39 protein-coding genes, 1 other RNA gene and 1 pseudogene are annotated in these 46,605 nt (G+C 41.2%); 31 read left to right on the forward strand and 10 right to left on the reverse strand.

Features of this window, described 5'->3' with window-relative positions:
* Nucleotides 1–409: 1,6-anhydro-N-acetylmuramyl-L-alanine amidase AmpD (gene ampD / locus PR800_RS17980; protein WP_272531220.1), on the reverse strand; the 409-nt coding region annotated here is incomplete at its 3' end.
* Nucleotides 410–515: 106 nt separating this feature from the next.
* Here ampD and nadC point away from each other — a divergent pair.
* The 9 genes from nadC (at nucleotide 516) to acnB (ending at nucleotide 14,897) form a co-directional block, all read left to right on the forward strand.
* Complete coding sequence (gene nadC / locus PR800_RS17985) at nucleotides 516–1,418, forward strand: carboxylating nicotinate-nucleotide diphosphorylase (protein ID WP_102137406.1); 903 nt, start codon at nucleotides 516–518, stop codon at nucleotides 1,416–1,418.
* A 729-nt stretch (nucleotides 1,419–2,147) separates the two neighbouring features.
* Nucleotides 2,148–2,918, forward strand: coding sequence for a pyruvate dehydrogenase complex transcriptional repressor PdhR (gene pdhR / locus PR800_RS17990; protein WP_004261987.1), 771 nt, complete (start codon nucleotides 2,148–2,150; stop codon nucleotides 2,916–2,918).
* 171 nt (nucleotides 2,919–3,089) lie between these two features.
* The gene (aceE, locus tag PR800_RS17995) at nucleotides 3,090–5,756 is read left to right on the forward strand and encodes a pyruvate dehydrogenase (acetyl-transferring), homodimeric type (RefSeq protein WP_102137407.1); all 2,667 of its coding nucleotides are present in this window, start codon (nucleotides 3,090–3,092) and stop codon (nucleotides 5,754–5,756) included.
* Nucleotides 5,757–5,769: 13 nt separating this feature from the next.
* Entirely contained in the window at nucleotides 5,770–7,626 is a 1,857-nt protein-coding gene (gene aceF, locus PR800_RS18000; RefSeq protein WP_210843279.1) for a pyruvate dehydrogenase complex dihydrolipoyllysine-residue acetyltransferase, read from the forward strand.
* A gap of 204 nt (nucleotides 7,627–7,830) precedes the next feature.
* Nucleotides 7,831–9,258 (forward strand): dihydrolipoyl dehydrogenase, encoded by a 1,428-nt coding sequence (gene lpdA, locus PR800_RS18005; protein ID WP_102137409.1) that lies wholly within the window; start codon nucleotides 7,831–7,833, stop codon nucleotides 9,256–9,258.
* Between the two features lie 293 nt (nucleotides 9,259–9,551).
* Nucleotides 9,552–10,907 carry a hypothetical protein gene (locus PR800_RS18010; RefSeq protein WP_246516982.1) on the forward strand — a complete coding sequence of 452 codons (1,356 nt, stop codon included), beginning with the start codon at nucleotides 9,552–9,554 and terminating at the stop codon, nucleotides 10,905–10,907.
* A 7-nt stretch (nucleotides 10,908–10,914) separates the two neighbouring features.
* The gene (locus PR800_RS18015; protein WP_166267662.1) at nucleotides 10,915–11,277 is read left to right on the forward strand and encodes a hypothetical protein; all 363 of its coding nucleotides are present in this window, start codon (nucleotides 10,915–10,917) and stop codon (nucleotides 11,275–11,277) included.
* Nucleotides 11,278–11,504: 227 nt separating this feature from the next.
* Nucleotides 11,505–11,858: a VOC family protein gene (locus tag PR800_RS18020; protein WP_166267664.1), complete on the forward strand. Its 354-nt coding sequence runs from the start codon at nucleotides 11,505–11,507 to the stop codon at nucleotides 11,856–11,858.
* Nucleotides 11,859–12,299: 441 nt separating this feature from the next.
* Nucleotides 12,300–14,897: a bifunctional aconitate hydratase 2/2-methylisocitrate dehydratase gene (gene acnB, locus PR800_RS18025; RefSeq protein WP_166267666.1), complete on the forward strand. Its 2,598-nt coding sequence runs from the start codon at nucleotides 12,300–12,302 to the stop codon at nucleotides 14,895–14,897.
* 62 nt (nucleotides 14,898–14,959) lie between these two features.
* Here the strand turns inward: acnB and PR800_RS18030 are convergent.
* A pseudogene (locus PR800_RS18030) lies at nucleotides 14,960–15,100 on the reverse strand (VOC family protein); the annotation flags it as partial.
* A gap of 99 nt (nucleotides 15,101–15,199) precedes the next feature.
* On the opposite strand from PR800_RS18030, the gene PR800_RS18035 reads away from it, so the two are divergent.
* The 4 genes from PR800_RS18035 to PR800_RS18050 all read left to right on the forward strand — a co-directional run bounded on the left by PR800_RS18035 (nucleotide 15,200) and on the right by PR800_RS18050 (nucleotide 18,327).
* Nucleotides 15,200–15,565: a YacL family protein gene (locus PR800_RS18035; protein WP_102137416.1), complete on the forward strand. Its 366-nt coding sequence runs from the start codon at nucleotides 15,200–15,202 to the stop codon at nucleotides 15,563–15,565.
* A 142-nt stretch (nucleotides 15,566–15,707) separates the two neighbouring features.
* On the forward strand, nucleotides 15,708–16,580 hold the full coding sequence (gene mscS, locus PR800_RS18040; protein ID WP_166267668.1) for a small-conductance mechanosensitive channel MscS: 873 nt from the start codon (nucleotides 15,708–15,710) through the stop codon (nucleotides 16,578–16,580).
* A 224-nt stretch (nucleotides 16,581–16,804) separates the two neighbouring features.
* A complete protein-coding gene (gene argO / locus PR800_RS18045) occupies nucleotides 16,805–17,440 on the forward strand; it encodes an arginine exporter ArgO (RefSeq protein ID WP_102137418.1) in 636 nt (211 codons plus the stop codon).
* Between the two features lie 152 nt (nucleotides 17,441–17,592).
* Nucleotides 17,593–18,327, forward strand: a complete 735-nt coding sequence (locus PR800_RS18050) for an oxidative stress defense protein (RefSeq protein WP_195697529.1) — start codon at nucleotides 17,593–17,595, stop codon at nucleotides 18,325–18,327.
* On the opposite strand, the gene PR800_RS18055 is transcribed toward PR800_RS18050, so the two are convergent.
* Nucleotides 18,324–19,235, reverse strand: a complete 912-nt coding sequence (locus tag PR800_RS18055; protein ID WP_102137420.1) for a LysR family transcriptional regulator ArgP — start codon at nucleotides 19,233–19,235, stop codon at nucleotides 18,324–18,326. The two genes, PR800_RS18050 and PR800_RS18055, sit on opposite strands and share 4 nt — an antisense overlap.
* 203 nt (nucleotides 19,236–19,438) lie before the next feature.
* On the opposite strand from PR800_RS18055, the gene rpiA reads away from it, so the two are divergent.
* Nucleotides 19,439–20,101, forward strand: coding sequence for a ribose-5-phosphate isomerase RpiA (rpiA, locus tag PR800_RS18060; protein WP_102137421.1), 663 nt, complete (start codon nucleotides 19,439–19,441; stop codon nucleotides 20,099–20,101).
* 445 nt (nucleotides 20,102–20,546) lie between these two features.
* The gene (gene serA / locus PR800_RS18065; RefSeq protein ID WP_004261923.1) at nucleotides 20,547–21,797 is read left to right on the forward strand and encodes a phosphoglycerate dehydrogenase; all 1,251 of its coding nucleotides are present in this window, start codon (nucleotides 20,547–20,549) and stop codon (nucleotides 21,795–21,797) included.
* Nucleotides 21,798–21,835: 38 nt separating this feature from the next.
* Here serA and PR800_RS18070 read toward each other — a convergent pair whose 3' ends face one another.
* The 3 genes from PR800_RS18070 to zapA form a co-directional block, all read right to left on the reverse strand.
* The gene (locus PR800_RS18070; RefSeq protein ID WP_166267676.1) at nucleotides 21,836–22,429 is read right to left on the reverse strand and encodes a 5-formyltetrahydrofolate cyclo-ligase; all 594 of its coding nucleotides are present in this window, start codon (nucleotides 22,427–22,429) and stop codon (nucleotides 21,836–21,838) included.
* A 120-nt stretch (nucleotides 22,430–22,549) separates the two neighbouring features.
* Nucleotides 22,550–22,731: non-coding RNA, 6S RNA (ssrS, locus tag PR800_RS18075), on the reverse strand.
* Between the two features lie 111 nt (nucleotides 22,732–22,842).
* Nucleotides 22,843–23,172, reverse strand: coding sequence for a cell division protein ZapA (gene zapA, locus PR800_RS18080; RefSeq protein ID WP_102137423.1), 330 nt, complete (start codon nucleotides 23,170–23,172; stop codon nucleotides 22,843–22,845).
* A gap of 139 nt (nucleotides 23,173–23,311) precedes the next feature.
* Between zapA and PR800_RS18085 the strand changes: the two genes are divergently transcribed.
* From PR800_RS18085 to gcvP, 7 genes are all read left to right on the forward strand, one after another.
* Complete coding sequence (locus PR800_RS18085) at nucleotides 23,312–23,890, forward strand: YecA/YgfB family protein (RefSeq protein ID WP_102137424.1); 579 nt, start codon at nucleotides 23,312–23,314, stop codon at nucleotides 23,888–23,890.
* A gap of 190 nt (nucleotides 23,891–24,080) precedes the next feature.
* Nucleotides 24,081–25,403: a Xaa-Pro aminopeptidase gene (gene pepP / locus PR800_RS18090; protein WP_210843278.1), complete on the forward strand. Its 1,323-nt coding sequence runs from the start codon at nucleotides 24,081–24,083 to the stop codon at nucleotides 25,401–25,403.
* 34 nt (nucleotides 25,404–25,437) lie between these two features.
* Nucleotides 25,438–26,616: a 2-octaprenyl-6-methoxyphenyl hydroxylase gene (gene ubiH / locus PR800_RS18095; RefSeq protein ID WP_210843276.1), complete on the forward strand. Its 1,179-nt coding sequence runs from the start codon at nucleotides 25,438–25,440 to the stop codon at nucleotides 26,614–26,616.
* A 26-nt stretch (nucleotides 26,617–26,642) separates the two neighbouring features.
* Complete coding sequence (gene ubiI, locus PR800_RS18100) at nucleotides 26,643–27,872, forward strand: FAD-dependent 2-octaprenylphenol hydroxylase (protein ID WP_166267680.1); 1,230 nt, start codon at nucleotides 26,643–26,645, stop codon at nucleotides 27,870–27,872.
* A 513-nt stretch (nucleotides 27,873–28,385) separates the two neighbouring features.
* A complete protein-coding gene (gene gcvT / locus PR800_RS18105) occupies nucleotides 28,386–29,480 on the forward strand; it encodes a glycine cleavage system aminomethyltransferase GcvT (protein WP_210843273.1) in 1,095 nt (364 codons plus the stop codon).
* A 45-nt stretch (nucleotides 29,481–29,525) separates the two neighbouring features.
* On the forward strand, nucleotides 29,526–29,918 hold the full coding sequence (gene gcvH, locus PR800_RS18110) for a glycine cleavage system protein GcvH (RefSeq protein WP_036958523.1): 393 nt from the start codon (nucleotides 29,526–29,528) through the stop codon (nucleotides 29,916–29,918).
* Nucleotides 29,919–30,229: 311 nt separating this feature from the next.
* Nucleotides 30,230–33,106 carry an aminomethyl-transferring glycine dehydrogenase gene (gene gcvP / locus PR800_RS18115; RefSeq protein WP_102137429.1) on the forward strand — a complete coding sequence of 959 codons (2,877 nt, stop codon included), beginning with the start codon at nucleotides 30,230–30,232 and terminating at the stop codon, nucleotides 33,104–33,106.
* Nucleotides 33,107–33,201: 95 nt separating this feature from the next.
* Here the strand turns inward: gcvP and PR800_RS18120 are convergent, their stop codons facing one another.
* The 3 genes from PR800_RS18120 to ygfZ all read right to left on the reverse strand — a co-directional run bounded on the left by PR800_RS18120 (nucleotide 33,202) and on the right by ygfZ (nucleotide 35,954).
* On the reverse strand, nucleotides 33,202–34,098 hold the full coding sequence (locus tag PR800_RS18120) for a YncE family protein (RefSeq protein ID WP_272531221.1): 897 nt from the start codon (nucleotides 34,096–34,098) through the stop codon (nucleotides 33,202–33,204).
* Between the two features lie 240 nt (nucleotides 34,099–34,338).
* Nucleotides 34,339–34,959 carry an HD domain-containing protein gene (locus tag PR800_RS18125; RefSeq protein WP_102137431.1) on the reverse strand — a complete coding sequence of 207 codons (621 nt, stop codon included), beginning with the start codon at nucleotides 34,957–34,959 and terminating at the stop codon, nucleotides 34,339–34,341.
* Nucleotides 34,960–34,970: 11 nt separating this feature from the next.
* Nucleotides 34,971–35,954 carry a tRNA-modifying protein YgfZ gene (gene ygfZ / locus PR800_RS18130; protein ID WP_272531222.1) on the reverse strand — a complete coding sequence of 328 codons (984 nt, stop codon included), beginning with the start codon at nucleotides 35,952–35,954 and terminating at the stop codon, nucleotides 34,971–34,973.
* A gap of 247 nt (nucleotides 35,955–36,201) precedes the next feature.
* Here ygfZ and sdhE point away from each other — a divergent pair, with 247 nt between their 5' ends.
* Entirely contained in the window at nucleotides 36,202–36,468 is a 267-nt protein-coding gene (gene sdhE / locus PR800_RS18135; protein WP_004261864.1) for an FAD assembly factor SdhE, read from the forward strand.
* Entirely contained in the window at nucleotides 36,449–36,859 is a 411-nt protein-coding gene (locus PR800_RS18140; RefSeq protein ID WP_102137433.1) for a protein YgfX, read from the forward strand. Before sdhE ends, PR800_RS18140 begins: the two co-directional genes overlap by 20 nt.
* A gap of 110 nt (nucleotides 36,860–36,969) precedes the next feature.
* On the opposite strand, the gene fldB is transcribed toward PR800_RS18140, so the two are convergent.
* Entirely contained in the window at nucleotides 36,970–37,488 is a 519-nt protein-coding gene (fldB, locus tag PR800_RS18145) for a flavodoxin FldB (protein WP_166267688.1), read from the reverse strand.
* A 117-nt stretch (nucleotides 37,489–37,605) separates the two neighbouring features.
* Here fldB and xerD point away from each other — a divergent pair, with 117 nt between their 5' ends.
* From xerD to PR800_RS18180, 7 genes are all read left to right on the forward strand, one after another.
* A complete protein-coding gene (xerD, locus tag PR800_RS18150) occupies nucleotides 37,606–38,508 on the forward strand; it encodes a site-specific tyrosine recombinase XerD (protein ID WP_102137435.1) in 903 nt (300 codons plus the stop codon).
* Nucleotides 38,509–38,529: 21 nt separating this feature from the next.
* Nucleotides 38,530–39,234 carry a bifunctional protein-disulfide isomerase/oxidoreductase DsbC gene (dsbC, locus tag PR800_RS18155; protein WP_195697522.1) on the forward strand — a complete coding sequence of 235 codons (705 nt, stop codon included), beginning with the start codon at nucleotides 38,530–38,532 and terminating at the stop codon, nucleotides 39,232–39,234.
* Nucleotides 39,235–39,243: 9 nt separating this feature from the next.
* The gene (gene recJ / locus PR800_RS18160) at nucleotides 39,244–40,977 is read left to right on the forward strand and encodes a single-stranded-DNA-specific exonuclease RecJ (RefSeq protein WP_102137436.1); all 1,734 of its coding nucleotides are present in this window, start codon (nucleotides 39,244–39,246) and stop codon (nucleotides 40,975–40,977) included.
* A 129-nt stretch (nucleotides 40,978–41,106) separates the two neighbouring features.
* Nucleotides 41,107–42,208, forward strand: a protein-coding gene (gene prfB / locus PR800_RS18165) for a peptide chain release factor 2 (RefSeq protein WP_102137437.1) whose coding sequence is annotated in 2 segments (ribosomal slippage) — nucleotides 41,107–41,184 and nucleotides 41,186–42,208 — 1,101 coding nt in all. Because the reading frame shifts where the segments join, the coding sequence is not laid out codon by codon here.
* A gap of 7 nt (nucleotides 42,209–42,215) precedes the next feature.
* Entirely contained in the window at nucleotides 42,216–43,733 is a 1,518-nt protein-coding gene (lysS, locus tag PR800_RS18170; protein ID WP_102137438.1) for a lysine--tRNA ligase, read from the forward strand.
* A gap of 831 nt (nucleotides 43,734–44,564) precedes the next feature.
* The gene (locus PR800_RS18175) at nucleotides 44,565–45,119 is read left to right on the forward strand and encodes a hypothetical protein (protein ID WP_239979519.1); all 555 of its coding nucleotides are present in this window, start codon (nucleotides 44,565–44,567) and stop codon (nucleotides 45,117–45,119) included.
* A 20-nt stretch (nucleotides 45,120–45,139) separates the two neighbouring features.
* Nucleotides 45,140–46,605, forward strand: a 1,466-nt coding sequence (locus tag PR800_RS18180; RefSeq protein ID WP_272531223.1) for a hypothetical protein, incomplete at its 3' end; no start/stop codon positions are given.

Genomic DNA, 46,605 nt, shown 5'->3' on the forward strand with positions numbered 1-46,605 from the left:
TTAAATAAGTTAGGGACTGATACTGTTCTTCTGTAAATGGATCAAAATCAGTACCTTCTAGTTCAATACCAATAGAGAAATCGTTACATTTCTCATGGCCCTGGTAAGAAGACTGGCCTGCATGCCAAGCTCGTAAATGAAAAGGGACATATTGAATAATTGTACCATCACGGCGTATTAGGCAATGAGCTGAAACACGAAGGTGTTTAATTTCATTAAAAAATGGATGTTCATCAGGGTTTAAAGTCCCTGTAAATAATTGATTTATATAAGGGCCACCAAATTGACCCGGTGGAAGGCTGATATTATGAATGACTAGAAGAGAAGGTATGGCATTAGTGGGGCGCTCATCATGATGTGGAGAAGGGATATGAGTCACATTATTTAGCCAACCATTATGTATTTTCATATCGTTATCCATAGTATTCTCTTTTCTTTTTTGTTAGCACTCGTTATCTGCAAACGGAAAGATTAGCATAGATGAAACGAAGCGAGTGTATATTTTGGAGTTAAAAATGACTATACGGCGATATGATGAACAACAAAGACGCGAAAAACTTTTTGAGCGGTTACAGATTGATATTCCTTTTATGGTCAGTGTGGCTTTGAAAGAGGACTTAGGTCAATCTGTTGATTATAAAAAGGATATTACTGGTCAGTTGTTAAATGCGGATAGGCAAGCGAGTGCTCGAATTATTACTCGTGAACAAGGTGTTTTTTGCGGTAAGCAATGGTTAGATGAAGTCTTTCTTCAACTTGGCGGGCAAGTCAAAATTGATTGGAAGGTTCAAGATGGTGAAACCGTGGCTCCTAATCAAGTTCTTTGTGAGATGCATGGCCCATCACAAATTTTATTAACTGGTGAGCGCACGGCTTTGAATTTTATTCAAACGCTTTCTTCTGTTTCAAGTATAACTGCTGAATATGTAAAACAAATCACAGGTACAAGAGCGAAGTTACTTGATACACGTAAAACTATCCCAGGCTTAAGGACCGCTTTAAAATATGCAGTATTGATGGGGGGAGGGTTTAACCATCGCCTAGGTTTATCTGATGCTTACTTAATAAAAGAAAACCACATTATATCGGCCGGTTCAGTTGAACGAGCTGTTGAACTAGCACGTAACGCACATCCTGATGTCCCAATTGAAATTGAAGTTGAAAGCTTAGATGAGCTATTACGAGCCCTGAAAGCGCAAGCTGATATCATTATGTTAGATAACTTTACTCCAGTTATGATGAAAGAAGCTGTCGTGTTAACCGCAGGAAAAGCCGCACTTGAAGTTTCCGGTGATGTCACATTAGCAACGATAAAAGAATTCGCAGAAACAGGGATTGATTTTATTTCTGTTGGTGCGTTAACCAAGCATATTAAAGCCATGGATTTGTCTATGCGTTTTATTGATAAGAATGGGTAATTGATCTAATTAATCAATTCGGGATGCCTTAGCCATAGTATTGCTAATAAAGCTTTAATACACGTTATCTATTCGTGTTAAGTCGGATGTGGGCATCCTACTTACTTATCGCCTAACTGTACTTTGATATTGATTTAAATATCTAAGGGGTTGCAACGAATTAAGGGATTACCACGAAATATTTGTAGTTCCTCATCAATCGAAACATTATTGCATTTTTTTTGTTCATCAATAAATTGAAACATTACAGCGCTATTTTATTTTCTTCATCAATTTTATTCTAAGGTAATGGATAGGCTTGAATGTAAATCTATCAAATAAATTTTAGTTAAGTTTGGGTTGAACTGTTTTGTTAACATAAAATTAACACACTTGCAGTCTTGGGGAGTAAAAATTGCTATTAAGGGGGTTGTTTGTTTTTAAATTCATTAATTGTGAATTTAAATTCACTCAACTGGTTGCTTTAACGGTTCAGTTTTTGCATTTTAGCATAAAAAATCGTTTTTAATGTTAAAATATGTCATGCTAAATTACATATTAGGTTATCAATTCATGCTAAATTTTAAAAAAAATTGTTAAGATTTGCAGGATTTTATGATTTAGCGCAAGGTCTTTATGGACAGATAGTGAATACTTTGTTACTTTATTAACCCATAAATAAATTGGTATTACCAATTAACACTGGGTAATACATAATCAATAGTTACTCACTTATGAATATGGCAGATTATGACTTACGGTAAAATTCGCCAACCAAAGTTATCAGATGTAATAGAGCAGCGTCTCGAACATCTTATTTTCGAAGGGACATTACGCCCTGGCGAAAAGCTGCCCCCTGAACGCGAACTTGCAAAGCAGTTTGACGTATCTCGACCATCAGTGCGTGAAGCAATTCAAACGTTAGAGGCTAAAGGCCTTTTATCTCGCCGCCAAGGTGGCGGAACCTTCGTACAAAAGAAAATGTGGCAAAGCTTTAGTGACCCTTTGGCTCAGCTACTTGAAGGCAATCCTGAATCTCAATTTGATCTCCTTGAAACTCGCCATGCCCTTGAAGGTATTGCAGCTTATTATGCAGCACTTCGTGGCACAGATGAGGATCTTGAACGGATTCGCCAAAGCTATGAATTAATTAAGACAGCGCAAGAAAATGGCGGGCTAGAAGCAGAGTCAGACGCAGTATTACAATATCAACTCATTGTGACTGAAGCTGCTCATAATGTCGTTTTATTACACCTTTTGCGTTGTATGATCCCGATGTTAGAACAAAATATTCGTCAGAATTTCGAGTTCTTATATACCCGTAAAGAAATGTATAAAGCAGTTAGTGAACATCGAGCACAGATTTTTGCCGCTATAATGGCAAGAGAACCTGAAAAAGCACGTGAAGCTTCTCATCGTCATTTAGCCTTTATCGAAGATCTACTGTTGGATATTAGCCGAGAGCAAACTCGCAGAGAACGTTCTTTACGTCGGTTACAGCAACATCCTGATTTGAATTAATAATATAGATCCTGACTGCTGCGTCTATATTATTGTGAGTACTCTAATTAAGAGTTAAAGCGGCAACTACATCAGGGCCTATCTTCCTGCTGTTTTACAGCAATGAGGAAAATAGCAGGAAGATAGGCTCCACATAAACATATAAAATAGATAACAGATAAGGAATACACCATGTCAGATATGTTAAAAAATGACGTGGATCCGATTGAAACTCGCGACTGGCTACAGGCGATTGAATCGGTCATCCGTGAAGAAGGTGTTGATCGTGCTCAGTTTATTATCGAACAGGTATTAAGCGAAGCACGTAAAGGCGGTGTTAATATTGCCGCTGGTGCATCTGGTCATTCTGATTACATCAACACAATAGCTGTTGAAGATGAGCCGGCATACCCTGGTAACATGGATTTAGAGCGCCGTATTCGCTCTGCAATTCGTTGGAACGCAGTGATGACTGTTTTACGCGCTTCCAAAAAAGACTTAGAACTGGGTGGCCACATGGCTTCTTTCCAGTCATCAGCAACTTTATATGAAGTGTGCTTTAACCACTTCTTCCGTGCACATAATAACAATGACGGCGGAGATTTAGTCTTCTTCCAAGGTCATATCTCTCCTGGTATTTACGCACGTGCGTTCTTGGAAGGCCGCTTAACTGAAGAGCAAATGAACAACTTCCGTCAAGAAATTGGTGGAAATGGTCTGTCTTCTTATCCACACCCTAAATTAATGCCTGACTTCTGGCAGTTCCCGACAGTGTCAATGGGGCTGGGGCCAATTAATGCTATCTATCAAGCTAAATTCCTGAAATACCTTGATAACCGTGGGCTGAAAGATACATCAGCTCAGCGTGTATATGCATTCCTTGGTGATGGTGAGATGGATGAGCCAGAATCTAAAGGTGCAATTACTATCGCAACTCGCGATAAATTAGATAACTTAGTTTTTGTTATCAACTGTAACCTGCAACGTTTAGATGGCCCAGTTACTGGTAATGGTAAAATTGTTAATGAACTAGAAGGTATCTTTAATGGTGCTGGCTGGCAAGTTATCAAAGTTATGTGGGGCGACCGTTGGGATGAATTACTGCGTAAAGATACGAGCGGTAAACTTGTTCAACTGATGAACGAAACCTTAGATGGCGATTACCAAACCTTTAAATCACGTGACGGTGCATACGTTCGTGAACACTTCTTTAATCGTTACCCAGAAACTGCAGCATTAGTTAAAGATATGACTGATGATGAGATTTGGGCTCTGAACCGTGGTGGTCACGATCCGAAGAAAGTGTATGCTGCATTCCAAAAAGCCAAAGAAACTAAAGGCAAACCGACTGTTATTCTAGCGCAAACCATTAAAGGTTATGGTATGGGTGAAACTGCAGAAGGTAAAAACATTGCTCACCAAGTGAAGAAAATGAACATGGATGGCGTTCGTCATTTCCGTGATCAGTTCAATGTGCCTGTTGCTGATGAGCAAATTGAAAAACTGCCATACATTACGTTTGAAAAAGATTCCGAAGAGTACAAATATCTACATGAACGCCGTCAAGCGTTAGGTGGTTATTTGCCAGCTCGTCGTTCAACCTTTGATGAAAAATTAGATATTCCTGCACTGGCAGATTTCAGCCAATTATTGGAAGAACAATCTAAAGAAATTTCAACAACTATCGCGTTCGTTCGTGCGTTGAACGTCATGTTGAAAAACAAATCGATTAAAGAACGTTTAGTACCAATCATCGCTGATGAAGCGCGTACATTTGGTATGGAAGGTCTATTCCGCCAAATCGGTATCTATAGTCCTAAAGGTCAGCAATATACTCCGCAAGATCGTGAGCAAGTTGCTTACTATAAAGAAGACTCTAAAGGTCAAATTCTGCAAGAAGGTATCAATGAGCTGGGTGCGGGTTCTTCTTGGTTAGCGGCTGCGACATCATACAGCACTAACAACCTGCCGATGATCCCATTCTATATCTACTACTCAATGTTTGGTTTCCAACGTATTGGCGACTTGATGTGGGCAGCGGGTGACCAACAAGCACGTGGTTTCTTAATTGGTGGTACTTCAGGCCGTACAACACTGAATGGTGAAGGTCTACAGCATGAAGATGGCCATAGCCATATTCAATCACTGACTATTCCTAACTGTATTTCTTATGACCCAGCTTTCGCTTACGAAGTTGCGGTGATCATGCAAGACGGCTTAGAGCGTATGTACGGTGAGAAACAAGAAAACGTTTATTACTACATCACGACGCTGAATGAAAACTACCACATGCCAGCAATGCCAGAAGGCGTAGAAGAAGGTATCCGTAAAGGTATCTATAAACTGGCTTCTGTTGAAGGTAGCAAAGGTAAAGTTCAGCTATTAGGTTCAGGTTCGATGATGCGCCACGTGCGTGAAGCAGCGGATATTCTGTCTGCTGAATATGGAATCGGTTCTGATGTCTATAGCGTGACTTCATTCACTGAATTGGCACGTGATGGTCAAGATTGTGAGCGTTGGAACATGCTGCACCCATCTGAGGCACCACGTGTTCCTTATATTGCACAAGTTATGAACGATGCACCTGCAGTCGCATCAACTGACTACATGAAACTGTTTGCAGAACAAGTTCGTACTTATGTTCCTGCAAGTGATTACCGCGTTCTGGGTACAGATGGTTTCGGTCGTTCAGACAGTCGTGAAAACCTGCGTCACCACTTTGAAGTGGATACATCCTATGTGATTGTTGCAGCGTTAGGTGAATTAGCTAAACGTGGTGAGATTGATGTAAAAGTCGTTGAAGAAGCGATTAAAAAATACAACATCAACCCAGATAAAGTTAACCCACGTTTGGCATAAGAGGTAAAAATCAATGTCTATTGAAATCCAAGTGCCTGATATCGGTGCTGATGAAGTTGAAGTCACCGAAGTGATGGTTAAAGTTGGTGACAAAGTAGAAGCTGAGCAATCGCTTATTACCGTTGAAGGTGATAAAGCTTCTATGGAAGTCCCATCTCCACAAGCGGGTGTGGTAAAAGAAATTAAAATTGCTGTTGGCGATAAAGTGACAACAGGCAAATTAATCATGGTATTCGAAGCGGAGGCGGGTGCAGCAGCGCCTGCTCCTGCAGAAGCCCCAGCAGCTCCAGCGGCAGCACCAAGCGCAGCGGTATCGAAAGATGTTGCTGTACCAGATATCGGTGGCGATGAAGTTGAAGTTACTGAAATTATGGTTAAAGTTGGTGACACGGTTACGGCTGAGCAATCTTTAATCACTGTTGAAGGCGATAAAGCCTCAATGGAAGTTCCTGCACCATTTGCGGGAACCGTTAAAGAAATTAAAATTGTAACCGGTGATAAAGTGAAAACTGGCTCACTGATTATGGTCTTTGAAGTTGCAGGCGCGGCTCCTGTAGCGGCTCCGGCTGCTCAAGCTGCAGCGCCATCAGCGCCAGCTGCTTCAGCGGTTAAAGATGTCAACGTACCAGATATCGGTGGTGATGAAGTTGAAGTCACTGAAGTGATGGTAAAAGTGGGTGATACCGTTTCTGCTGAGCAATCAATCATTACCGTTGAAGGCGACAAAGCATCAATGGAAGTTCCTGCGCCATTTGCGGGAACCGTTAAAGAAATTAAGATTGCGACTGGCGATAAAGTGAAAACTGGCTCGCTGATCATGACCTTTGAAGTGGCAGGTGCAGCTCCAGCAGCGGCTCCAGTAGCTCAGTCATCTGCTCCGGCTCCTGCGGCCGCTCCAGCCCCAGCAGCGCCAGCAAAAACAACTGACAGCAAAACTGAATTTGTTGAAAACGATGCATACATCCATGCAACACCAGTTATTCGCCGCTTAGCGCGTGAATTTGGTGTTAACTTAGCGAAAGTTAAAGGCACAGGCCGTAAAGGCCGTATCCTGCGTGAAGACGTTCAAGCTTACGTGAAAGATGCCGTAAAACGTGCGGAAGCTCCTGCAGCAGGTGGCGGTTTACCTGGTATGCTGCCATGGCCGAAAGTGGACTACAGCAAATTTGGTGAAGTTGAAGAAGTTGAACTGGGTCGTATCCAAAAAATCTCTGGTGCTAACCTGAGCCGTAACTGGGTAATGATCCCACACGTTACGCTGATGGAAGAAGTGGATACCACTGAAGTTGAAGAATTCCGTAAGCAACAAAATAAAGAAGCTGAAAAGAAAAAACTGGATGTGAAAATCACACCATTAGTTTTTGTCATGAAAGCGGTTGCTCGTGCTCTGGAAGAAATGCCGCGCTTTAATAGCTCTATTTCTGAAGATGCGCAGCGCCTGTTCCTGAAAAAATATATCAACATCGGTATTGCGGTAGATACACCAAATGGCTTAGTTGTTCCAGTCTTCAAAGACGTAAACAAAAAAGGCATTTTAGAGTTATCTCGTGAACTGATGGAAGTTTCTAAGAAAGCGCGTGCAGGTAAATTGACTGCGTCTGATATGCAAGGTGGCTGCTTCACGATTTCAAGCCTTGGTGGTATCGGAACAACCGGTTTTGCACCAATCGTGAACGCACCAGAAGTTGCAATTATGGGGCTGTCACGTTCTTCAATGAAACCTGTTTGGAATGGTAGCGAGTTTGTTCCTCGCTTGATCCTGCCAATGTCACTGTCCTTCGACCATCGTGTAATCGATGGTGCTGATGGAGCTCGCTTCATCACCCTAGTAGGGCAATTAATGAGCGATATTCGCCGTTTAGTGATGTAAATAATAAGACCGGCGAATAAGCCGGTCTGTTTTATTTAGGCTGGGGCAGAATTTTTTGCTGCCGCTACGAAAGGTTGGGAGTTACATCACGAAATGAGCCTTTTCAGGGTGTTAACAATTCTGTAAACTGCTCTCGGTGTGTACTTTTCCAGTGGAAGATCGTTTATTCAGCAGTACCGCTGGACAAAACAAAAAGAGGTCATGATGAGTACTGAAATTAAAGCCCAAGTCGTTGTGCTTGGTGCAGGCCCTGCAGGTTATTCTGCGGCTTTCCGTTGCGCTGACTTAGGTTTAGAAACTGTTTTAGTAGAACGTTATTCAACCCTTGGTGGTGTTTGTTTAAACGTTGGCTGTATCCCTTCTAAAGCTTTACTTCATGTTGCAAAAGTGATCGAAGAAGCAAAAGCTTTAGCAGAACACGGTATCGTTTTTGGTGAGCCAAAAACTGACATTTCCAAAGTTCGCTTATGGAAAGAAAAAGTCATTAATCAGCTGACGGGTGGTCTGGCTGGTATGGCTAAAGGCCGTAAAGTTACCGTAGTTAACGGCTTCGGTAAATTCACAGGTGCCAACACGCTGGTTGTTGAAGGTGAAAATGGTAGCACAACTATCAATTTCGATAACGCAATCATTGCTGCGGGTTCCCGTCCAATTCAATTACCATTCATTCCACATGAAGACCCGCGTATTTGGGATTCAACAGATGCATTAGAACTGACTGAAGTTCCTGAGCGTCTGCTGGTTATGGGTGGGGGTATCATCGGTTTAGAAATGGGGACTGTGTATCATGCACTGGGTTCTCAAATCGATGTGGTTGAAATGTTTGACCAAGTCATCCCAGCGGCTGACAAAGATGTGGTTAAAGTATTCACCAAACAAATCAGTAAAAAATTCAATCTGTTGTTAGAAACTAAAGTAACGGCAGTTGAAGCGAAAGAAGACGGTATCTACGTTTCTATGGAAGGTAAAAAAGCTTCTGCAGAACCACAACGTTATGATGCAGTATTAGTGGCAATCGGTCGTGTTCCTAACGGTAAAAACTTGGATGCAGGCAAAGCAGGCGTTGAAGTTGATGACCGTGGCTTTATCCGTGTGGATAAACAAATGCGCACTAACGTTCCACACATCTTCGCTATTGGTGATATCGTTGGTCAACCAATGTTGGCTCACAAAGGTGTTCACGAAGGTCACGTTGCCGCAGAGGTTATCTCTGGTCTGAAACATTACTTTGACCCGAAAGTTATTCCATCCATCGCCTATACTGAGCCAGAAGTTGCATGGGTTGGTTTAACTGAGAAAGAAGCGAAAGAACAAAATATCAGCTATGAAGTTGCAACTTTCCCATGGGCTGCGTCAGGCCGTGCAATTGCATCTGACTGCTCAGAAGGTATGACTAAACTGATTTTCGACAAACAATCTAACCGTGTTATCGGTGGGGCTGTTGTCGGTGTGAACGGTGGTGAATTACTGGGTGAAATCGGCTTAGCAATTGAAATGGGTTGTGATGCGGAAGACTTAGCACTAACTATCCATGCTCACCCAACACTGTACGAATCAATCGGTATGGCTGCTGAGATTTACGAAGGTAGCATTACTGATTTACCAAACGCTAAAGCGAAAAAGAAAAAATAATTTTCTTTAATCGCATAGATAAACAGTATCTCTAGTATGCTGTTTATCACCAAAGCGAATGAAGCCAATGTGGAAACACGTTGGCTTTTTTTGTTTTTGTGAATATAAACAATTAGTCACATGCTTTTATCCAATTATTTATTAAAATCAATATTAATCATTTTATAAGTAATGTGTATTTAATTTTAAATAATAGAATGTTTATTAATAATAACAGTTAGTTGACTATAAAAATATTAAATTCTAATTTCTTTATTCTATTTTTTATTGATAACTAATAAGGAAGTTAGTTTATGGATGATGTGACACATCTAGGTACAATAACTGTATGGGGAAACAATCCAAGAGAACATCTTAATGACTATTTTAATAATTATGATAATGCTCATGAAGATATTGATTTAACTGGGAGGTATGAAAAATTAAAATGTATTTTACATGAAAATCTTTATGATAATATAAAACTAACTGACATTCATGATGATGTTAATAATCACAAAGTCGACATTTTTAAAAATCCTTCGATTAAAATTAAGGATAATTTAAAATCTAAACAAACATTAATTGAAAATGATTTAATTATATTGAGAAAGGATATTGCGGAGATTGAAAAATCGCCTGGCTGGAAATTTATCATTGATCCACAAAAATATCCATGTACGTACAAATGGCATTTTCAATCTTCAGACTCCTCAAAATTAAAAATTTCAGCAACCTTTAAATTTCGCACAATTGAAGATAGAGACAGGCTCCTCGCAGATGATTTTGACGATAATATACCGGGTATACCGAGGTTTCCTTTTGATAATATAGATCTATATATAGATGCGGTTAATAAGCGAGCTGACCGTGATGCTAGAAATCAATTGCTCGAAATTAAGAGACAACATAAAAATATTACGGATAAAATTCAGTTTAATGTAAATGAATTAAATAAGCTGAAAATAGCCCAAAGTAGTGTATTTGCCGTTCCCACACCGAATGTTCCTACATTACCTCATGGCGTTGGTTCAAATTCACAAGTAACACAAACAGCAGATAGCAGTATTGCAAAAGGTATCGAAAAGGCATTAGGTAATATTCGCGATGGCCTAGCGGAAACGTTTGATTGTACTTTCGGAATGAGTTGCTCAAATGATATAGATAAAGCAGCAAAAAATCCAAATGTTGGAATGGAGTTAGGGGTAGAAGAAAAAGGTGCTTTAGAGACTTCTGGTGGTAGCGTAAGTGGCACTCCTAATGGACTTGAGCCCGATGATCAAAGGCTTAAACAACAAACAATTCAAGTTTCTAATAGAAAAAATGAAATTAAAGAATTATTTGAATATGATAATAGTAGATCTGGCATTCAAATAGGAAATAGGACTTTAATTGAAACGCCAAACAAAGGTAACGCAAAGATTTTTAATGGAGCATCAGAAGTAGAAATTAAGCAGTATTTTGTTGAGTTAACAGGTAATAGAGTTTTACCGGAAGTAAGGGCTGTTCCGGGAAAAGGGAATATTTATACTGTTAAAACTCCAAATGGGAGCTTCAATCTACGTGATTTTTCTCATTCTGCAAGTGAAACAGGGAAGGCTTGGACGATTGATATTCCAAGAGGTATTGCTAAGGATGCTGCACCAGCAGAAATAAAATTTTTAAAGTGAGTCTATAATGGAAAAAACTCTACATTTTGATGAGATTATTGGTGATGCAAAAGGGCTATGGTTATCAGGGTTGTTTGGTTCCATAGTGAGTTGGAATCCAAACAAGTGTTTCTATGAACATAGGGGGATATTCTTTTCTATGATAAAAGAGTTATTAGAGAAGCAAATAATTAGATTCTGTTCTCCTGATGATCCTTTAGGCAAAAACATTCCGTATTGGAATGCTAATAGTCAAGAAATTGTTAATCATCTTGAACAATACTGGCCTGAAAATGCTAAAGCAGAGGATGATGATGACTTGAACTTCTATTTTTATGAAATGCCAGCGATTTTATGGATGGATGGATCCGGAAAATATGTGGGTTCTTAAATTTTCTATCTAAATAGGTTTAGGTCAATACAATAATTTCCTTAGATGACTCTGTAAGACCCTGTAAATAATTCTGTATATTTACAGGGTCAAATGATCTGACTTGATGATGCTCAAGGCGTAAGCAATCGCTGGTTTGGCCATTGTTTACACCTTATCTACATTTACTAACTTTCAATCATTGGTGTAAGCTAAAACAAAATAATACCTATTAATAAGAAAGCGCTATGGAACTAAAACCCACTGCAATTTTAATTCATGTCCCTGATGTTCAAGCAGGTTTGGCTTGGTATCAGCAAGCTTTTCCACAAGCAAAGGCAGAATACTTGCCTGATTTTGATTTCACCTTACTGAATGTCGGAGACTTCACGATAGAAGTGGTGCAAGCGGATGAAAAAGTTAGTGAGGGTAAAAAGGGAACGGTATTGTATTGGCAAGTCGATAATTTTGATTTGGCTTTTGAGCATTTCACTCAACTAGGGGCAAAACTGTACCGCGGGCCAATGTTAATAGATGGTAACAACCGAATGTGCCAACTTGAAGACCCGTTTGGCAATTTAATTGGTTTAAAAGGGCGGTAAAATCCATTAAAACCTTTAAAAGGATTAAAACCAATCGCAATGATTTACCTTATCAATTAGTAATATAAATAAAATTGCGATAAAAAATATAATTTGTGATAGCTGATGAAAAAAGGCACTAATTAGGGTGCTTTAAATTTTAAAATGCATTATAAAAAGTATGGTTTTTTCGGCATTTTACGATGATTAATAGTATCTTAAGCTGAAAAATAACCAGTAATGAAGTGTTAAGGCGTAAAGTTAGTAGTTAAATGTTGCTTTCTTGTGAATGAATTAACATTACGTTTAAATTCTGCTATGCTGATCGCCCGAAGCTGGGCATAATTTTACCGCCATTGAGATTATGCGAGCAAATTCCTCTGACCTGGCACCGGATGATAATTTTGTCAGTATGGTGCAGACAGCCGGGTATACAAATTACAATGAAGCGAGGAGAACGTCGTGCTAGAAGAATACCGTAAGCACGTAGCCGAGCGTGCCGCTCAAGGGATTGTCCCTAAGCCATTAGATGCGTCACAAGTAGCTGCACTGGTAGAGTTACTCAAAAACCCACCCAAAGGTGAAGAAGATTTCCTGTTAGACCTGCTGACCAACCGCGTCCCCCCTGGTGTTGACGAAGCAGCGTACGTAAAAGCTGGATTTTTAGCCGCGATAGCTAAAGGCGAAACTTCCTCTTCTCTTATCTCCCCTGAAAAAGCCATTGAACTGCTAGGGACTATGCAGGGCGGATATAACATCCATGCACTAATTGAAGCGTTGGATGACGAAAAACTTGCGCCAATCGCCGCTAAAGCACTTTCCCACACCTTACTGATGTTTGATAACTTCTACGACGTAGAAGAAAAAGCGAAAGCGGGAAATGTTCACGCGAAACAAGTTATTGAATCATGGGCAAATGCCGAGTGGTTCAAAGAGCGCCCTGCGTTAGCTGAAAAAATGACCGTAACTGTGTTCAAAGTGACTGGTGAAACTAACACAGATGACTTATCGCCAGCCCCTGATGCATGGTCACGTCCAGATATCCCATTACACGCATTAGCAATGCTGAAAAACGCACGCGATGGTATTGAACCAGATGATGCGGGTAATGTTGGCCCAATCAAGCAAATTGATGCGCTGAATAAGAAAGGTTTCCCACTGGCTTACGTGGGTGACGTTGTCGGTACTGGTTCTTCTCGTAAATCAGCGACTAACTCCGTGCTATGGTTTATGGGTGACGATATCCCATTTGTGCCAAATAAACGTGGCGGTGGGGTAGTATTGGGCGGCAAAATTGCACCCATCTTCTTTAATACAATGGAAGATGCGGGCGCATTACCAATTGAAGTGGACGTTTCTAAACTGAATATGGGGGATGTGATTGACATCTATCCATTTAAAGGTGAAGTGCGTAACCATGAAACGGGTGAGCTACTCGAAACATTCGAATTAAAAACAGATGTGCTGATTGACGAAGTCCGTGCGGGTGGTCGTATTCCACTGATTATCGGCCGTGGTTTAACCAGCAAAGCACGTGAATCTCTGGGCTTAGAAGCAACAGATGTATTCCGTCACGCGAAATCCGTTGCACAAAGCAACCGTGGTTTCTCATTAGCACAAAAAATGGTTGGTCGTGCTTGCGGTCGCCCAGGTATTCGCCCTGGTGAATACTGTGAGCCAAAAATGACCTCTGTAGGTTCACAAGATACAACTGGCCCAATGACCCGTGATGAGCTGAAAGACTTGGCTTGTCTTGGTTTCTCTGCAGATTTGGTTATGCAGTCATTCTGCCACACTGCTGCGTATCCAAAGCCTGTTGACGTCACAACGCACCATACCTTACCTGATTTCATCATGAACCGTGGTGGTGTTTCTCTGCGTCCAGGCGATGGTATTATTCACTCTTGGTTAAACCGTATGCTATTACCTGATACCGTCGGTACAGGTGGTGACTCACATACGCGCTTCCCAATTGGTATTTCATTCCCTGCGGGTTCTGGTTTGGTCGCATTTGCTGCAGCAACAGGGGTAATGCCTCTGGATATGCCTGAGTCAGTACTGGTTCGCTTTAAAGGTGAAATGCAGCCGGGTATCACATTACGTGACCTTGTTCATGCAATCCCACTGTATGCAATCAAAGATGGTTTACTGACCGTAGAGAAAAAAGGTAAGAAAAACATTTTCTCTGGCCGTATCTTAGAAATCGAAGGTTTGCCTGAGCTGAAAGTTGAACAAGCGTTTGAATTAGCGGATGCGTCAGCAGAGCGTTCAGCAGCGGGTTGTACTATCAAATTAGATAAAGCGCCAATTATCGAATACCTGCAATCGAATATCGTTCTATTAAAATGGATGATAGCAGAAGGCTATGGTGATCGTCGTACTATTGAACGCCGTATCAAAGGGATGGAAAACTGGTTAGCAGATCCACAACTGCTAGAAGGTGATGCAGATGCGGAATACGCAGCAGTCATTGAAATTGACCTGAATGATATCAAAGAGCCAATTCTGTGTGCACCAAACGACCCAGATGACGCACGTTTATTGTCTGATGTTCAAAACGAGAAAATTGATGAAGTCTTCATCGGTTCTTGTATGACAAACATTGGCCACTTCCGTGCAGCAGGTAAGTTATTGGATTCCCACAAAGGCCAATTACCAACGCGTTTATGGGTTGCGCCACCAACTAAGATGGACGCAGCACAATTAACTGAAGAAGGTTACTACAGCGTCTTTGGTAAGAGTGGTGCGCGTATTGAAGTTCCAGGGTGTTCACTGTGTATGGGTAACCAAGCACGTGTAGCTGATGGAGCGACGGTCGTTTCCACTTCAACGCGTAACTTCCCGAACCGTTTAGGGACAGGTGCGAATGTTTACCTCGCATCAGCAGAACTGGCAGCGGTAGCCTCTTTATTAGGTCGTTTACCAACACCAGCAGAGTATCTGCAATTTATGGATAAGGTCGATGAAACAGCAGCGGATACCTACCGTTACTTGAACTTTGACCAGTTATCACAATATACCGAAAAAGCGGATGGCGTGATTTTCCAAACAGCCGTGTAACAAGGTAATATTAATCATGGAGGCTCCTAATGTTAGGGGCCTTTTTTAATTGGGTATATTCGCTAAATATATTCAGAAATTTCGATTAAATTTAAATCGACATCACGTAAGTAAATAGATCTAATTGCTCCAGTAGCACCAGTCCGATTCACCGGCCCTTCGATAATTTTTATACCTTGTTGTTCAATATGCTTTTGCACGTCATTACTCAATTTTATTTTTTCTGTTGGTAATACCTCTCAACAAAGCGGTTTGACTCGCGTTATACTAGCGTCAATAACGCAAGAGTAGAGGGACTGCATATGGACTACCAATTTTTCCAAGATATCACCGGAGCTATCTCCGCTAAATTCTCGATGGATCATGAGGCTATTGGATATTGGCTTAATGAAGAGGTCAAAAATGACCTTAGTCTGTTAGATGCTATTGAAGAAAATTACGAAAAAATCAAAGGCAGTGAAAAACAATGGGAGCTTATTGGCCACGAATATACATTGTTGCTTGATGATGAAGAAGTGATGATCCGCGCCAACCAATTATCATTTGAAACTGAAGGGTTGGAAGAAGGAATGAGTTATTATGATAATGAAAGTGTTGCATTTTGCGGCACTGATGACTTCTTATTAATGCTAAAGGATTATCGAATTTTTGTTATAGAAAATAGATAGAATAATTTTATTTAGTGATTTGTTTTGTATTTTAATAAATCATCGCTATTATTTGCAATGTACGGCCAGCCATTAAACGTTTTTTTAAAGATTTACTGGTTGGGGTTAATATTGATAATTGGATCCTAAAGGGTATATATATATGAATACTGATGATGTTACAGGCGCGTTGAATGATGCAACGAATTGGTTTGTGGCAAACCAAGATCTGTTAGTTCAGTATGCTGTGAATATCGTGTCTGCAATTGTTATCTTGATTGTCGGGATGATGATTGCAAAATGGGTTGGGCGTGGTTTACATCGCGTGATGACCATGAAAGGTATTGATTCAACAGTCAGTGACTTTTTATCAGCGATAGCACGTTATACCATTGTTGCATTCACCTTCATTGCGGTATTAGGGAAAATTGGCGTACAAACTGCTTCTGTGATCGCGGTAATGGGTGCGGCCGGTTTAGCTGTTGGCTTAGCATTACAAAACTCGCTGGGTAACTTTGCGGCAGGTGTGTTGCTGGTGGTATTTAGGCCACTAAAAGCGGGGGAGTATGTCTCAATCGGTGCTGTTGAAGGCACAGTGCAAAATGTACAAATATTTTCAACGACGTTAAGAACCGCAGATGACCGTATTATTGTTATTCCTAATGGGAAGATAATTGCTGATAACATCATTAATACCAGTCGTGAGCCTAATCGCCGTCAAGATATTATTGTGGGTGTTGCTTATGATTCTGATATTGATGTGGTGAAAAAAGTATTAGGTGATATCGTCGCTGCGGATAGCCGTATTCAGCATGCTAAAGGCGTCACTATCCGTTTACATGATATGGCTCCGTCATCATTAAATTATTTAGTGCGTTTTTGGACCACTAATGGTGATGCATGGCCTGTATATTGGGATTTGCTAGAAGAGTTTAAGCGCGCTCTGGACAAACATAATATTGGTATCCCATTCCCACAAATGGATGTTCATGTTCATAAGCAAAATGCGCCTATCAAGCAAGATGCTGCAGAGTAATATTTAGAAAGTCATATTCAGCAGTTTCACTGAAAATAAGAGCCTGTCTTCGATGGGCTCTTATTCATTTCTCACTCCTATATTTCCACCCCGATATTTTTCTTACCGATGCATTTTTGGTTATAAGTGATACTTATGACCTATTAGACTTAATCATTTCCACTAATAACTTTTTGTCGCTAATATTCATGCATATTAATTGAATAAAAAATTGGAATTAATACATGTTTTCGATCTATTTACAGGGTGCGCTATTAGGTGCTGCAATGATATTACCTTTAGGACCACAGAACGCATTTGTCTTACAGCAAGGAAGCCGAAAGCAGTTTCATTTAATGAGTGCATTATTATGCGCTTTAAGTGATACCGTTTTAATTATCGCAGGTGTGTTTGGTGGCAGTGCTTTACTCAGCCAGTCTGAAATATTAATGCAATTGATCACGTGGGCTGGCGTAGCATTTCTTATGTGGTATGGCTATGGTGCGTTTCGTACAGCGTTCAGCCCTGATGAGGTCATACTTCAAACGGAAAGCCGGGCTATCACAAGGTGGAAAGTGATTGTTACACTGTTTGCCGTCACTTGGCTGAATCCACATGTTTATTTAGACACCTTTGTGGTTCTAGGTAGTGTCGGTGGACAGTTAGAAAACCAGTTACGACCTTGGTTTACGGCTGGAGCGCTAACGGCGTCATTTGTGTGGTTCTTTGCATTGGCGATACTTGCTGCTTGGTTTTCACCCGTGTTAAATAAACCGCGTTCACAGCGCATTATTAACATTTTCGTGGGGAGTGTGATGTGGTTTATTGCATTTCAACTTGCGATACAGGGGCTTAAGGGACTCGGTTTGATTTCTCAATAACAATATATCTTCAACAGACAAGCAATAAAGTTCAATTTATCATTATTCTGACTGTACTTTTTGTTTCATGTGTTACTGTTAAATTGAGCTCAGGGATAGTTTATTACCAATTATCCCTTTTTTAGCGATAAATAATTTTCTTGGGAGGTTCTGTGAAATTAAAATCTTTAGTTTTAGCTGCGATGGTAGCAGGTGCTGCGGTTCCTACCATGTCTTTGGCTGATCCGTTACCCAATGGCCCACACATTACAACTTCGGGTAATGCAATAGTGAAAGCGACTCCAGATATGGCGACGCTGAACATTCTTGTGACAGTCACTGCAAAAGATGCGGCAGCTGCGAAAGCTGGCGTCGATAAGCGAGTTGCAGAGTATTTTGAGTTTCTTAAGAAAAATGGCATTGAAAAAGAAGATATCAACGCGGCAAATGTGCGAACTCAGCCTAAATATGATTACAGTAGCGTGAAGCAAAAATCAACCATCGAAGGCTACACGGCAACACGTTCTGTTGAAGTGGAAGTGAAGAAATTAGACCAACTTAATGTCTTGTTAGATGGTGCTTTAGCCGCAGGTCTCAATGAAATCAACTCAGTACAGTTTGGTGTGGCTAACCCGCAACAGTATCGTGATGAAGCACGGTCTCAAGCGATTAAAAATGCGACAGAACAAGCCAATATCTTAGCAAAAGGCTTTAATGTCCAGTTAGGTCCTGTGTATAGCATTAACTATAATGCGCCAGCTGCGGTGCCATACCCAATGGCTGCAAGAAATTATGGTGGGGCGATGAAAGCCTCTGTTGCTCAAGACCTCAAGATTGATGAGACCTATGAACAACAGAGTATTGATTTTAATGACCAAGTCGATGTGGTATTTGAATTAAAACGCTAGCTTTTTGCGGGTTCATCTTCTTGTTTTAACATCTGGCGCCCCGTTTTTAATAGGGCGTCAGTCACATTTTTCATTGTACGGCTTTCAGGTGCGAAGCGGTGCCAGTAAAGCATCCGTCGCTGACATAACCCCGGGGTTAAATCAACCAATTCACCATTCGCTAATTCACTGGCTATCTGCAAATGTGGGATCATACAGCAGGTAGAACCTTGTTTCGCTAACTGCACAAAGGCTTCCGAGGAGTTCACGATATGGCATGGAACACTGCCCGGTGACAAACCAAAGTTTTGTTGTACGAAGGCTTGGTGCATATCGTCTAGATGGTCGAAAGCAACCGCAGGTGCTTTTAATAACGAAGAGCGAGTCACACCATCAGGGAAGTATTTTGCCGCAAAGCCAGGTGACGCAACAAAAATATAGTCCAGTGCGCCAAGTTTATCGACTAAACAACCCGGTAAGGCTTGGGGTTGAATACTGATAGCGCCGACCACCTCGCCGCGTCTTAAACGTTCTTGAGTCCGTGTTTCATCTTCAACCTGAATGTTTAGCCGAATAGGGCTATTGCCTAATACAGGGTTTAGGGCAGGAAGAAACCAAGTTGCCAAGCTGTCAGCGTTGACGGCAAGTGAGAGTAACAACGGGGTTGAGCCACTATTTTCATCACCTAACCATTGCTCTTCTAATAATTCAACTTGATGAAGCAGTGCTAGCAGTTTTTGCCCTTGTTCAGTTGGGTGCGGCGGAACGGTACGCACAAGTAGTGGTTGCCCAAACAGGTTTTCTAACTGCTTTATACGTTGTGACACAGCAGATTGCGTGATGCAGAGCTTTTGAGCCGCACGCTCAAAGCCGCGTTCACGGATAACGGCATCCAGTGCTTGTAATGCGCGATAGTCAGGGCGCTTCATCAAAAAAATCTCCTTGTTGTTATTCTACCAAGCACTATGCCATATTTTTACACGCAACACTTAAAAATATTATTGTTGTGGCGTAAATCCCAAGAACCGTGACATAAATACAGAGAACAAAGCTGCAACTTATTGGGTGTCCGGTATATACTAGTTATTAATAACCTTAATCACGACTCAATTAAATCTTAAAAGGCATGAGTATGACTCAGGACGAATTAAAAAAAGCGGTAGGTTGGGCAGCACTTGATTACGTAAAACCAGGCACTATTGTTGGTGTTGGAACGGGTTCAACGGCTTCACACTTCATTGATGCATTAGCCACAATGAAAGGCCAAATAGAAGGTGCGGTATCAAGCTCAGAAGCATCAACTCAAAAATTAAAATCACTGGGTATTACAGTATTTGATTGTAATGAAGTGGATTCATTAGATGTTTATGTTGATGGCGCTGATGAAGTTGACCACCATATGAATATGATCAAAGGCGGTGGTGCGGCTTTAACACGTGAAAAAATTGTTTCCGCAATTGCAAAAACCTTTGTCTGTATCGTTGACCAATCTAAGTTAGTTGATGTACTAGGTAAATTCCCACTGCCTGTTGAAGTGATCCCAATGGCGCGTAGCTATGTGGCACGTGAATTGGTTAAACTGGGTGGTACGCCAGAGTACCGTCAAAATGTGATTACAGACAACGGCAATGTGATTTTAGATGTCCATAATTTAAATATCGTTGACCCTGTGGCATTAGAAAATACGATTAATGGGATTGCGGGGGTTGTGACCGTTGGGTTATTCGCCAATCGCGGTGCTGATGTTGTATTGATGGGGACTGCAAACGAAGGCGTTAAAACCATCAAGTTATAATCTATATCATATTTAATTATTCCAATAAGCCAGTGGAGTTATACCCGCTGGTTTTTTTGTTTTACTGGTATTTTGTCATTAGTCTATGATTTGATAGAAGCTAAATTAATTAACCAGTTTTATAAATATCATCAATTTGAAATTTATTTTATTTTTTTTAATGTCTGGCTATTTTGGTGATATATCTCACACAAATAGGCATTGTACAGGAAAAATCCTTATTTTGTGTTACCACCCCTGATTTTCTACCATTTTACTTCTTTTTCTTCGCGCTTTTTAGCATCCATTAAGCAAACGGTTGTATTGCTACTGCGCTATTTTTTGCTATGTTGGTATACGCTTCATAGCTCAAGGTAGATGGATGTTATCTCTCTTGAGCTATGTTAGGCAAACACATAGGTTCATCTGTTATAAATCTTAAGTACGTTCACGATAGGGTAGGGAAATGGTTAAGGTATCTTTGCAAAAAGACAAAATTAAATTTTTACTGCTAGAAGGTGTGCACCAAAGTGCGGTTGATAACTTAAAAGCTGCGGGCTACACCAATATTGAATATCACAAAAGTGCGTTATCCGATGAAGAATTAAAAGAAGCGATTAAAGATGCACGTTTTGTAGGTATCCGTTCCCGTACTCATCTTACTGAAGAAATTTTCGCTGCAGCAGAAAAACTCGTTGCAGTGGGTTGCTTTTGTATCGGTACCAACCAAGTTGATTTAGATGCTGCGGCAAAACGCGGTATCCCTGTATTTAACGCACCATTTTCGAATACACGTTCCGTTGCAGAAATGGTATTAGGTCAATTATTACTTTTACTACGTCGTATTCCTGAAGCCAATATGCAAGCACACCGCGGTATTTGGGAAAAACAAGCTAAAGGCTGTTTTGAAGCGCGTGGTAAGCGTCTTGGGATTGTTGGATATGGCCACATTGGTACTCAGTTAGGGATCTTAGCTGAAGGTATCGGTATGAATGTTTTCTTCTATGATATTGAAAACAAACTGCCTTTAGGTAATGCAACTCAAGTTCGTTCTTTAACTGAACTTCTGAACATGAGCGATGTGGTTAGCTTACATGTGCCTGAAACCCCAAGTACGAAGAATATGTTTGCTAAAGAACAATTCGACCGTATGAAGCCTGGTTCTATATTCATTAACGCATCACGTGGAACAGTCGTGGATATCCCTTCACTGGCAGCAGCGCTGGAAAGCAAGCATTTATCAGGTGCTGCGGTGGATGTATTCCCAAGTGAACCCGCTGCGAACAATGACCCTAATGACCCATTTATCTCTGAATTGATTAAGTTCGACAATGTGATTTTAACACCGCACATTGGGGGCTCGACAGAAGAAGCTCAAGAAAATATTGGGTTAGAAGTGGCAAGTAAACTGGCTAAGTATTCAGATAATGGTTCAACATTATCTGCGGTTAACTTCCCTGAAGTTTCTTTGCCAGTGCATACTGAAGATACCAACCGTTTCTTGCATATTCATGAAAACCGTCCAGGTATTTTGAATAGCATCAACCAAGTCTTCACGGAAAATAACATTAACGTTGTCGGCCAGTACTTACGTACATCAGGCAACGTAGGTTATGTGGTTATTGATGTATTAATGCAAACGCCAAACCAAACAGATGAAGCACTCCAGAAATTAAAAGATTTACCTGGAACCATTCGTGCGCGTTTACTGTTCTAAGTTACGCTAAAAATTGTGTGAAATGATGGCGCGGGTGTTTATGACCAGCGCCATATTTTTTGCGGCGTAATAATTTCGGGTAAAGGAATATCCCAATGAGCTATAGGGAGTTTTTCTACTTGCTGGCAATTATGGGCAAGGCCAATGGGATAAAACCCGGTTTGTTGCCAATTAGCAAGCGTTCTATCATAAAACCCACCTCCCATCCCTAACCGTTGCCCTTGAGTATCAAATGCCACTAATGGGATAAGCATGATATCCAATTTTTCGAGTGGTAGCACATCTCTGACATCAAGCGGTGGCTCATCAATATTAAATCGATTTTTAACGAGTTGGCTATCGGGGCGATAGTGAAGAAACAATAAATGGTGGCGACTAAAGGGGTGCAAAACAGGGAGATAGACTTGTTTACCTTCAGCCCAGAGCGCATGAATGAGTGGCCTTGTGTCAATTTCGCCATCAAAAGAAAGAAACAAAGCAATAGTGTTGGCTTGTGCAATTTTTGGGTGGCTTAATGCATTATGCATGAGTTGTTCCGCTGCGTCATATTGCTGCTGAGCGCTTAATTGACGACGTGCTTGACGGATTGTTTGACGTACCTGCTGGCGTTGGGTCGAGAGGGAGTCTTGCATGTGATAACCTGTTGTATATGCGATAAAAAACAGTTAACCAAGAAAGTAAATTACTTAAAGTATATCGCAAGATGAGAGGTTATGTAGGAAACAAATGAAAAATAAGCAGGAACTTAATTGGGGGTCTCCAAGATGCCGTTGTAGGCTGTAACCCTTGAACCCTTGGTTCAAGGTGAACGCAGTTTAGCAACCTTTAGGCTTCCTGAGCGAATCAGGCATGCTCACCAGCGCCATAACCACATTCTGTTTAGTTGAAATATCGGCTCAGGGGACTCGCCCACTCACGCGCATCTCAGAGAAATTTGGTTTGAGAACTTATCGTTACTCAGTGATTTCATTGTACGAAACTAGATTTAAAATGCAACCTTAATTTTGTATATTTTTTTCTACTAGTGTCTGATTAATAAGCAGATTTACTCTAGGGGCAATACCTGCCTCTCAGTAATTTTCACCTGATCGTGCAACGCTTGTTCGATTGTGAGCTGCAACATTTTTATTTTCTCTTCCATATTATAAGCATAATCACGCGTTTTTGTCTTTTCTTGTGCTAATTCGTGACAGACGTTCAATGCTACAATAAAAATAAGTTGTTCCGTGTTGGTCACACCGCTTCTATCTTTCAGATTTTGCAAGCGTTGTTCTAATTCTTTAGCCGACTCAAGAAGGGCTTCTTTTTGTTCTGCTGGGCAATTGACTCGCATTGAGCGCCCGAAAATCTGGATGTCGACAGGTTGTGCGGACATTATACCTCCATACTGAATAATACTCGCCGTAAATACATCATATTTGGCGCAATTAATAGATAAGACAAAAGCATACTGGTCTAGCGGCTATCCTTGATGGTAGCATATCACGAATCATAAGCTAACATGACGAATTCAGATGTCTATACAAAAATCTTTACCAAACTATGAATCACTGGACAAATTACTGCAACAGCACTCAATCGCACTTACTGCTGCGGAGATCCATGGTCTAATAACTGGGTTGATCTGTGGCGGGGGCCGTGACCATAGCTGGCAAACGTTGGTCCATGACCTTGCTAACGATGGCTTAGCGTTTCCACAAACGGTTTCGCAGCCACTGCGAGAGCTCTTCGATACCACATTCGAAGCACTTGATGACAGCGAATTTGCATTTACTATGCTATTTCCTGACGAAGACGCTTCTGTTTTTGACCATGCTGATGCGCTAGCTGGTTGGGTAAATCACTTTTTATTAGGTGTTGGTGTTACACAACCGAAACTGGCTGATAAAAAAGAGATAAGCGAGGTTATCACAGATTTACGCAATATTGGTATGCTTGGTTATGACGAAGACGAAGACCAAGAAGAACTCGAGCAAGCGTTAGAAGAAGTGGTTGAGTATGTCAGGGTGGCGGTGCAATTATGTTACATTGCGTTGATTGAGCCGACTAAAGGCCCAACAGCCGTGGAAAATGATAAACCGGTTCTTCATTAATTTCTATTAATGTGAGTTTTCAAAGCACTTAACTTTATCAATCAATATTTTATTATTGATAAATTAAGTGCTTGAAAGCGTGATGTATCCAGATTTAAGTCATTTCGCCAGTGTATGTTGCTATGTGATTGGTTAAACACAAGCAATATATTCAGCAATCTAATTATTCTGATAATAAGGCAAAAACGGTATGAATAAACAGGAATTTATTTCTCGTCGCAATGCATTATTGGCTCAAATGCAATCAGGCAGTGCAGCAATTATTTTCTCTGCGCCGCCAGCGCAACGTAATGCGGATTGCGAATACCCGTATCGTCAACACAGCGATTTTCTTTATTTAACAGGGTTTAGTGAGCCAGAAGCTGTATTAGTCCTGATTAAAAGCGATGAGAAACATAGCCATACTGTTCTTTTTAACCGTGTCCGTGATTTAACTGCTGAGATTTGGTTTGGTCGCCGCCTTGGGCAAGACGCCGCACCTGAAAAATTAGGTGTTGATAAAGCGTTACCTTTCAATGAAATAGAAGAGCAACTTTATCAATTACTAAATGGCCTCGACGTGGTTTATCATGCACAAGGTGAGTTTGCCTATGCCGATAAATTGGTATTTGATGCCTTAGATATTCTACGTAAAGGTAGCCGTCGTAACTTACGAGCGCCACAAACATTGGTCGATTGGCGGCCGATTGTCCATGAAATGCGCTTATTTAAGTCGGAAGAAGAAATTAATACCCTGCGTATGGCTGGGCGAATTTCTGCTCTAGCACACGTCAGAGCTATGGAAACTTGCCGACCGAATATGTATGAATACCAACTTTGTGGTGAGTTAGAACATGAATTTACTCGCCATGGTGCACGTTTTCCTTCGTACAACTCCATTGTAGGTAGTGGTGAAAATGCCTGTATTTTGCATTACACCGAAAATGAGAGCCTAATGAAGGATGGCGAATTAGTCTTAATTGATGCGGGTGCAGAGTTTGAAGGTTATGCAGGGGATATCACACGGACTTTCCCTGTTAATGGCAAATTTAGCCAAGCACAACGAGAAATTTACGATATCGTCCTTAAGGCGTTAAATACCGCGTTAGCGCTATATCGTCCGGGAACCAGTATCCATGAAGTGACTCGTGAAATTGTTCGTATCAAAACTGAAGGCCTGGTCGCACTTGGAATTTTACAAGGCGATGTGGATCAATTGATCGAAAACAAAGCATATCATCCATTCTTTATGCATGGTTTAAGTCATTGGTTAGGGTTAGATGTACATGACGTAGGTTTTTACGGCACAGACCGAGACCGTATACTTGAAGTGGGGATGGTATTAACTGTCGAACCTGGTTTATATATTGCTCCAGATGCAGATGTGCCGCCACAATATCGCGGTATTGGTGTACGTATCGAAGATGATATTGTGATCACCGAAAACGGAAATGAAAACTTAACGGATTTAGTCGTGAAAGACCCTGATGAAATTGAAGCTCTAATGGCGGCTGCAACGCACAATTTAGGGTAGCTGTCAGTCATCATAGAAAGGTAATAAACAACGCATGAATGTGATCATCGTGGGGGGCGGTATGGCGGGTGCAACATTAGCACTGGCGATATCATCCCTTAGCCAAGGAAAATTATCGGTTTCACTAATCGAGGCCGCTTTGCCTGATGGCAAACATCCGGGATTCGACGCACGTGCGATTGCGTTAGCCCACGGTACTTGCCAGTCATTAGCAAAAATAGGCGTTTGGTCCGCTTTAGCGGATTGCGTGACCCCCATTAATCATGTTCATGTGTCTGATAGAGGCCATGCTGGTTTTGTGAATATCGCTGCCGATGATTATCAGATCGATGCTCTAGGCAATGTTATTGAACTACACGAAACGGGCGCCCGTCTGTTTTCATTGTTACGTAAAGCGCCCGGAGTCACTCTTTATTGCCCTGCAAAAGTAGAAAATGTCCATCGTGAACAAGATGCCGTTACGGTCACCTTGGATAATGGAGATAAGGTGACAGGGGAATTACTGATTGCTGCGGATGGCAGCCATTCTGCGATTGGCAAAGCCTGCCATATGCAATGGCAACAGGACGATTATGGGCAAGTGGCCATTATTGCCAATGTGAAAACTGCCATTGACCCAAAAGGCCAAGCCTTTGAGCGTTTTACTGAATTCGGTCCTTTGGCATTATTACCCATGTCACAAGGGCGCAGTTCTTTAGTATGGTGCCATCATCAGGAGCAGGCGGAAGACATCAATGCGTGGGATGATGAAACATTTATTAGTAAGTTACAGCAAGCGTTCGGCTGGCGGCTAGGCGAAATCGTCATGGCCGGTAAGCGTCATTGTTATCCGCTGGTATTACGTAAAGCACTTAACCCAGTTAGTCACCGAGTCGTGTTAGTGGGGAACGCTGCTCAGACCCTGCATCCTATTGCGGGGCAAGGCTTTAATTTAGGTATCCGTGACGTGATGCAATTGGCTCATATTGTGGTAGAGGCAAACGCGAAGGGGCAAGATATCGGTCGTTATTCGCTACTAAGCCAATACCAGCAAGCTCGGGTACAAGATAGAGACAAAACGGTTACGATAACCGACGGTTTGGTTCGTTTATTTGCGAATCGCTGTTTACCGCTTATTGTCGGGCGTAACTTAGGTTTAATGGCAATGGAAATGTTGCCACCAGCTCGTGATGTTTTGGCTCGCCAAACATTGGGCTGGGTTGCACACCAATAACCACGAAATAAAGAGGAATAAAAAATATGCAATCATTTGATGTGGTTATCGCCGGTGGTGGTATGGTTGGGTTAGCGCTCGCTTGTGGGCTTGAGGGGAGTGGGCTACGTGTTGCGGTCATTGAAAATCATCCACCGCAGGTGCCATTCAGTGCAGCAGAGCCACATGCATTAAGGGTATCTGCCATTAATGCGGCAAGTGAGAAGTTACTGACCCACTTAGGTGTATGGTCAACCATTAAAGGAATGCGAGCTTCTGCTTATAATGGCATGGAAGTTTGGGATAACGACAGTTTTGGGCGAATTACGTTTACTGCTCAAGAACGTAACCTAACGCATTTAGGGCATATTGTTGAGAACAATGTTGTACGTGATGCCCTATGGCAAAAAGCATCGCAACTTCGCGATGTGACATTATTAGCCCCCGCAACGATTAAAAAAGTGGTGTGGGGGGAAAACGATGTTTTCATTACATTAGATGATGAAAACATGTTAACAGCGCGGTTAATTGTGGGGGCTGACGGGGCAAACTCGTGGTTGCGTAGCCATGCAGATATCCCATTAACCTTTTGGGATTATGAACATACCGCGTTAGTTGCTACGATCCGAACTGAAAAACCTCACGAAGGCGTTGCTCGCCAAGCTTTTGATGGCGAAAGTATTTTGGCATTTTTACCATTAAGTGACCCACATCTTTGTTCGATTGTCTGGTCTCAACCGGCTACTGAAGCAGCAAGGCGCAAGTCTTTAGAACCTGCTGATTTTAATAAAGAACTGGCGGTTTCGCTTGATGTTCACCTTGGCCTTTGCCAAGTTGAAAGTGACCGATTAACTATTCCTCTTACGGGGCGCTATGCAAGGCAATTTGCGGCTCAACGTTTAGCGCTGTTAGGGGATGCGGCACATACCATCCATCCATTAGCAGGCCAAGGGGTTAACCTTGGGTTTATGGATGTCGCCATGCTAATCGGTGAAATTAAACGTTTGCACCGTGAAGGTAAAGATTTTGGTCAATATTTATACTTGCGTGATTACGAGCGCAGCCGTAAACACAGTGCAGCACTGATGTTAGCGGGCATGCAAGGTTTCCGTGAGTTGTTTGATGGTAATAACCCTGCGAAGAAATTGCTCCGTGATATTGGGCTTGTCTTAGCGGACAGTTTGCCGGGGGTTAAACCGCAATTATTAAACCATGCGATGGGGCTATTTGATATGCCTAAGTGGTTGGAACAATTACAAGTCGAAGACACCCTCTAAATCCTTTTCTCAAAAGGCACAGTTCATAAAATTGTGCCTTTTTCTTATATCAAAATACAGAGCGTCATTATTGAACTCTGCATAAAAATAATTCTTATTATTACGTTTTAGTATAAAAAGCGGAACTTTCCCTTTCCTTCATGACTGAAAAAAACTAATTACATTCATTTTTCGCATTAGTTTTATTTATATTGCTGTGATGGATTTTATTGGCAAAGCTATCATTCAAATTCTGTTTTTGGTTATATTTTGCGCCATTTGACCCTGTATGTAAGGATTTTGAGTGATCATTCTCAATTATTTAACAAAAAGCGCTGGCAAAATCAGAGCGCAATCAGTAATACAGAGGAATGGTAGCCCTATTTTTTTTTATAGGATAGAACAGCAAACAGTGGTAGGTTTTTAAAAAGTTATCGTTTGCGTTGGGTTAAAATTACCAAGGTATTTTGTTGTAGATGGGTAATTTTCACCACGCAATCACCCTGTCATATTAATAATGTAAAGAGGGTATTCATGGTAAAGCAAACAACACTATATGATGAACATATAGCCTGCGGTGCAAAAATGGTCGATTTTCATGGTTGGATGATGCCGTTGCATTATGGTTCACAGATCAATGAACATAATTTTGTCAGAACCGAAGCAGGGATGTTTGATGTTTCCCATATGACTATTGTCGATTTACACGGCGAAGGCTGTCGTGACTTTCTGCGTTACCTTCTCGCCAACGATATCAATAAACTCACAGAACCAGGCAAAGCTTTATACACAGGTATGCTGAATGCTTCTGGTGGTGTTATTGATGACCTGATTGTGTATTACTTTGCTGATGACTTTTATCGCCTCGTTGTAAACTCAGCAACACGTGATAAAGACCTCGCTTGGATTGAACAGCATGCTAAAGGTTATGCGGTTGAAATTCGTGTCCGCGATGATTTAGCGTTACTGGCTGTTCAAGGGCCGCAAGCGCCAGAAAAGGTTCATTCGTTACTCAGTTCGGAACAAAACAGCGCCATCGAAGGAATGAAACCCTTTTATGGTGTTCAAACTGGGGATTTATTCATTGCAACCACTGGGTATACGGGTGAAAAAGGTTATGAAATTGCCATGCCTAAAGAGCAAGTCATTGAATTTTGGCATAAGTTGCTCAAGGCAGGGGTTCACCCAGCGGGCTTAGGGGCACGGGATACTTTGCGCCTTGAAGCTGGTATGAACCTATATGGGCAAGATATGGATGAAACAATCTCGCCATTAGCCGCGAATATGGGATGGACGGTAGCTTGGAAACCCGAAGATCGCCAATTTATTGGCCGTGAAGCATTGGAAAAATTACGCGAACAAGGTACTGAAAAACTTGTCGGTATTGTGATGCGTGAAAAAGGTATACTGCGTGCAGGGCAAGTTGTCCGCTTTACTGATGAACTGGGGAAACTACAAGAAGGGGTGATAACCAGTGGCTCTTTCTCGCCAACCCTAGGTTTTAGTATTGCGTTAGCGCGTGTCCCGAACGGAATTCAAGACAAAGCAATTGTTGAAATCAGACAAAGAGAAATGCCAGTTGAAGTCGTTAAACCGGGCTTTGTCCGTGAAGGTAACTGCTTAGTGTAATTTGGGCGAATCTAATTAATAAATTTAAAAATTGAGAGGCTAGTGATGAGCAATACACCTAAAGAATTAATGTACACCCGTGAACATGAGTGGCTGCGCGATGAAGGTAATGGTGAATTTACAGTTGGTATCACCGAACATGCGCAAGAGACGTTGGGTGACATGGTGTTTGTTGATTTACCCGAAGTGGGGACTGCGGTAAGTGCAGGCGATGACGTTGCAGTCGTCGAATCAGTTAAAGCGGCATCCGATATTTACGCACCACTGAGTGGCGAAATTGTGGCGGTTAATAGCGAGTTGAATGACGCACCAGAGCTCGTGAATGAACAACCGTATCAAGAAGGTTGGATTTTCCGTATTAAAGCATCAGATACCGCAGAGCTGGCGGATTTGATTGATGCGGCGGGGTATACTTCTATGATCGAAGCCGAAGAATAGTTTATTCGTCATATTTTGTGTTGTGGCGGTGTTGGCTTCGCTCTCTCGCCCTAGTCACATACTGATGTATGCTCCTAGGGTCTCATTTGCTTGCCGCCTAGCCACAACCTCGTCATATTTCATCTTGTGGCGGTGTTGGCTTCGCTCATTCGCCCTAGTCACAAGATGAACTATTTAGAGGGTTGAACAAATATAATTAGTAAGAAACAAGAAACAAGAAACAATATCATTGATTTTAAGCGTTATCTCGCAAGTTCCGTAATAGCCGCCCTACAACTTATGCATAGCAGACAAAGGATGGGAACACAGATATGTCGATGTCACTGAGTCAATTAGAAAACCGTTCAGAATTCATTTCGCGCCACATTGGTTCATCAGAACAACAATTAAAAACCATGTTAGACACCGTGGGTGCAACGTCATTAGATACCTTGATGGACAAAATTGTCCCCAAAGCCATTTTGCTTGCAGAACCGCCAAGAGTGGGTGGTGGAGCAACTGAGCAAGAAGCTTTAGCTGAATTAAAAGCGATAGCATCACTCAATAAGCGCTACAAAAGCTATATTGGTATGGGCTATGCACCCGCAGTGCTTCCGCCAGTTATCTTGCGCAATTTATTAGAAAATCCGGGTTGGTATACCGCTTATACGCCATATCAACCGGAGGTGTCTCAAGGCCGTTTAGAATCATTATTGAATTTTCAACAGGTCACTATCGACCTTACTGGCTTAGACCTCGCTTCTGCGTCGTTATTGGATGAAGCTACTGCGGCAGCGGAAGCCATGGCGATGGCAAAACGGATCAGCAAACTGAAAGATGCAGAACGCTTCTTTGTTGCAGATGATGTTCATCCGCAAACCCTAGATGTTGTTCGCACACGTGCGGGGACTTTTGGTTTTGAAGTGATTGTGGATAGCGCAGAGAAAGCACTGGAACACGAAGGCGTTTTCGGTGTGCTACTTCAACAGGTCGGTACGACAGGTAACGTCCATGATTACAGTTCGCTATTTGCTCAACTAAAAGAGCGCAAAATTGTCAGCTGCGTTGCTGCAGATATGATGGCTCTTGTGCTGTTAGCTGCTCCGGGTAAACAGGGCGCTGACATTGTATTCGGCTCAGCTCAACGTTTTGGTGTACCAATGGGCTACGGTGGCCCACATGCAGCATTCTTTGCTTGTCGTGATGAGTTTAAGCGGGCGATGCCGGGACGTCTGATTGGCGTTTCACGGGATGCGGCAGGTAATACCGCGCTGCGTATGGCGATGCAAACTCGTGAGCAACATATTCGTCGCGAAAAAGCGAACTCGAATATTTGTACATCCCAAGTGTTGTTAGCCAATATTGCCGCCATGTATGCGGTTTACCATGGGCCAAAAGGGCTGAAAATGATCGCTGAGCGTATCCATCGCTTCAGCTCTATTTTTGCCAAAGCATTAGCAGACGCAGGGGTCACTTCACGTCATAAAACCTGGTTTGATACATTATGTATTGAAGTGGCAGACAAAACAGCGGTGCTAGCACGTGCTGAGAAAGCTAAAGTGAATTTACGCACTGATATTCGTGGTGCAGTTGGCGTGACGTTTAGTGAAATCACGACTCGCCAAGATTTAAATGAATTATTTGCGGTGATCACAGGCATTGAAACTAAGTTGGATTTTGAAAAACTAGACCAATCGGTTTCAGCGACAGAGCAAGCGATCCCAAGCACTATGTTACGTAATGATGAAATTTTAGCTCATCCAAATTTTCACCGTTACCATAGTGAAACCGAAATGATGCGCTATATGCATAGTTTAGAGCGCAAAGATTTAGCCTTAAATCAAGCGATGATCCCACTGGGTTCTTGTACGATGAAGCTCAATGCGGCAGCGGAAATGATCCCAATTACGTGGCCTGAATTTGGCGAGTTACACCCATTCTGCCCACCTGAGCAGGCTCAAGGTTATCACCAAATGATAGAGCAGCTTTCTCATTGGTTAGTGCAATTGACCGGTTATGATGCGGTTTGTATGCAACCTAACTCAGGAGCACAAGGTGAATATGCAGGTTTGTTGGCTATTCGTCGTTATCATGAAAGTCGCAATGAAGGGGAACGAAATATTTGTTTGATCCCGGCTTCTGCTCATGGTACCAACCCGGCCTCTGCGCATATGGCAGGTATGGAAGTGGTGGTAGTGCGTTGTGATGATGAAGGTAATATCGATTTAGCGGATTTACGTGAAAAAGCTCAGCAACATAGCGAAGCACTTTCTTGTGTGATGGTAACTTACCCATCGACACATGGGGTATATGAAGAAAGTATTCGTGAAGTGTGTGAAATTATTCACCAATATGGTGGCCAAGTATACCTTGACGGCGCAAATATGAATGCTCAGGTTGGGTTAACAACGCCGGGCTTTATTGGTGCGGATGTTTCTCACCTGAATTTACATAAAACATTCTGTATCCCTCACGGCGGTGGTGGCCCTGGTATGGGGCCTATTGGTGTGAAAAAACACTTGGCACCGTTCGTACCGGGGCATTCTGTGGTTGAGCAAGAAATGTTAACCGACCAAGGTGCGGTATCTGCGGCTCCATTTGGTAGTGCATCAATTTTGCCAATTAGCTGGATGTATATTCGTATGATGGGTTCTTATGGTTTACGTAAAGCTAGCCAAGTGGCTATTTTAAATGCGAACTATATTGCTAAGCGCCTTTCTGGTCGTTATGACATTTTATATACAGGGCAAGACGGTTATGTGGCTCACGAATGTATTGTTGACTTGCGCCCAATTAAGAAAGACACCGGTATTAGTGAGCTCGATATTGCTAAGCGTTTAATTGATTATGGTTTCCATGCGCCAACCATGTCTTTCCCTGTCGCAGGGACATTAATGATTGAGCCGACTGAGTCTGAAAGTATGACGGAAATTGACCGTTTTATTGATGCGATGTTAGCTATACGCGATGAAATTGACCAAGTAGTGAAAGGCCAATGGACACTCGAAGATAACCCTCTCGTGAATTCGCCTCATGTGCAAACAGAGTTAGCCGGGGAGTGGCCACATCGTTATAGCCGTGAGCTTGCCGTGTTCCCGACAGCACAAACGAAAGCGAATAAATACTGGCCAGCGGTTAAACGCCTTGATGATGTGTATGGTGATCGCCATTTACACTGCTCGTGCGTACCGATTGAAGATTATATGTAGGAATAAATCACGCTTTTCATTAAATAGTGTGAATTAACTGTTTTTAGGCTTGATTTCGGTAGTTTACTGAAATCAAGCCTTTATTATGGGTATCTCTAGCCCGAATATTGTGAAATACCCGTGTAATTTTTACCTTGATATAGTTTTTCCACTTCGCCTGTTTCCATAACGACTTGGTAAACACCCCCATTAAGGTCGGCGATATACATTAGTTGTGCTGATTTATCATATGTGAGCCCAATCGCCTCTTTAAAACCACGGCTTATTACTTTGTAATGGCTCAATCCATCAGAAGCAATATTGGCACAATTTAAGCTATTGCCATCGGGCTCAGCGCCTCTATCTGTCCAATATAAAATATGGGTTTCTTCATCAAGCAATAAATCAATAGGCTCGGGTAGGTCTTGAAGGAGCAATTGAATATCAGTGCGTTGATTGGCTGGTTGCTGGGTTTTAGGTGTTAATGGTGCCCTAAAAATACGGCCTAAATTGCCTTTAGCGGTGCCTTTTTGTGTCCAGTAGAGCCAGTTATTTGCAACATCAACAGTAATACCAACGCACTGGTCTAATATATCTACGTTATTGTGTTTATCTCGAGGCCTTGCTACATGGATTAATAAATCAGAACCATCGACATGACATGATGAAACCATACCGCCTTCACGGTCACACCAATATAATCGTTGATTCACTAAATCAAGGTGTAATTGTTTTGGCGTTCTTACTTTTCCATTGCCTAATAGCATTTTTCTGCCTGTGCCATCAAAATTCATCACATTGATGGAGCCGTCGTCAGCGTCATAATCATCCCCCATATTGCTCCAATAAATTAATCGATTAGTAGGGTCAATGGCAATGCCGTCAGGAGTTCCACCGAGTCCTTCGATAATTGGGATTGTTTGATGTGTTGATTTATTGAATTGAATTATTGCGGGTGAATGGACATCTAGTAGCAAAAGGTAAGGGGTTGAATATTCATTGAATTTTTGCATTTTAAACCTCTCAGGCAAATGTTCAATGATAAAGATAGGAGTGATATTAATAATTAGCAAGTTATTAATATTGATATTTCTTTATTAGTCGAGATTAATAATTATATATAGAATATAAAGTAGTTTATTATTTAAATTAAAATAATGAATTAGTGAAAAGTATATCTTGTCACGGACAATATAAATTAGATGAGTGTAACACGTTAAATAAAGCGGCTTTTCAGCCGCTTTTGGCTAAAATTACAACAACCAACCTTTTTGTTGGGCGAGTTCTAACTGTAATTTTAACTGCTGATAAAATTCAGGCAGAATTTGCTCGATATAATCACACTTACTGAGTACTTGCTCAAGGCGGATATTATTTTCAACCCAACTTTGTCCTTGATTGTGCAAGTTCATTAGCATTGGCATCGCTCGGTCAATGGCATTTGCATAGACAGACTCTGGCGTTTCTAATGCATCGTACTCATTCCACAATGCTAAAAGGGTTTCAGCTTGTGGGCTAGGCAACAAGTTAAAGATACGGTTAGCGGCTTTAACTTCTTCTTCATGAATAGCATCACGAGCTGCATTATCAAAGACCAATACATCACCTGCGTCAATTTCAACAATGTCATGCACAAGGGCAAGCTTTATCGCATGTTCGATATTAATGCCTTGCACATAAGGTGCAAAACTCATTGCTGCAACCGCAAATTGCCAACTGTGCTCTGCCGTATTTTCTTGGCGTTCACGGTTCAATAACTTATTTTTACGATAAACGCTTTTGAGTTTATCTAATTCCATTAAAAATTGGACGACTTCGGTAAAAGCCCCAAAATTAACCACCTCTACGGGCTTGCTACCTAATGCAGATGACATAAAAACTCCAATTAATTATCTTCTAATGAATAAGGTAATGGTGCGATGGTTAGGTGACTTTGCTCATCACCCATAACACGGAAAACGCTATCGGCTTCCATATCGTTATTCATAATGACCTGTACATAAATTTCACCACTACCTAAGCGGATAGCTGCTAAAACAGTTCCTGTGCGACGCCATTTATCACCAAGCTGCCATTCCACACCTTCGCCGATAACAGGAATAGTGGTGCCTGTGCCTTTCAAGGTGTACATCGCGCGTTTATTTGCACCACGGAATTTTGCACGTGCAACCATTTCTTGCCCGGTATAACAGCCTTTCTTGAAGCTGATACCGTGAGGTAGGGCTTGCAAATTAGTGGCTTGAGGTAAATGTTGGGCACTATTTGCTTGATCGATAACGGCAAAACCCGCTTCGATATCAAGGGCTAGCCATTGTTCATCATTAACTTGAATAGCGTCTAAGGTTTGAGCCATTTTTTGTGCGGTTTCTTCGTTGGTGATCACCAAAAAACGCTCTGTGGGTAATGCAAAATGCAATATTGTGGAAGCACCGTCTGTAATGACTTGGTTTTGCTCGTCAGGTAATGCAGTAAATAATGTTGCCAGCGCTTCTCTTGCACCTTTACCTGCGACCCCGATTAATTTTAGGTCCGGTTTTTTTTCAAAGGTGACTTTTGAGAAAACTGCATATTTTTTCAGCTCAGCAAGTTGTGAATCGGCAACGCTGGTTCTCAATAAATATGAATAACCGTCTAAGTGATGGAATAAGCGGAGATCACTCCACATTTTACCTTTGGGATCACAGTGTGCTGTTAATGCATGTGACTGAGTGAGTATGGCAATATCCGCGGTCACTTGGCCTTGCAGGTATTTCTCTGCATCAGCACCGTGGAGATGAATAAGTTCCCAGTTTTCCAGTGAAATCAAAACGAGTGGTAAAGACTGAGATCCGAGAGGAAACTGCTGTGTACTATCAATGTGGTTAGTCATGATTTCACCTGTTGTTCTTTGATAGATAAAGGTGCCTAATGGTAAAATAGCTAGATAACATTGCAAGTAGTTATTATGATGAAGCTGTATTATCTAATAGTTTTTTATCATCTGTTTGTAGAAAAACGGTATTTTACTACTAAAATTACAACAATGTAGTCTATAACATGTTTTCTTAGCGGATAATCTGTTAGAGTATGGAAAATAATCAATCTAATCAGTTAACTGCAAAAAAGGCCGTAGTAGAATGGATATTGAGAATAAAGCGCGAATTCATTGGGCATGCCGTCGTGGTATGCGTGAATTAGATATTTCAATCATGCCGTTTTTTGAGTATGAATATGATGACCTAACAACTCACGATAAGCAGGTATTTGTCCGTTTATTAGAATGTGCGGACCCTGATTTATTCAATTGGTTAATGAATCATGGTCGCCCAGATGATGACGAACTTTTTCGTATGATTAAACTGATTCAGGAAAAAAATAAAAATCGTGGTCCTGTGGAAATCTAATCTCTCCATTTCATGGAAAACTCAATTGTTCTCAACCTGTGTTCATGGGGTTGTTGGGATGTTTTTACTGTTGGCTCCATGGTCCCCTGATAACTCAATGATATGGTTGCCGCTATTAGTGGTTGTCGTTGCGAGTTGGGCAAAGAGCCAGAAAAATATCAGTAAAATAAAAGGGGTTGCTGTACTGGTTAATGGCAATAAGGTTCAATGGAAGAAAAATGAGTGGAGAATACTGAAAGCGCCTTGGCTTAGCCGTTATGGGGTATTGCTGACACTAGAAGCTTTGCAAGGTAAACCGCAAAAGGTTCATTTATGGATAGCGAAAGATGCTGTGTCAGAAGAGAATTGGCGTAATTTAAACCAGTTATTACTACAATACCCTGATATCTAGGCTACCAAGATCACCGGCGATAAACCGCATGGGTAGCCTGAGAGTATGTAGATAACCCTCACTTTGGGTTATCAATAAGCAAGCTAATATAAGCTTGCGCCATACTTGCATTATAACAACGCTTCAATTTCCTCAAAAATCTGTACGCACCACTGTGCGATGCGCTCATCAGTTTGTTCAAACTGGTGGACTTCATCTAATGCAAGGCCAACAAACATATCACCGGTGTCATTGAGTGGTTTAGGGCTATCAAAGGTATAGCCTTCAGTCGGCCAGAAGCCAACAAATTTAGCACCGGTTGGTTTCAGTTGGTGGTAGAGCATCCCAAGGGCATCAAGAAACCACTCGCCATAATCTATTTGGTCACCCAGCCCATACATCGCAATAATTTTATTTGCGAGGTTAAGATTGGGAAGCGCTTCCCAAATTTCAAGCCAATCTTCCTGTATTTCACCAAAATCCCACGTAGGTATTCCCAAAATAAGAACATCATACTGTTCCATTTCTGCCGGCGGTGTATCGTTAACGTTATGAAGTGTGACTAAATCATCGCCGAGAATATCACGTATTTTTTCTGCAACCATTTCGGTATAACAGGTACTAGAACCGTAAAAAAGACCTATTTTCATATATATTATTACTATGTCCAGCTATGGTTTTCATCACAAGAGATGTATTGTAACAGAAGCAGCCACATTCAGGCATAATAGAATCGTGTGGTATTATCTAAAGGAAGCTTATCTGTCGTGGAAATAAAACAACTTAATCCATTAATTGAACAATTTCTTGATACAATTTGGCTTGAACAAGATCTAGCCGAAAATACATTGGCTTCTTATCGTAATGACCTTCAACTATTAGATAAATGGCTTGATGCACATCAGTTGCATTTAGAAAATGTTCAATCAATTGACCTACAATCTTTTTTTGCTGAACGCATTGATTGTGGATATAAAGCAACGAGTTCAGCACGTTTATTAAGTGCGATGCGTCGGTTGTTTCAATATTTGTACCGGGAAAAAATCCGTTTGGATGACCCTTCAGCGGTGATTGCTGCCCCCAAAATTCCGCAGCGTTTGCCCAAAGATTTAAGTGAAAGACAAGTTGAAGATTTATTGAATGCCCCTGCTACCGAAGATGCTTTAGAGCTACGTGACAAAGCGATGCTGGAAGTGCTATATGCATGTGGTTTGCGTGTTTCTGAATTAATTGGTTTAACTTTTTCAGATATTAGTTTGCGGCAGGGGGTTATTCGTGTTGTCGGTAAAGGCGATAAAGAAAGATTGATTCCCTTGGGGGAAGAGGCAATATATTGGCTAGAAAAATATATTGATGAAGGTCGTCCAGATTTATTAAATGGCAAAACGAGCGATATTCTATTCCCGAGTAAGCGTGGCACGAAAATGACTCGGCAAACGTTTTGGCACCGAATAAAATATTACGCAGTACTTGCACATATTGATAGCGAGCTACTCTCACCGCATGTTTTAAGACACGCATTTGCAACTCATTTACTTAATCATGGGGCAGACTTACGCGTGGTACAAATGTTGTTAGGTCATAGTGATCTATCAACCACACAAATTTATACTCATGTAGCGACTGAGCGGTTACGAGTATTACATGAGCAGCATCATCCAAGGGGGTGATGCATGATTAAAGGACTATTTATGAAACGCAAATTGATATTATTGGCTGCTGCATGTATTGCAACGTTGACTTCCTCAGTCTATGGGGCAACGGAAGAAAAAGTTATTCGTGATACGTTGGAAAAATACAACATGGTTGTTGAAGTGATTAAACCTTCACCCATTGTTGGGCTGAATGTTGTTGAAACATCAACGGGTGTTGTATACATCACTGATGACGGCAAATATTTATTGCAAGGGCCAATTTATGATATGAGCGGTAAAAACCCGGTTAATATCAGTAATCAGCCATTAATGAAAAAAGTAGAAGCGCTCAAAGGTGAAATGATTGTTTTTAAAGCGCCGCAGGAAAAGCATGTTGTGACCGTTTTTACCGATATTAGCTGTGGTTACTGTAAAAAATTACATGAATCTGTTGGTGAACTAAATAGCCAAGGTGTCACGGTGCGTTATCTTGCATATCCACGTCAAGGTGCGGACAGTGACGTAGGGAAAAAAATGGCGTCTATCTGGTGTAATGGCCTACCACAAAAAGCGCTAACTCAAGCGTTTAAAGGTGAGGAAATTGCCATGATTGAAGATTGCAAAATTGACCTAAGTAAACATATGAGTGTGGGTAATTTATTTAAAGTGACGGGAACACCAGCGATCATCCTACCGGATGGGCAATTACTACCTGGCTACATGAAACCGGATGCCCTTGTTCAATTACTCAACGAAAAATAGTTAATTATTGTGAATGTAGAAACACTCTTACAACAAAGGCAGCAGCAAAGTTCTGCTGCTCAACTTCCTGGCTTGCCTGAACTATTACAACGGATTTATCAACACCGAGGCGTCACCGATATCACTCAGTTAGAGCGTAAAGCGGCCAATTTATTGGATTATCGGACATTATCGGGTATTGATAAGGCATTACCGCTACTTTATCGTGCTTTAAATGAACATGAGGCTATCACCATTGTTGGGGATTTTGATGCCGACGGAGCAACCAGTACTGCGTTAGCTATTAGAGCCTTAAAATCAATGGGATATAGGAATATCAATTATATCGTTCCGAACCGCTTTGAAAATGGTTATGGTTTAACGCCTTTGGTGGTTGAAGAAGCGCGTAACCAAGGAACGAATCTCATTATTACCGTTGATAATGGCATTTCATCCCATGAAGGCGTTGAAGTAGCTAGCCATTATGGAATAAATGTCATTATTACTGATCACCATCTGCCGGGGGAAACTTTGCCTGCTGCGGATGCGATAATCAACCCGAATTTAAACGAGTGTGGCTTTGCCTCTAAATCATTAGCAGGGGTTGGTGTCACATTTTATTTAATGTCGGCATTACGTGCGTATTTACGCCAGCAAGGTTGGTTTGTGCAACAAGGCGTGGCAGAGCCTAACTTAGCCGAATACCTTGATTTGGTTGCGTTGGGAACTGTCGCAGACGTGGTTCCTCTTGATGTAAATAACCGTATTTTAGTTCATCAAGGGCTTAATCGTGTTAGAGCGGGGCGTTGCTGCGCGGGTATTAAAGCCCTCGTTGAAGTTTCCAAGCGGGATTTATCAAGGCTAGTGGCAAATGACTTTGGTTTTGCACTTGGTCCTAGATTAAATGCAGCAGGCAGGTTAGATGATATGTCGGTGAGCATTGAATTATTGCTGACTGACGATATGGCCTATGCGCGGGAACTAGCAAATGAGTTGGATGGGCTAAATCAAACTCGCCGTGAGATTGAAGCGGGTATGCAGCAAGAAGCTCTCGTGCTTTTTAACCAATTCGAATACGGTGAAAACCAGTTACCAAATGGCCTAGCTATTTACCACCCCGAATGGCATCAAGGCGTTGTAGGGATATTGGCTTCTAGGATCAAAGAACAATACCATCGTCCGGTTATTGCATTTGCCCCTGCTGGTGATGGCTTATTAAAAGGTTCAGGGCGCTCTATTCAAGGGGTGCACATGCGCGATGCACTTGAACGCTTGAATACCTTACAACCGGGGTTAATGCAGAAGTTCGGTGGTCATGCGATGGCGGCAGGTTTGACGCTTGAAGTGGATAAATTTGATGCTTTTAAACATCACTTTGAGCTATTGATGGGGGAACTTATTCAGCCTGAACAACTTGCTGGAGTGATATGGAGTGATGGTGAGCTTTCTCGCAATGAATTTTGTTTAGAAACAGCGGAACTTATTCGAGAGAGTGGCCCTTGGGGACAATCATTCCCCGAGCCAGTATTTGATGGTGAATTCCAATTATTACAGCAAAGGCTAGTGGGTGAGCGTCATCTAAAACTCATGTTAGAGCCGGTGAATGGCGGGCCAATGTTAGATGCAATAATGTTTAATATTGATGTGCGCCGATGGCCAGATAATAGTATCAAAAAAGCTAAAATAGCCTTTAAATTGGATGTAAACGAGTTTCGAGGGCAAAAAAACGTACAATTAATGATTGAACATATTTGGCCGGATTAAACGGGTAATTAACACACTGAATAACGATGAAATAGCGTTTTATGGCGCTATAAACATGAGATAAATTCCGCTATACTAAGCGGTTTGTGAACAAAAAAATATTTTTGACTAACCATAAGATATTGAAAAATGACGTTTGAAATAAACCCAATAAAAAGTAAGATTCAGGACCTGTCTGAGCGGACAGTGGTTCTGAGGGGGTATCTTTGACTATGATGCCAAGAAGGAACGCTTAGAAGAAGTCAACGCTGAGCTTGAACAGCCTGATGTTTGGAATGAACCCGAAAGAGCGCAAGCCCTTGGTAAAGAACGTTCATCACTTGAGGCAATTGTTGAAACAATTGACCAGATGACGCAAGGCCTTGAAGATGTTGAAGGTTTATTAGAGCTTGCGGTTGAAGCGGATGATGAAGACACATTCAATGAAGCAGAAGCTGAGTTAGAGCAATTACAAGGCAAATTAGAGCAACTTGAATTTCGTCGTATGTTCTCAGGCGAATATGATAGTGCAGACTGCTACATAGACTTACAAGCGGGTTCTGGCGGTACTGAAGCGCAAGATTGGGCAAGTATGTTATTGCGCATGTACTTGCGTTGGGCTGAGTCAAAGGGCTTTAAAACCGAGATTATCGAAGAGTCTGATGGTGATGTTGCTGGGCTAAAATCGGCAACGGTCAAAATTATTGGTGACTATGCCTACGGGTGGTTAAGAACGGAAACAGGTGTTCATCGTTTAGTCCGTAAGAGTCCATTTGACTCAGGTGGGCGTCGTCATACTTCTTTTAGTTCTGCGTTTATTTATCCTGAAGTTGATGATGATATTGATATCGAAATCAATCCAGCGGATTTACGTATTGATGTATACCGTGCTTCTGGTGCTGGTGGTCAGCACGTTAACAAAACAGAGTCAGCGGTTCGTATCACACATATTCCAACGAATATTGTGACGCAATGCCAAAATGACCGTTCACAGCATAAAAACAAAGACCAAGCGATGCGCCAGTTAAAAGCGAAGTTATACGAACTGGAAATTCAGAAGAAAAATGCAGACAAGCAAGCGATGGAAGAGAATAAGTCCGATATTGGCTGGGGAAGCCAAATTCGTTCTTACGTCCTTGATGATGCAAGAATAAAAGATTTACGTACTGGTGTGGAAACGCGTAACACGCAAGCCGTACTGGATGGTGATTTGGATAAATTCATTGAAGCTAGTTTAAAAGCTGGCCTGTGAGGAAAAAATGTCTCAGGAACAACAAGGTGTTGAACAAGCACCTGATTTGAATAACGAACTTAAAGCCCGTAAAGAAAAGTTAGCGGCACTGCGTGAAAAGGGTATTCCATTTCCAAATGATTTTCGTCGTGAAGATATTTCCGATAAAATCCATGCGCAATATGATGATAAAACATCCGAAGAGCTTGAAGACCTAAATATTGAAGTATCGATTGCTGGCCGTATGATGACTCGTCGTATCATGGGTAAAGCATCATTCGCAACGTTACAAGACGTTGGTGGGCGTATTCAGATTTATGTTTCCCGTGATGATTTAGCGGAAGGCATCTATAACGAACAGTTTAAAAAATGGGACTTAGGCGATATTTTAGGCGCTAAAGGCCGTTTATTTAAAACCAAAACAGGTGAGTTGACTGTTCATTGTCATGAAGTCCGTTTATTGACCAAAGCATTGCGCCCATTACCTGACAAATTCCACGGTTTATCAGACCAAGAAACACGTTACCGTCAGCGCTACCTTGACTTAATCGCGAATGATGAATCTCGTCATACTTTTATTGTTCGTTCTAAGATCCTCGCTGAAGTGCGTAATTTTATGGTTGGTTACGGTTTTATGGAAGTCGAAACCCCAATGATGCAAGTCATTCCAGGTGGTGCTTCTGCGCGTCCATTTGTGACTCACCATAATGCATTAGATATCGATATGTACTTACGTATTGCGCCTGAACTGTACTTGAAGCGCTTAGTTGTTGGTGGTTTTGAACGTGTATTTGAAATCAACCGTAACTTCCGTAACGAAGGCTTATCTCCACGTCATAACCCAGAATTCACCATGATGGAACTGTACATGGCGTATGCGGATTACCGTGATCTGATCAAGCTAACAGAAGATTTGTTCCGTACATTGACACAAAATGTTTTAGGTAACACGGTTGTTCAGTATGGTGAGCAAGAGTTTGATTTTGGTAAACCTTTTACCAAACTCACTATGAAAGAAGCGATTTGCAAATATCGTCCTGAAACCAACGTTGCTGATTTGGATGATATGGATAAAGCGGTGGCAATTGCTCAATCAATTGGTATCAAAATTGAGAAAAGCTGGGGGCTTGGCCGCATTCAGTGTGAAATCTTTGAAGAGGTTGCAGAGAGCCACTTAATCCAGCCGACATTCATCACTGAGTATCCTGCTGAGGTTTCACCATTAGCGCGTCGCAATGATGATAACCCATTCATTACTGACCGTTTTGAGTTCTTCATTGGTGGTCGTGAAATCGGTAACGGTTTCTCGGAATTAAACGATGCAGAAGACCAAGCTGAACGTTTTGCAGAGCAAGTTCGTCAAAAAGATGAAGGCGACGACGAAGCAATGTTCTATGATGAAGACTATGTTACCGCATTAGAGCATGGTTTGCCGCCAACGGCAGGTTTAGGTATCGGTATTGACCGTATGGTGATGTTATTCACTAATAGTCATACTATTCGCGATGTTATTTTATTCCCAGCTTTACGTCCTAGCAAAGCTTAAATGCCATTATGCCCGGTTAATACCGGGCATATATTAATATTTATAAGCTATCAATATTGACTCCTCTTATGTTTCATTCAAGCAGTTCATTTTAGTTATAAGATAAAACACTATTTACTAGACGCGAAATGAGTAAGGTGAAATAAAATCACTGAAAAGTGTTTTTTTAGTGATTATGGCTATGTAATCAATGTATTTTATTAAAAATAGATTTGAGTTACGAATCGTATCAATTTAATATAAGTAATTATGGCAGATAACTGCTATGCTCTATTACGCATTTTTAGCATCAATAAATACGTATTTTGATAAAAACTTGATCCTATTTATAATTTTTAATTATTGTTAGCCTGTAGAATTGAATTAAGCAGGTTACTCATTTTTTGTATGATGACGTTTATTGTTATATCACAAGTTTAAAATGTGTTAGCAGCTTGAAAAATGGAAAAAGGTTTATTTTTTTGTGAGTGAATATTTTATTTGTTAACAATTGTTACAGGTGACAGAACTAAAATAAGAATTTACTTGGAAAGAATTGGGTCGCTTACAAGGTTTATAGAGTAACTCGACCGTTCTCTGACATAAAATAATAAAAAATTACGGCAAAGGTGTAGAATTATCCCTTTATAGGGTGACTAGTGGGAATTAGCTCATAAAATTAATGAAAATGTGGCAATAAAATAATTTTAAAACTAAAGTTAAGCTAATCTAAATTTATGAGATGACTCTATTTCTACATTCGGACTTATAGAAAATAGCTAATTTTTAGCTTACACTAGGTTTTTTTGACATCATTATAATAGCGAAGAAAAGTGCTGGTAAGGTAACCATATGTTTTTAAAAAATAAATTTTATGTTGCATCTTTGCTTATAGCAGGTACAGCTCTTCTTTCAGGTTGTACATTTGGCTCAGACTCATACAATACAGCAACACCGAATACCCCAAGTAAACAGGTAGTCAATACAAGTACCACTCAACCGGTAACACAATCGACTGTTGATACCAATTCAGGCCAGGCTGATAACTCTTATCCTGAATCTCAAAAAGTTTTAAACAACGCAATTAACCGTACACCAGTTGCTTCTACAACTTATGGTGAAGCGGGTGCTGATCAGCAAACATTTGCTCATTTGAATACGTGTGTTAAAGAATTAAACGCGCTCAAAACACTCTCACCAAAAGATTACAATCGCTTAGTAGGTTCATTTAAAGAAGTTAGCGAAATCAACCGTCTATATCGACAAGTTGAAGGGACTGCTAGCCCTGACACAATTGAATTATTACAAATGGCGATAGAATCTAAAACCAAAGTATTGTGTGCAAAAGTTCGTTATAACTCAGTATTGTCTACCGAATCAACATTGAAGAAAATTAGTGGATTATGAGAATAAACCTTAGGCTTTGTGTGTCACTGGCACTTGTTACGACTTTTTTTAGTCATGCTCCAAAAGCAGAGCGCTTTAACAATGTAATTGATGATTTTGATACTTATCTTCAAATGGAAAAAGAAGGCAAAGTACAAGAACAAAAGCAACAATTGCCAGTTAATACACAAAACCAGGGTTATGAAATCTTTTCTTCGCTATCTACTGTTCCTGCTCCAAAAGAGAAACAAAAATCTGCGGCAGCGAATAAAGGAACGAAAGGCAAAGCTACAGGGAAGAATAAATCTGCTGCGGCATCAACAAAGAAAGTAGATGTTGCGAAGGCAGAGCCTGCTGAACCGGAAAAAACGACTTTTTCTGAAGTGTGTGCGGTGACGACAGAAAATGGGGCATCCCCTATTTTGTTGTCGTCTTACCCTTATTTCTTCCAAAGCAATCAATGGGATCCTGCTTATCTAGCCAAAGATTTTGCAAAATATCAATTGGTTCTTGACCCACTCGGCTTATATGCATCTAAATTTGCCAAGCCAACAGGTATTAATACCTCTGCTTATCTTGAGCAATTGGCGCAATTAATTGAACGTCAGCAATTAGCACATCTATATAAGTTTGGTATTGCTCAAGGTGTAGGCCAACTTATTGCCTATAATCATTTGCTCAATGATGAACAACTCGTTTCTGAACTCATTAATCATAATAAGAGTATCGCGCAATTAACGCATACAATTACGGAAAAACAATTTGAGATTGATAAACTAAATGATGACGTTCTGAAAAGTAAAGAGCAAATCGCGCAATTACAGGCAATTGTCAATTCATCAGATGACCAATCTTTAATTGACACATTAAAGACTAAACTGGCGGATGCTCAAAAAACAATTGAGCAAAAGCAAAATAGTCTTGATCAATTGAGTCAAGAAAATCAGCAAACCCAAGAAACGATTGCTCAACTTGAAAAACAATTAAATGAAAGTGTCGTTGAACAAGCCCAACTTAAACAGCAATTAGCAGATAAAGAACAGCAATTTGCTGCTGCAAATTTGAAAATTGAGCAACTAACTGCGGATATTGCAAAATTAGAGTTGGAATCTAAAAATCAACTGCAAGTCGCGGGTAACGCTGATGAGCTGATGAAATCAGTGACAGCTGAACTTTTACAGCAAAAAGAACTGTTGAAACAGAAAGAAAATGAATTAGCGACCGTTAAAAGTGAAAAAGATGGTGTTGCATCGTCTTTAGTCGCCCAGCAAGAAAAAAGTAAATTATTAGAGTTACAAAACCAGCAATTACAAACTCAGTTGGTAGAAAAAGAACAATTAGCAGAAAAAATTCAAGTTTCTCTGGCGAAGAAAACGGAACAAGCAGAGCAACAAGTTGCATTAGAAAACGCGTTAAAAGCCGAACTGGCTGAGGCGAAAAAACAGTTAGCCGAGCACCAAACTGCGCAAAATGCGTTGTCCAAACAGTTTGCGAACAGTGAAAAACT

Source organism: Providencia sp. PROV205 (genome assembly GCF_028479505.1).
GTDB lineage: Bacteria > Pseudomonadota > Gammaproteobacteria > Enterobacterales > Enterobacteriaceae > Providencia > Providencia huaxiensis.

Bases quoted from the DNA above. Each gene is read 5' to 3' on its own strand.
- PR800_RS18035 (WP_102137416.1), top strand. From the start codon at position 15,200: ATGGACTACCAATTTTTCCAAGATATCACCGGAGCTATCTCCGCTAAA.
- fldB (WP_166267688.1), bottom strand. From the start codon at position 37,488: ATGAAAATAGGTCTTTTTTACGGTTCTAGTACCTGTTATACCGAAATG.
- dsbC (WP_195697522.1), top strand. From the start codon at position 38,530: ATGAAACGCAAATTGATATTATTGGCTGCTGCATGTATTGCAACGTTG.
- aceE (WP_102137407.1), top strand. From the start codon at position 3,090: ATGTCAGATATGTTAAAAAATGACGTGGATCCGATTGAAACTCGCGAC.
- argO (WP_102137418.1), top strand. From the start codon at position 16,805: ATGTTTTCGATCTATTTACAGGGTGCGCTATTAGGTGCTGCAATGATA.
- PR800_RS18015 (WP_166267662.1), top strand. From the start codon at position 10,915: ATGGAAAAAACTCTACATTTTGATGAGATTATTGGTGATGCAAAAGGG.
- gcvT (WP_210843273.1), top strand. From the start codon at position 28,386: ATGGTAAAGCAAACAACACTATATGATGAACATATAGCCTGCGGTGCA.
- PR800_RS18120 (WP_272531221.1), bottom strand. From the start codon at position 34,098: ATGCAAAAATTCAATGAATATTCAACCCCTTACCTTTTGCTACTAGAT.
- PR800_RS18070 (WP_166267676.1), bottom strand. From the start codon at position 22,429: ATGCAAGACTCCCTCTCGACCCAACGCCAGCAGGTACGTCAAACAATC.
- PR800_RS18085 (WP_102137424.1), top strand. From the start codon at position 23,312: ATGTCTATACAAAAATCTTTACCAAACTATGAATCACTGGACAAATTA.
- PR800_RS18125 (WP_102137431.1), bottom strand. From the start codon at position 34,959: ATGTCATCTGCATTAGGTAGCAAGCCCGTAGAGGTGGTTAATTTTGGG.
- aceF (WP_210843279.1), top strand. From the start codon at position 5,770: ATGTCTATTGAAATCCAAGTGCCTGATATCGGTGCTGATGAAGTTGAA.
- PR800_RS18020 (WP_166267664.1), top strand. From the start codon at position 11,505: ATGGAACTAAAACCCACTGCAATTTTAATTCATGTCCCTGATGTTCAA.
- rpiA (WP_102137421.1), top strand. From the start codon at position 19,439: ATGACTCAGGACGAATTAAAAAAAGCGGTAGGTTGGGCAGCACTTGAT.
- PR800_RS18175 (WP_239979519.1), top strand. From the start codon at position 44,565: ATGTTTTTAAAAAATAAATTTTATGTTGCATCTTTGCTTATAGCAGGT.
- gcvP (WP_102137429.1), top strand. From the start codon at position 30,230: ATGTCGATGTCACTGAGTCAATTAGAAAACCGTTCAGAATTCATTTCG.
- pepP (WP_210843278.1), top strand. From the start codon at position 24,081: ATGAATAAACAGGAATTTATTTCTCGTCGCAATGCATTATTGGCTCAA.
- sdhE (WP_004261864.1), top strand. From the start codon at position 36,202: ATGGATATTGAGAATAAAGCGCGAATTCATTGGGCATGCCGTCGTGGT.
- mscS (WP_166267668.1), top strand. From the start codon at position 15,708: ATGAATACTGATGATGTTACAGGCGCGTTGAATGATGCAACGAATTGG.
- ygfZ (WP_272531222.1), bottom strand. From the start codon at position 35,954: ATGACTAACCACATTGATAGTACACAGCAGTTTCCTCTCGGATCTCAG.
- PR800_RS18055 (WP_102137420.1), bottom strand. From the start codon at position 19,235: ATGAAGCGCCCTGACTATCGCGCATTACAAGCACTGGATGCCGTTATC.
- lpdA (WP_102137409.1), top strand. From the start codon at position 7,831: ATGAGTACTGAAATTAAAGCCCAAGTCGTTGTGCTTGGTGCAGGCCCT.
- gcvH (WP_036958523.1), top strand. From the start codon at position 29,526: ATGAGCAATACACCTAAAGAATTAATGTACACCCGTGAACATGAGTGG.
- zapA (WP_102137423.1), bottom strand. From the start codon at position 23,172: ATGTCCGCACAACCTGTCGACATCCAGATTTTCGGGCGCTCAATGCGA.
- lysS (WP_102137438.1), top strand. From the start codon at position 42,216: ATGTCTCAGGAACAACAAGGTGTTGAACAAGCACCTGATTTGAATAAC.
- ubiH (WP_210843276.1), top strand. From the start codon at position 25,438: ATGAATGTGATCATCGTGGGGGGCGGTATGGCGGGTGCAACATTAGCA.
- ubiI (WP_166267680.1), top strand. From the start codon at position 26,643: ATGCAATCATTTGATGTGGTTATCGCCGGTGGTGGTATGGTTGGGTTA.
- nadC (WP_102137406.1), top strand. From the start codon at position 516: ATGACTATACGGCGATATGATGAACAACAAAGACGCGAAAAACTTTTT.
- pdhR (WP_004261987.1), top strand. From the start codon at position 2,148: ATGACTTACGGTAAAATTCGCCAACCAAAGTTATCAGATGTAATAGAG.
- serA (WP_004261923.1), top strand. From the start codon at position 20,547: ATGGTTAAGGTATCTTTGCAAAAAGACAAAATTAAATTTTTACTGCTA.
- PR800_RS18010 (WP_246516982.1), top strand. From the start codon at position 9,552: ATGGATGATGTGACACATCTAGGTACAATAACTGTATGGGGAAACAAT.